Origin of the sequence: Xanthomonas sp. D-99 (assembly GCF_017746145.1) — a bacterium.
In the GTDB taxonomy this organism is placed as follows: Bacteria; Pseudomonadota; Gammaproteobacteria; order Xanthomonadales; family Xanthomonadaceae; genus Xanthomonas; species Xanthomonas cissicola.
This window is the reverse complement of the sequence record NZ_JAGHWU010000038.1, coordinates 1-47,696: the sequence shown is the minus strand read 5'-3', so window position 1 is coordinate 47,696 and position 47,696 is coordinate 1. Positions and strand designations below refer to the sequence as shown.

Genomic DNA, 47,696 nt, shown 5'->3' with positions numbered 1-47,696 from the left:
GCGGAAAGCGCCAGAAATGGCGAAATTCCGAAGTTCCAAAAGCCACTCTTCGGAACGACGCCACCTTCCGCCCTGTCAGGTCTCGTTGTTCAGACCTTCCTTAGAGCGTGTGTCAGGCCTAGCGTGCTCCGATGACTTCGTTATGCAGGCTGTAGGACAGCAGCACTGGTTCGCAGACGCGCATGTGCTGGTTGCCTTGGTGCCGCGCTTTGATCGAACCTTCTGGAAATACAGACAGCATGCCAAAGGGTATCGCGTGGTTGCGCTGGAAGCTGGGCACTTGTCGCAGACGCTGTATCTGGCGGCCACCGACCTCGGTTTGGGTGCGTTTATTACCGGTGCGGTGAACGAGAAACATCTTGAGCGCGCGCTTGGGTTGGACCCGACGTCGCAAGGCGTTCTCGCTGTATGCGGTTTTGGCTGGCGCGCTGCGACCATGGTGACAGCAGAGCTGGATCCTCTTGGTGCGATTTGGTCCGCAGCGACGTGAGCCGCGACGGACAATCGTGTGAGGTCAGTCTGCTTGCTTTCTCGCGATGTCGAAGCGTGTGCCGTCGACGAATTGGTCGCTGCCCGTGATACACCTGGTTTACCCTTCGATATCTGGCGCCGCTCGCTGACGATCCGAGCAGCGCTGCGGTGGTGCGTAGCGCCTGCGAAAGCCGACGGCGGAGTACCGTCGGTCTTCGTGTCCTGGCTAGAACAAGTCCGGCGTGGACTTACTTCCGAATCGCCTGCGTATGCGTCTTCAAGGCCTCGCCCAGGCCGTTGATCTTGTCGGCGCCTTCCGGGACGGTGATGCTGGAGCCTTCCAGATCCGCGCCGATCGGTTGCAAGCGGCCGCCCAGGCACTGGCTCAGGAAGCTTTCGGTCACTGCGTTGAAGGCCTTGCTGTTTTCCGGGCGGCGGAAGCCGTGGCCTTCGTCGGGGAACAACACGTAGGTGACCGGAATGTTCTTGGCCTTCATCGCGTTGACGATCTGGTCGCTTTCGGCCTGTTTGACGCGTGGGTCGTTGGCGCCCTGGCCGATCAACAGCGGCTTGCTGATCTTGTCGACATGGGTGAGCGGAGAGCGGTCGGTCAACCACTGCTTGCCGGCTTCGGTGGCGGGGTCGCCCATGCGCCGGGTCAGCTGCTTGTAGAAGCTGGCCCAGTACGGCGGCACGGTGCCGAGCAAGGTGTTGAGATTGGCCGGGCCCACGATATCCACGCCGCATTTGAAGGCGTCCGGGGTAAACGTCATGCCGACTAGCGTGGCATAGCCGCCGTAGCTGCCACCCATGATGGCGACCTCGTCCGGTTTGGTGACCCCTTGCTTGACCGCCCATTGCACCGCGTCGAGCAGGTCGTCGTGCATCTTGCCGGCCCACTCGCCGTTGCCGGCGTTGGTGAACGCCTTGCCGAAGCCGGTGGAGCCACGGAAATTCACCGCCAGCACCGCATAGCCGCGGTTGGCCAACCATTGCTCGTATGGCCCGTAGCCGTAGCTGTCGCGCGCCCATGGGCCGCCGTGCACGAACAGCACCAACGGCACCGGCCTGTCGGCCTTGCCGTCGTGGTTGGCATCGGCTTCGGCCGGCAGGGTGAGGTAGCTGATCAGCTTGAGGCCGTCGCGTGCGGTCAGCTCCTGTGGCCACATCGGCACCAGCGGCTTGCCCTCCAGTGCGGGCCGTGCGGAGAACAGCTTGGTCAGCTTGCCCCCATCGGCGCGATCGTAGCGGTAGTAGGTGAGCGGGGTCTCTGCCGCGGAATAGCCCACGATCCAGATGCGGTCGTCGAGCGTGCGCGCGGCCACGCTGGCATCGCCGCCGCCAAGGGATTTGAGTTTCTGCAGATCCGCGGCAATGCCGTTGTCCAGCGGCTTCCATTCTTCGCGCAGGTAGTCGGTGGACACCGCCTGCACCGCGCCGGTCTTGGGGTCGTTCAAGGTGGCGCCGACGTCGGCGCGCGGGTTTTCGAACAGCAGCGTGCGCGTGTTGCTGGCCGTGTCGATGGCATACAGCGCTGCGGTATCGCGGTTGCGCGAATCCTGCATGTACAGCGTCTTGCCATCCTCGGTCAGGCCCTCCGGTGCGGTGTTGGTGACATCCTCGAACGGAATGCGGTCCACGCTCTTCCAGCGGTTGCCATCGGGCACCAGCAACTCCCTGCCGGCATCGTCGGTGGCCCGCGTGGCGTAGCGCAGCTGGTAGTCGCCATCGAGCAGGTAGGCATCCAGGCTGTCGGTGTTCTTCTGCACCAGCGTGCGCTTGCCGGAGGCCAGGTCCACGCGATACAGGTCGTGCCAATTGGCATCGCGGTCGTTCATGCCGACCATGATCGATTCGGGATGCTGTGCGCTGACCCGATACACCTCGGCATTGGTCTTCTTGAACGGGGTGAGATCCTTGCTGCTGCCGTCGTTCAAATTGACTGAAAACAGGTGGAAATCTTCATCGCCACCGTTGTCGCGCAGATACAACAAGGTATTGGGTTGATAGGTCCAGAAGTAATTGCGAATGCCGCGTGCGGTGTCCTTGGTGATTGCGCGCGCCTGGTCGGGCGCATCCACCGGCGCAACCCAGACATTGAGCACGCCTTCCAGCGGCGCCACCCAGCTGAGGTACTTGCCGTCCGGACTGATGCTGACATTGGCCCGCTCGGGATTGCCGAACAGCGCATCGCGGGTGATCAGCGCGGGCGGCGCCGCGGGCGCCGTGGCAGCCGGTGCAGGTGCTGCCGCTTTCTCGGGAGCGGGTGCAGGTTTGTCGCTGCACGCAGACAGCGCGAGCAGCATGCTGGAAACAAGAAGCAGGCGATGCATGGGGACTCCGGTGGCAAGGCGGCCGAGCCGGCCGATTTGCCACGCTAGCGGCAGCGTGCGCGCAGGCGAACGTGCCGTTGGTCACCCTGCCATGCGCCGCTACGCAGACGCGGACACAAATTCCACCAGCGCCGCACCGTCGGCCACCAGATCGCCCTCGACCACCAGATATGCCTGGATCGTGCCATCGCTGGGCGCGTGCAGGGTGTGCTCCATCTTCATCGCTTCCAGCACCACCAATGCCTGCCCACGGGCGACCGGCTGGCCCACTGTTGCGGGCAGGGACACGATGCGTCCGGGCATCGGTGCGGTCAGTCCGCCGGCCTCCTGGGTGGGCTGGTCGGCTTCTGCCAGCGCATCGTGGTGACGGAAGACGGCCCGCTGCGTGGCCCCGATCAGGGTCAGCGTGGCGCCGTCGCGCAACACCTGTACACGCCATTGCCGGCCATCCATCTCCACGCGCAAGCCCGTCTCGTGCCGGTGGTAGCGCAAGGTATGGGTCTGGTCTGCGTTGGTGACTTGCCAGCCATCGGCATCCGGGCGCACAGCGAGTTGGCGGCGCTCGCCGTTCGCTTCCAGGATGATGCGCTGCGCTGCATGCGCACCGATGCGCCAACCGTCCGTGTGCTGCCACGGCGAATGCGGATCGGCCGGATCAACGGCCACTGCCGGCAATGTATCGGCAATCAACGCCGCTGCCAGGCACCACCAGGCGTTGTCGGGGCTGCGCGCCTCTGGAAACAGCACAGCGTGTTCGCGCTCGATCAAAGCGGTGTCCAGATTCGCCGACGCGAACGAGTCGGTCGCGATCAGGCGCGACAGAAATGCACTGTTGGTGGTGACACCTACCGCGTGGAATTGCGCCAACGCCGCGCGCATGCGTGCCAATGCGGCCGGGCGATCGGTATCCCAGACGATCAGCTTGGCGATCATCGGGTCGTAATAAGGGCTGATGGTGTCGCCTTGCTCTACGCCCGCATCGACGCGCACATGCGCGCTGGCAGCAGGCATCTGCAACTGACGCAGCGTGCCGGTGGAGGGTAGAAAGCCACGCTCGGCATCTTCGGCGTACAGGCGCGCTTCCAGCGCATGCCCGTGGATGCGCAGCTCGTGCTGCCTGCGCGGCAAGCGCGCGCCTGCGGCGACCCGCAATTGCCACTCGACCAGATCGGTGCCGGTGATCAATTCGGTCACCGGGTGCTCCACCTGCAGACGGGTGTTCATTTCCATGAAATAGAAATCGCCGTCCGGGCCGGCGATGAATTCCACGGTGCCGGCACCCACGTAGCCCACCGCCTGCGCCGCATCCACCGCCGCCTTGCCCATCGCGGCGCGCCTGGCCTCGCTCATGCCGGGCGCGGGCGCTTCTTCCAGCACCTTTTGGTGGCGGCGCTGCACCGAACAGTCGCGTTCGAACAGGTACACCACCTCGCCATGCGTATCGCCGAACACCTGGATTTCGATGTGCCGTGGCCGTTGGACATATTTTTCCACCAGCACGTGCGCATTGCCGAATGCCGATTGCGCTTCACGCTGGCAACTGGCCAACGCATCGTCGAACGCTGCGCTGGCATCCACACGGCGCATGCCCTTGCCGCCACCGCCAGCACTGGCCTTGATCAACACCGGATAGCCGATTGCATCGGCTTGCGCACGCAAGAATGCCGGCGCCTGCTCGTCACCGTGGTAACCCGGCGTCAGCGGCACGCCGGCCCGTTGCATCAATGCCTTGGCCGCACTCTTGTCGCCCATCGCGCGGATCGCCGCTGCCGGCGGACCGATGAAGACGATGCCAGCGTGCGCGCAGGCCTCGGCAAATGCCGCGTTTTCCGACAGGAAGCCATAACCGGGATGGATCGCCTGCGCACCGGTGGCGCGTGCCGCTTGCAGGATCGCTTCGCCACGCAGATAGCTCTGCTGCGCGGGGGCGGCGCCGATATGCACCGCCTCGTCCGCCATGCGCACATGCCGTGCACTGCGGTCTGCATCCGAGTACACCGCCACCGTCGCAATGCCCAGGGCGCGGCAGGTGGCGATGACCCGGCAGGCGATCTCGCCGCGATTGGCGATCAGGATCTTGTCGAAGGGCGCTTGCGTTGCTGCGGCGATAGGGTCGCGCTGGGTCATCGGATCAGTCTCTGCACGTCGCCGTAGCGGCGGGTCGTCTTACGAAGATAAACGGCTTGTCTGTTGCACACGGACATCGAGCGCAAGCAGGCTGGTTGTCACGCGGCGTTGTGTGGCTGCAAGCCACCTGCGCAAACGTCCGCGATTGCCGGCACGCATACGACAGAACCTCACTCCAGCCTGCGCACCAGCACGGGCAGCCCAGCACGCAGAACTGCGGCTGCAGTGCACCCCATGACCTCACATGCGAAACACACCAAAGCGCGTGGGTTCGATCGGCGCGTTCAGGGCCGCCGACAATCCCAGCCCCAGCACGCGGCGCGTATCGGCCGGGTCGATGATGCCATCGTCCCACAGCCGAGCACTGGCGTAATACGGATGGCCTTGCTGCTCGAACTGCGCGCGGATCGGCGCCTTGAACGCATCCTCGTCTTCGCCCGACCACGTACCGCCCTTGGCTTCGATACCATCGCGGCGCACGGTGGCCAACACGCTGGCCGCCTGTTCGCCGCCCATCACGCCGATGCGCGCGTTCGGCCACATCCACAAGAAGTTCGGCGAGTACGCGCGCCCGCACATGCCGTAGTTGCCCGCACCGAACGAGCCGCAGATCACCACGGTGAACTTGGGCACCTTGGCGCAGGCCACCGCCATCACCAGCTTGGCGCCGTCCTTGGCGATGCCGCCATGTTCGTATTTGCGCCCGACCATGAAGCCGGTGATGTTCTGCAGAAACACCAGCGGAATGCCGCGCTGCGTGCACAGCTCGATGAAGTGCGCACCCTTGAGCGCAGACTCGGAAAACAGGATGCCATTGTTGGCAATGATGCCGACCGGGTAGCCATGCAGGTGCGCAAACCCGGTGACCAGCGTGCTGCCATAGCGTGGCTTGAATTCGTCCAGGCGCGAATCGTCGACGATGCGCGCGATCACTTCGCGGACATCGAACGGCTTGCGCGTGTCGGCAGGAATCACGCCGTACAGTTCGTCCGCAGCATAGCGTGGCGGCAATGGTGCCTGCAGCGCCAACGACGCGGCAGGTTTGCGCCAGTTGAGCTGCGCGATGATGGCGCGCACGCGCGCCAGCGCCTGCAGATCGTTGTCGGCGAAGTGATCGGCCACACCTGAGATGCGCGTATGCACATCGGCGCCGCCCAGGTCTTCAGCACTGACCTCTTCGCCGGTGGCGGCCTTCACCAGCGGCGGGCCGCCCAGGAAGATGGTGCCTTGCTCGCGCACGATCACCGTCTCATCGCTCATTGCCGGCACATAGGCGCCGCCAGCGGTGCACGATCCCATCACGCATGCAATCTGCGGGATGCCTTGGGCGGATAGAGTGGCCTGGTTGTAGAAGATGCGCCCGAAGTGGTCGCGGTCCGGAAACACTTCGTCCTGCAACGGCAGGAATGCACCGCCGGAATCGACCAGATAGATGCACGGCAGCCGGTTTTGCTGCGCGATCTCCTGCGCACGCAAATGCTTCTTCACCGTCACGGGGTAATAGGTGCCGCCCTTGACGGTGGCGTCGTTGGCGACGATCACGCATTCCACGCCGGACACGCGGCCGATGCCGGCCACCACGCCCGCGCACGGGACCTGGTCGTCGTACATGCCATGGGCGGCCAATGGCGCGATTTCCAGCAAGGCGCTGCCTGGATCCAGCAAGGCATCGATGCGCTCGCGCGCCAGCAGCTTGCCGCGTGCCGTGTGCTTGGCGCGTGCGGCGTCGCTGCCGCCGCGGGCGGTCTGGGCGAGGGTGCGGCGCAGGTCGTCGATCACCGCGCGCATCGCGGCAGCGTTGTGTTGAAAAGTCTCGCCGCTGACCTGCAGCTGGCTATCGATCACGCTCATGGTGGCTCCGTCAGGCGGTGCGTTCGAACAACTCGCGGCCGATCAGCATGCGGCGGATCTCCGAAGTGCCCGCGCCAATTTCGTACAACTTGGCATCGCGCCACAGGCGTCCGGTGGGATAGTCGTTGATGTAGCCGTTGCCGCCCAGCACCTGGATGGCCTGGCCGGTCAGCCAGGTTGCCTTCTCGGCGGCGTAAAGAATGGCGCCGGCTGCGTCCTGGCGGGTGGTGCGCCCGGCATCGCAGGCGCGTGCCACCGCATACACATACGCGCGGCAGGCATTGAGCCCCACATACATGTCGGCCAGCTTGGCCTGCATCAACTGGAAGGTGCCGATCGGCTCGCCAAACTGCTTGCGCTCGTGCACATACGGCAGCACCACATCCATCGCTGCGGCCATCAGCCCGAGCGGGCCGCCAGCCAGCACCACGCGTTCGAAGTCCAGCCCGGACATCAATACGCGTACGCCGCCGTTGAGCGTGCCGAGCACGTTTTCCGCCGGTACTTCGCAATCGGTGAACACCAGCTCGCAGGTGTTGGAGCCGCGCATGCCCAGCTTGTCGAGCTTCTGCGCGGTGGAAAAGCCCGGCATGCCCTTTTCCACGATGAAGGCAGTGATGCCGCGCGCGCCGGCGTCCGGGTCGGTCTTGGCGTACACCACCAGCACGTCGGCATCCGGGCCGTTGGTGATCCACATCTTGCTGCCGTTGAGCACGTAGCGGTCGCCGCGCGCATCGGCGCGCAGCTTCATCGACACCACATCCGAGCCGGAACCGGCCTCGCTCATCGCCAGCGCGCCCACATGCTCGCCGCTGCACAGCTTGGGCAGGTAGCGTTGCTTCTGCTCGTGGCTGGCGTTCTTGCGCAGCTGGTTCAGGCAGAGATTGGAGTGCGCGCCATACGACAAGCCGATCGCACCGCCAGCACGCGAAATCTCTTCCATCGCCACCACATGCGCCAGATAGCCCATGCCGCTGCCGCCGTACGCGTCTTCTACGGTCAGGCCCAGCAGGCCTTGTTCGCCGAGCAGGCGCCATAGCTGGGCGGGGAACACGTTATCGTGGTCGGCTGCCGCGGCCAGCGGAGCGATATGGTGGCTGGCGAAGGCGGCCACGCTTTCGCGCAGCAGGTCGATCTCTTCGCCAAGCTCGAAGTTCAAGGACGGCACATGCATGCAACAACTCCACAGGGATCGGGATGTGCCGGGTGGGAGCGGGCGGACCGCGCGGCGAATGCGGCCAGACTAGCGGCCCACAACAAAAAAGTGAACTAAAATTCAACTATTGAACCAAGAATCACACCATGGCTTATCGACGCTCCGCCCTTATGGAAGAACGCCTGGCCGGCAATCGCGAACGGATCCTGCACGCGGCCCGCGTCCTGATCGCCGAAGGCGGCTACCGCAATGCACCGGTCACCGCGGTGGCCGCGGCTGCGGGCGTATCGACCGGGCAGATTTATCGACATTTCCCGTCAAAAGCCGAACTTTTCGTGGAAGTTCTAAACGAGGCGGTGCAGCGTGAAATGGCCATCCTGCGTGCCATCGCCGCCACCCAGGCCAGCGCGGCCGAGCGCCTGCGTAGCGCGATCGCCACCTTCGTACGGCGGGCGCTGGCCGGGCCGGCGCTGGCATACGCCTTCATCGCCGAGCCGGTGGAGAGCGAGGTCGACGCCGAGCGCATCCGCGGCCGCCGCCTCTTCGGTGAGGTGTTTCGCCAGCTGCTTGCCGAAGGCGTGGCGGCCGGGGAGTTTCCGCAGCAGTCGCTGGACGCCGCGGCTGCCTGCATCGTCGGCGCGTTTACCGAGGCCTTGGTGGGGCCGATCGCCCCCAGCCGTGGCGACCCGCAACAGGGCGAGCAACTGGTCGAAGCGATCTGCGGCTTCTGTCTGCGCGCGGTGGGGGCAGCGCAAGCGAGCGGCTGACAGTGCACTGACCGCACATACGGATGTGCCTTCCAGATGCAGCCGACTGTGCATATACTGTGCGCCTACGTTGCCGGAGCCGTGCGATGGTCGCCGTTCTCAATCCACTGGCCTTGACCGAACGTCTGCGGGTGCCGGACCGGACCATCCTGTCGCCCTCGGCCATGGCCAGTCTGCTGGATCTTTCGCAACAGGAACTCGCCGACCTGGCCGGCGTGCACCGCAACAGCCTGCGCGTGCACCCGGAAAGCCCGCGCGTCCAAGACTTGCTGCGTAACCTGTCGCGGCTGCTGGTGGCGATGGCGCAGGTGCAACCGGACGAGCGCCAGGTCGTGTTCCATCTCAAGAACACGCCGATCCCCGCGTTCGAGTTCGCCACCTTGCTGGAAGTGGTCAAGCAGGGGCGTACCGACGATGCGCTGACCTATCTGCGCACGGTCGCCGCAGGGTCCGCCGGTTGAAGCTGAGCGCCCCGGCGCACTGCACGCTCTATCGCGCCTTTACCCCGCGCTGGGCCGCCGAACCGCTGAGCGGTGCCGGTGCGGCGCGCTCGGGCGGGCGCTTCAATCGCTTCGGCCAGCCGGCGCTCTATCTGTCGCTGCAACTGGAAACCGCCGCGGCCGAATATGCCCAGGCCGCTCCGTTCCTGCCACCGTTGACACTGGTCAGTTACGCCGCCGATCTTCCGGCACTGGCCGATCTGCGTCTGCTCGATGCCAGCTGGGATGCGGTGTGGGCCGACTGGGCCGACGACTGGCGCAAGGCGCTGGTCAACAAGATCGAACCGGTGAGCTGGGTGCTCGGCGACCTGCTGCGCGAAGCGGAGATCCCCGGCGTGATCTTCCCCAGCATGGCGCGGCCCGAAGGCGTCAACGTGGTGCTGTTTCTGGACATGCTGCAGCCCGAGCGCGTCCTCCGCGTCCTCGACGATGGCCGCCTGCCGCGCGATGGCCGCAGTTGGGGCGATCCGCCGACGGTGGTGTGACTCGGCACGCGCTGATGTGCGCGCACCACGTGCAGCGCGTCATTCGACATCGGTATCGCGAACGTCACGGCACGTGCTTGTGGCGATAATCCAATGCGTAGCGAGGAGGGTCTCAACGCCTCGCGCTGCAGGAGACGCGGTCGCCCTCCAGAAACACGACTGACGGAACCAGCGCACGCGTAGATTGACGATCAAGTCCATCGCCTCTCGCGTTAGCTCGGCGAGCCCATCGGCCGGTCGCTCGTACTCTTTATGCTGATCGTTGACGCCGGTTAGGCATGCAAACGCACGCGGTAGACATCTGGTTAGCCGCGACCAACCTTCAACCAATCAGCACCTGCACCACGCCCGCCAGCACTGGCGCAGCCACCGCGGCCGGCACGATCGCGCTGCGCCGATACGGCAGCAGCCACAGCGACAGCAACGCCGCACTGGCGGTCAACGTGCCCAGCCACAGCACTGCGCCGATGCCCCAGCCCTGCGCATGCACCGCCAACGCGAAGGTGACACTCAGCAGCAACCAACCCAATACACGCAGTTGGCGCGATCGTGTAGTGCCCAGCAGGCGGCCGCGCAACTCTTGCTGATGCTTGTCCATCGCCAGGCACAGGGCAGCAAAGCCGGAAAAATTCAACGCCAGCAATAACAGCACGCTCATGCGCTTTCCTGGAGCGGCGCGGCTGGCGGTGCAGGTGTTGCGGCAGCAGCGCGCGCGCGTCGCGCCGAAGCCGGCTGCGGCGCTTTCCAACGCTGCAGGCGAACGCCGGCGATCCCCAGGCAGAGACCCAGGAACAGGCACACCAGATCCACACCGGCCAGTGTCCACTGCCCGGCCGGCAGCGTCACGCCCAGATGCACATCAGTGGTGATTGCGTTGAGCACCGGCACCAGCGCAAACAATCCCGCGCCCAGATATAGCTGCCAGCTCCACATCGCACGCCGCGGCCACACGAATGCAGCCAGCAACGCCGTGGCCCACGCAGCAAAAAACACATTGGCCTCCATCGCTGCGCGCGCATCCAGGCTCACCGGCAACACGCGGTTGGCCCAGAAGAAACTGGCAAAGGCGATCGGCAAACCGGCCACGGTGCCGATGTTGAGTGCGTCCACCAGGCGCAGGCCGAAGCCGATGCGCCCCGCCTTCAGATGTTTGGGGCGTTCTTTCACCGCCCACATCACCACGCCGCTGGCCACCATCAGGCAGCCCAGCAGGCCGGAGCCGAAGAACAGCGCACGCAGCCATGGCCCGGCGAAATGGGCCAGATGCAGACCCACCATCACCCCGCGCGTCTGGCTGGCACCGCCCGGTGGCCCGCTGCGTTGCAGGCGCTCGCCACTCACGGCATCGAACAGGATGGAAGGCACGTCGGTGGAGAGGTTGTCGGCCAATCGACTCACCCCGACGGCAGCATGCGCATCGTTGGGCAGTGACACCGCCACGCTGCCCACCTCGCCACCACGCCAATCGCTGCGCGCACGTGCCACGAACTGCTCCAGCGGCAGCATGTGTGCCGGTACACCCGCGGCCTTGCGCGTATCGGCCACCCGATTGGCCGCCTCGTCGTAGAAACGCATTTCATCGCCGGCATAGCGCGCCTTGATACCCCACGGCAGGTACATGAACATCAAGGTCACGATGCCGGTGTAGGTAATCATCGCGTGGTACGGCAACGCGGTCACCGCGCTGACGTTGTGGAAATCCAGCCATGACCGCAGCCCCTTGCCGGGGCGGAAGGTGAAGAAGTCCTTGAAGATTTTCTTGTGCGTGATCACCCCGCTGATGATCGCCACCAGCATGAACATCGCGCAGAACCCCACGATGTAGCGCGCCCACATCACCGGCACGTAATGCAGGTCGAAATGCAGCCGGTAAAAGAATTCGCCGCCCAGCGTGTCGCGTGCGGCGATGTCCTTGCCGGTAGCCGGGTCGATGATCGCCGTGCCGTACATCTGCCGGCGATCGACAGGTTTGCCGTCGGCGGGCGCGGGATTCTGCCAGTACATGCTCACCACCGGAGTGCGCGTATCCGGCAAGGTGATGTTCCAACTCACTGCATCGGCTGCGTGTGTCTGCAGATACTGCTCGGCACTGCGCAGCGCAGTGGCGGTGCTCACCGTGGTGGTGGGCAACTCCGGGCGCATCCAGCGGCTGATTTCGTCGCGGTAATAACTGGCCGTGCCGCCCATGAAGATCAGCAGCAAGACCCAGCCGACCAGCAGCCCGGTCCAGGTATGCAGCCACGCTATCGACTGGCGAAAGCCCTGCTTCATGTCGCGCTCCGTTGCAGCCACGCGGCCAGCGCAAACATCAGCGCCGCCGGCACTGCGATGCCGGCCCAGGCGCGCCACACGCTGGCGGTGGCGAAGGCCCATAACGGCGCACACGCGCACACCACGATCCCGATCAGCATGCTGCTCAATACCGCTTCACTGCGCGGCATCGGCAACACCAGCGCCAACAACAGATTGGTGGCGCTGGCCAGCGCGTAGCCGCCGAAGATGGCTGCCAGCGTGCGCGCAAGCACCCCCAGCCAGGGGCGCCTGAACCAGGCAAGCGGCAAGGGCGATGCGCTGGACATCACGCCACCGTGCGCGATGGACGTGGAGCAACCGCCACACCGCAGCGCAACGTTGCCGAGCCGGGTGGGCCGGCAAACGCAAGTGGCCACCGCGTGGGGCGTGGAACGGGCAAGCCAGGCGTCGCCGCGACGCAGCGACGGCGCCTGTTCCATGCGTGCGCGGGAGGCGTGCCGACCATGCTTACTCGGCCAGCAACGTCAGCGTGCTGATGTGATGCACCATCGACACCTGCTTGCCGGCGATCTCGCGCTGCACCGGTTCCTTGTTGGTGGCTACCAGGATGTGGCGGCCAGCGCGCAACTTGGGCAGCGTCACCTGGCCCTTGGCATCGGAGGTCAGCGTCTTCTGCCACTTCTGCGGGTCGATCACCGTCACTTCCAGCTTGGGCAGTGGCTTGTTGCGATAAAGCACGGTCAGCGTATTGCTATTGGCAGCGGTGGGGACCAGTTCGAAATCGAGCTTTGCAGCCGGTGTGGTACGGCCGGCGCGTGCGTAATAGCTCACTGTCTCGAAGCCGCCGGCTTCCCCCTTCCATGGCTCGAACACGCTGTCGTCGCTCAACCACGCATCGCCGCTGCCGGCCAGCGGCGCGGTCAGGAACTCGGCACCGCGCTGCAGCGGGCCGGCCTTGCCGGCAGTGCCGAATACGTTCGGCTTGACCACGCGCTTGATCTCGTCTTGGCCGTGGTCCAGCGCTTCCTGCGCCGGCTCGCCGAAGAAGATGCGCACCGGGCCGCTGCCGTCGCGCTCGATCCAGATTTCGTGGGCCTGGGCAGACAGGCTGATGCTGGCCAAGGCCAGGCAGGACAGCAGGAAGGATTTCATCGCGGCGACTCCTCAGGGACGGGACCGGCGAGGCGAGAACCGCGCCACCGTAGTTGTTGGGAATGATACGCAATTCCCACAACGGAGACCAATGCGCGGCATGCGGCGCTGCGGCAATTGACCAGACGAGGCGAGCGTGCCCGTGGACAGGAGCGTCCGCCCGCCGGGCGTGCAGCTCCCACCTCTGCGAAAACTGTCATGCAGGCTGGTCAGACTGGCGCAAAGTGTGCTCTATACTCCGGCGCTAGCAGAGGTCTTCGACCAACAGCCAGGGGTGAGCGCGTGCGGAATTACGACCTCGAGTTCCTGAAAAAATTCTCGATGGTGATCGGTTTACTCGTGGTGATCACCCTGGGCCTGATCGCCCTGGCAGCGTATTTGCAACGCGCCATCCCCGACGAAGTCTCGCCGACTGCCGCCAAACGCGTGCTGCAACGCATTGCGCCTGTCGGCGCGGTCTATGCCGGTGCGACTGGCGCGTCCGCACAGGCCGCAGCCCAGGCCGCAGCGCTGGCCAAGGCCGCCTCGCAGTCTGCTTACGGCGGTACGACCGACGGCAAGACCATCTTCAACAATCTGTGCACCGCCTGCCACACCACCGGTGTCGGCAAGGCGCCCACGTTGGACCATTCGCATTGGGATGCACGCATCGCCCAGGGCAAGGACACCTTGTACAAACACGCGATCGAGGGCTACACCGGTCCGGATGGCGGCATCATGCCTCCCAAGGGTGGCAACCCGGCACTGACCGAAGAGCAGGTGCGCGCCACCGTCGATTGGATGCTGGGCAACCTCAAGTAAGGGCTTGGCAAGCTGCCGGGGAAGATGGGTCTGCGATTCGCGCCTGATACAGCTTATCGCCCGCGTTGCGTTGCCATGGAGCGCGTCGCGTGCAGATCGTGCGTAGGCGCTGCAGCACTGCATTGGGGCACGCAATAGCCGCATCACGGTTGCCCAGCGCACGTGCCTGGCGGTCATTCCCCCTGGTTTGCTAGCCTGTTTCTGCGCTTTCGTTATCACGCGCCGCCTTCCGGGCGGCGTTTGCGTTTGGATTCACTTACTGGAGTCGTTCGATGTCGCCTCGCCCGCTGGTTGTGCTCGGTTTGGTTGGTCTGTTGGCTCCGTTGCTGTGCAGCGCTGCCGATGGTGCCGCGCAGCGGCTCTCGATTGCCGACGTGCAGGGCGAAGACAGCCGCAGCCCGTACGATGGCCGGGTGGTGGAGGTGGAAGGAATCGTCACCGCCGATACGCGCGTGGGGCTGGCCGGCCTGTTCGTGCAGCAGCCCGGCTTCGAGCCGCGGCGCTCGCATGGCCTGTTCGTCACCGGGGCCGGCAATGCCGAACTGGCGGTGGGCGACCGCGTGCGCATCGTCGGCACCGTGCGCGAGGTCTCGGCAGGTGGCGAGGCGAGCCTGACCAGCGTGGACGCCAGCAGCATCGAGCGGCTTGCCAGTGGCCAGCCGGTGCCGGTACGCATGCTCAGCGGGCCGCCGGCCAACTGGGAAGCGCTGGAAGGCGAGCACGTGCGCATCGCCTCGCTCACGCTCAATGGCAGCGACCGCCTGGACACGGACGGCGAGCTGGTCGCCGCGTTCGGCGGACGCCTGTGGCAGCCGAGCGAGGTCGCCGCTGCCGGCACGCCGGCGTTCGTGCAGGCGCAGGCCGATAACGCACGCCGTCGCGTGTTGCTGGACGATGCGCGCAACGGCCGCAGCCCCAGGACGGTGTCGTATCTGCCGGCCGATCCGGTGTTGCGCAGCGGCAGCCTGCTCAAATCGGTCGATGGCATCGTCGACCAACGCTACGACGGCAACTACCGCATCCAGGTGCTGGGTCCACTGACCTTGCCGGCGATGCCCACAGCCGTTGCGCCGCAGGTGGGCGGCGATCTGCGTATCGCCTCGTTCAACCTGGAGAATTTCTTCAACGGCAATGGCCGTGGCGGTGGCTTCCCGACCAAGCGTGGCGCACGCACGCACGAACAATTCCAGGCGCAGCTGGCCAAGTTGGTCGCCACCATCGTGCCATTGGGTGCCGACGTGGCTGCGTTGATGGAAGTGGAAAACGACGGCAACGGCGCCGATGCGGCGGTATCGCAACTCGTGGCCGCGCTCAACGCTGCCGGCAAGGACAAGGATTGGCAGTTCGTCGATACCGGCAGCGGCCCGGGCGACGATGCGATCCGGGTCGGCATCCTCTATCGCAGCTCGCAGGTCACCCCGGTCGGCAAGCCGGCCACGCTGACCGGCGGGCCGTTCGAGAACCACAGTCGCGTGCCGCTGGCGCAGGCGTTCCGCAGTGCGCGCGGAGCCACCTTCGTGGTGGTCGCCAATCACTTCAAGTCCAAGGGCTGCGGCAACGCCATCGGGGCCGACGCCGATCAGCAGGACGGCCAGGCCTGCTGGAATGCCACCCGGACCGAATCGGCCAAGCGGTTGCACCAGTGGCTGCAGACCGACCCCACTGGTGCGCAGACCAAGCTCGCCGTGCTGCTGGGCGACTTCAATGCCTATGCGATGGAAATGCCGATGCGCAGCCTGCGCGCCAGCGGCTGGCAGGACGCGTTTGCAGTGGCCGGTGTGAAGCAGCCCTACAGCTACGTTTACGACGGCCTGAGCGGGCGGCTGGACCATGCGCTGCTCAGCCCGGCGATGGCCAAGCAACTGCGGGGCGCGGCCGAATGGCATATCAATGCCGATGTCATGGACGCCGCCGGCTACGCCAAGCGCAACCTGCCCGGGCCGTGGCGCAGTTCCGATCACGACCCGGTGTTGCTGGGTTTTTCGCTGTAGCGCTGCCGATCGTGGCTGTGCACGCTGCACGCTGTGCGCGTGCCTGGGCGAATTGGGTACGAGCGTGCTGCTGCAAACCGGGAGGTCATCGAGGATTGCGTAGGCCGTCGTCAAGCCAAGCGGACGCGACGGACGATGACGCGAAGGTGATCACGGCGGCAGCACTGACACTGACGCGCGGCATGCGTTGAGGTGCTCGAGCCCAGCAAGGCGCGCATCGATCGGCGATGCGTGCGCCACCTCACTTCCCGCTTGGCGCCGCTCCGGCAATGGCGCCGTACGCCGACCGGTCGCTAGTTCGCGCATGCCCCATGTCGGCGACGCAGCCGCAGATTGAGCAGATGCGTGCTGGCCAGCAGCAGGCTGCCGGCGACCGTGACCGGTGTCTCCAGCGCATCGCCGGCCAGACCGCTCGCTCCAAAAACCAGACCGGCCAGCCCGCACAGCGCCAGCACCCAGACCGGCGCCGGCAGCGCGTGCCGGCGATGCGTGCTCCACAGCGCGTAGCCGCTCAGCGGCACCGCCGCCGTGGCGAACACCACATGTACCCACTCGGCCCGGCTCCAGACACCCAGCAGCGGCAGCGTGGCCGCCAGCAGCGGCAGGGCGAGGCAATGCAATAGGCACAGCCCGGACAAGGCGATGGCCGAGCTGTCCAGCAGGGAGGCGGTGGCGCGCATCGGAAGCATCCGGTCGGATTGATGTTATATAGTAACACTTCTCTTCTGCCAGGCTCTCAGGATGTCTCTGTCCCCCAAGCGCGATGCGCGCCTTCCCGTCACCGTGTTGTCCGGCTTTCTGGGTGCGGGCAAGACCACCTTGCTCAATCGCATCCTGCACAACCGCGACGGCTTGCGGGTGGCGGTCATCGTCAACGACATGAGCGAGGTCAACATCGACGCGCAGCTGGTGCGCGAGGGCGGCGCGGCATTGCGGCGTACCGAAGAGACCCTGGTGGAATTCAGTAACGGCTGCATCTGCTGCACGCTGCGCGACGATTTGCTGCAGGAAGTGCGGCGTCTGGCCGAGCAGGGCCGCTACGACTATCTGCTGATCGAATCGACCGGTATTGCCGAGCCGATGCCGGTGGCAGCCACCTTCGCGGTGCGCGATGCCGATGGTTTCAGCTTGTCGGACATCGCCCGGCTCGACACCATGGTGACGGTGGTGGACGGTAGCCGTTTCCTTGAGGACTTCGGCTCGGCTGCCACGTTGGCCGAACTGGGCCAACAAGCCGGCCCGGACGATACGCGCGGGCTGGTGCAGTTGCTGGGCGAACAGGTGGAGTTCGCCGATGTGCTGGTGATCAGCAAGCGCGACCGCATCGACGCCCCGCAGCTGCAACGTCTTCGCGCCGTGCTGCGTGCGCTCAACCGCGATGCGGCGATTGTGGATGCCGCGCACGGGGAAGTGCCGCTGCAGCAGCTGCTGGACACCGGGCGTTTCGATTTCACCCGTGCGCAGCTGGCGCCGGGCTGGATGCAGGAACTGCGCGGCCAGCACACGCCCGAGACCGAGGAATACGGCATCAGCAGCTTCGTGTATCGCGCGCGCCGGCCATTCCATCCACAGCGCTTCGCGCGCATGGTGCACAGCGGTTTGCCGCAGGTGATCCGCAGCAAGGGCTTCTTCTGGCTGGCCAGCCGCATGGATTGGGTGGGCGAACTGTCCAGCGTGGGCGGCGCCACCCAGACCAGCGCGGCCGGGTTCTGGTTCGCTGCGCGCCACCGTGTCGATGCGCAGGCAGTCGGCCAGCCGCTGCAGACCAGCATCACGCCGCTGCCCTACACCGATATCGGCTGGCAGCGGCAACAGACGCAGTGCTGGACCGCGCCGCTGCCGCAACCCCACGAGGTAGGCGATGCCAGCGAATACGCCGCGATGCAGCGGCTGTGGCATCCGCTCTGGGGCGATCGCCGCCAGGAGCTGGCGGTGATCGGCGTGGACATGGATGCACCGCGCACACGCGCCGCGCTGGACGCCTGCCTGCTCAGCGACCAGGAACTACGGCAAGGGCCGGCGCAATGGCAACTGCTGGAAGACCCCTTCCCGCACTGGGCAAGGTGACGGCGCACTGCCGCTGCTTGCCAAGTCGACGCCATCGCCAGCCTCGCCGAGCGGGCGACACCGCAGTTTGAGGTCAGTGGCACACCGCGTCGTGGCTGACCGCCGAGGCCTGCGCGGGCGCTGGCGGTCCGCGTATGCTGTGCGCGCAACGACGAAGCGCTCAATCCTCAGTAATAGCCGTTGTCGATCGCCTCCTGATGGGCGTCGCGCTCGTTCTGCTCGGCCAGCGCACGCTCTTGCGCCGTCGTGGGGATGCTGTCCATCAAGCGTGGCGCATCCATCCGATGCAACTGGTCGTCGGTGCGCTTGACCATGTCTTGCAGCGCCAGCACGTTGGCGTAGCCCTGCATCATGCGTTCCAGGCGTTGGATCTTGTCGGGCGGGGCATCGCTCTCCTTCAAAGATTCCAGGCGCCGTTGTGCGCGTGTGTAATACCTCGCCATCTTGGTCATGTCGAGCTTCTTGCGGCGTACCTCAAGCAGCGCGTGTCGGTTGGACTGCATCACATTCCGTTGGACCATGGCTAGCGGGCTGCTGGTGGTGTTCGGCGCAGCGATCGTCTCCAATGGCGACAGTACCTCCAACATCCCATCGAGCTGCCGATCGCGCACGGCGTCGCGCTCGGCGATCAGGGCCGCACGCATCTCGAACACCGACCTTTCCTCCGGGCTAGGCGCCCGACGCTCTTTGTAGAGGCGCCGGCTGATGTGATGGCACTGCTCGTTGAGCGCGGCCAATTCCAGATTCATGTTGCGCACCGGGCGTAGCGGCCTGGACGGCGAGGGCGGAGCCGGTGTCGCCGCTTTCGGGGACGCAGCCGGTGCCGGCCGCGAGGGGCGCGTTGGCTGCTGCGGCTGCCACACCTGATCGCGCCTGGCTGAGCTTGGAAAGCGCTGTTGCCGCAGTTCCTCGGGGCCGCCCTGACGTTGCTGAAAGCGTTCTGCCGCGCGTGGTGCGGACGGCGGTTGCTGCGGTGGCGCTGCTGTGCGCGTCGGCACACGACTGGGCGGCGGAGGCATCGCATCGGGCGCCTGCCATCGCGCATCGACGCCAGCCTGCGGTACCGGTGGGCGCTGGTTCTCGCCTCGCCTGGCAGCATTCGGTGCGGGTGCGGCCAGCGCAGGCTGGCTCTGCGCTATTTTCGTGGCTGGCGCTCCCATGCACATCGACGGCAGCTGTTTGCGTAGCGTCGCCAGCGACTTGCGCGCCGATGCCAGCATGCCTTGCCGCGATTTGGCCGCACCCTGCGCGGTGCTGGCCTTGGGCGCGTGAGACAGTGAGTGCAGCGACGGCGTCGCCGCGGTCATTGTCGTGTCGGTGGTTGCCGGATTGAGCGGCTCCGGAGCAACCGGATGAGTGCTGCGAAAGAACGAAGTCAGGCGCATCACAAACTCCCGCAGGAATGCACGCTCATGCTAGCGACCGCCAACCGGCGCGGAAGGCCGGTGGCGAACCGGCGTCGCGTAGGCCGAACGCGAGCGTCAACCCAGGCGGATTCCCCAGGCGATCGCCGCGATGGCCGGTGCCGCCACTGCCAGCCCCAACCAGCCGCGCAGGCCAAGGCGTTCGGCAAATCCCAATTTGCCGACCAGTGCCCCCAACACGACAACGCCCAGATTCATGCTGGCAAAGACGGTCGCCGGGCTGTGAGGCAGCACCTGGTGGGCACGTACGTAACAGAGGATGTTGCCGAAATTGAGCGCACCCAACAGCACGCCGGCAAGCATGCTGCGGGCGCTCGGGCGTGCGCCACGTGCCCAACGCACGCTCTGCACGCCAAGCATCAGCAGGAAGGCCAGCGCAAAACACAACGTCAACGAGGTCAGCGATGGTGTCCCGGCCTGCGCAATGTGCTTAAGCAGCAGGTCGATGAGCGCAAAGCCCATCCACACACTCATCAGCCAGGGCAGGCCGGTTGTGCTCGGCAGCGGATCGGCCGCGACGTGGTGACGGGGGCGTCGCACGATGCACACGATGGCCACCATGCCCAGCGCCAGCCCTGCCAGTTTCCAGCCATTGACCGGTTCGCCGAAAACGGTGAAGGCAGCGGCCAACGAAAGCACCAACGACAAGCGTTGCGCAACATCGGTACGTACGATGCCGGCCACCGCGACCGACCGCGCCAGCACCAGGAAAATGGAGGGCAGCGCCACGGCCAGCAGCAGCAACGCCAACCAGGGAGCGGTCGTGGAGCGCAGTGTGTCCAGCGCAGGATGCAGGATCAGCCAGGCCAGGAGTGCGGCGGTGGCGTAGTTCCAGGTAATGGCCTGAAACACGTCGATCCGGTGGCGTGGCGCAAGCTTCAACAGCACCGACACCAGGACACTGCAGACAACGGCAAACAGCAGAAAATGCATGGGCAACGCAACGAAGTGTGCAGGCAGGGCGATGAACGCGGCCGGCGGGGCGGCTATTATGCAGGCATGTCCAATCCCTCATTCCCTACCGAATCGGCTGCGTTGACCTTGGAAGGGCCGGTGGGCCCGCTGGATGTCGCGGTCGATCTGCCCGAGCCGGATGTTGTCGCGCACGCGGTCACCGCCATCTTCTGCCATCCGCTCTCCACCGAGGGCGGCAGCATGCACAACAAGGTCGTCACCATGGCCACGCGCGCGCTGCGCGAGCTGGGCATCACCGTGGTGCGCTTCAATTTCCGCAGCGTCGGCAATTCGGCCGGCGCATTCGACCATGGGGGTGGCGAGCAGGACGATCTGCGTGCGGTTGCCGAGTGGGTGCGTGCGCAGCAGCCAGGCCACACGTTGTGGTTGGGCGGTTTCAGCTTCGGCGCGTATGTGTCGCTGCGTGCTGCCGAAGCGCTCGCACCGCAGGTGCTGATCTCGATCGCGCCGCCGGCCGGGCGCTGGGACTTCAGCGATATCCAGCCGCCTGCGCAGTGGTTGGTGATCCAGGGCGATGCCGACGAGATCGTCGACCCGCAAGCGGTCTACGACTGGCTGGAAACCCTGGAGCAGCAACCCGAGCTGGTGCGCATGCCCGATACCAGCCATTTCTTCCACCGCAAATTGATCGACCTGCGCGGTGCGATCCAGCATGGTGTCCGGCGCTGGTTGCCGGCCGCAGTCTGACCGCGGCATGGCCCATGCGTATCGCCAGGCGATGCGCTGTTGAGCGGTCCGGGCCACAGCCGGCCCGCGGAGAATGCAATGAGTGAGATGACCCCGTCGCAGCGCTACGCCGCCGGCGTACAACGCGGCGACTGGCGCGCCGACCCTGCGCAGCAGGCGGCCCTGGCGGAGCTGGATCGCATCCACGAGGCGCTGGTGGACAGCGCGCAGGATGGTTGGCTGGACCGGCTGTCGGCATTCTGGAAGAAACCCGAGCCGGTACGCGGCTTGTACTTCTGGGGCGGTGTCGGGCGCGGCAAGACCTTTCTGGTCGATCTGTTCTACGACGGCCTGCCGATCGAGCAGAAATACCGCACCCACTTCCACCGTTTCATGCGCGGCGTGCACGAGCAGTTGCGCGAGCACGCCGGTCAAAGCGATCCGCTGGCCCGGATCGCCCAACAGTGGCGTGAGAACCTGCGCGTGCTGGTGCTGGACGAGTTCTTCGTTACCGATATCGGCGATGCGATGCTGCTGGCACGCTTGCTCGAACGCCTGTTCGCCGAAGGTGTGACGCTGGTGACCACGTCCAACACCGCGCCGGAAAATCTCTATGCCAACGGGTTGCAACGCGACAGTTTCATGCCGGCGATCGGGTTGCTGCAGAAGTTCTGCGTGGAGCTTTACGCGGAAGGCACCGAGGATTACCGCATGCGCGCGCTGACGCGCTCGCCGGTGTATCGCGCGCCGTTGGATGCGCAGGCCGACGATTGGCTTGCGCAGCGTTGGGCCGAGTTGAGCGGCAACGCCGAAGCGCGCGCCGGCAATATCGAAATCGAGGCGCGCAAGATTCCGGTGCGCGCACGCGGCAAGAGCATCGCCTGGTTCGATTTTGCTGCGCTCTGCGAAGGCCCGCGCGGTCCCAGCGACTACATCGAGATTGCGCGCGAGTTCACCACTGTGTTGCTGGGTGGCATCCCGCACTTCGACCGCATGAACGAAGACGCCGCGCGCCGCTTCGTCAACCTGATCGACGAGCTATACGACCGCCACGTCAATCTGGTCTGCACCGCGCAGGACGCACCGCCGGCCTTGTACAGCGGCCAGCGCCTGGCCGGTGCGTTCGAGCGCACCGCTTCGCGCCTGATCGAAATGCAGAGCGCGGATTACCTGGCAACGGCGCATCGCGCGTGAGCGGATGATCGGGTAGGCGAGGACCTATGCGATTGCCACTGCCGTGCAGGTGCGGTGCTGGTACCGCACTGCCGGCAAAGTGATCGCTCAACATCGGCTGACGACGATAGTCGGCGTTGTTGCTGGTGCGTCTTTCAATTGCTTGGTGGATCCAATGAGGCGCCGCGGGCGCTGCCATGCGTATCCGACGATCGCGATGCGTGCCGCCGCCATGTCCCAAGCAGCTATGGCATCTCTCCCACAGCGCTGCTCCTGCAGCGCCACTACGAAGTCGCAGCGCCACTCCAAGTCGGAAGTCTTGAGGGCAATGGTCGACTGTTCTGGCGGGACAACGCCTAGGACGTAAATAAATCGCTTGCAATTAGATTGCGCGCTATGTAAATTGCATCCATGGATACCGGCACAGCCACCGACGCCCGCACCGACGCATTGCTGCAGCTCGACAACCAGCTGTGCTTTGCGCTGTATTCGGCCAACCTGGCGATGCACAAGCTCTACCGCGGGTTGTTGAAGGCGCTGGATCTGACCTATCCGCAGTACCTGGTCATGTTGGTGCTATGGGAGACCGACGAACGCAGCGTGTCGGAGATCGGCGAGCGCCTGTATCTGGATTCGGCCACGCTGACGCCGTTGCTCAAGCGCCTGCAGGCGGCCGGCTTGGTGACCCGCACGCGTGCGGCCAACGATGAGCGCCAGGTCATCATCGCGCTGACCGAGACCGGCCGTGCGTTGCGCGGCAAGGCTGGCGCGGTACCGGAACAGGTGTTCTGTGCGTCGGCCTGTTCGTTGGACGAACTGCGTCAACTCAAGCAGGAACTGGAGAAGCTACGCTCCAGTCTGGGCGCCGGGTGAGCTCCCGGTAGATCACCGGTTTGCAACACGTCGTACACGATTCAATCGTCAACTATTGAACCCCTCATGCGCCCCTAGCGCTCACCCTGGAGAAGCACCATGGCCTCACCTGAAAAAGTCCTCTACACCGCCCATGCCACTGCCACCGGCGGCCGCGAAGGCCGTGCCGTGTCCTCGGACAAGGCGCTGGACGCCAAGCTGTCCACCCCGCGCGAGCTCGGCGGCGCCGGCGGCGACGGCACCAACCCTGAGCAGCTGTTCGCAGCCGGCTATGCTGCCTGCTTCATCGGTGCGATGAAGGCCGTGGCTGCCCAGGACAAGCTCAAGCTGCCGGGCGAAGTGAGCATCGACAGCAGCGTCGGCATCGGCCAGATCCCGGGCGGCTTCGGCATCGTGGTGGAACTGCGTATCGCCGTGCCGGGCATGGACAAGGCCGAACTGCAGACGCTGGTCGACAAGGCCCATCAGGTCTGCCCGTACTCCAATGCGACTCGCGGCAATATCGACGTCACCCTGACCCTGGCCTGATCCACGCCAGCATCGCCACGCGCAACACGTGGTGGAGTCAGCAACGGCCCGGCGCATGCGCCGGGCCGTTGTGTTGCGGCAGGCGGCGCTGCCCTGAACAGCGCAGGCGATCGGCACCGCGGTGCCAGCGCTGACTGGCATGCGCATCGACCTTGGCATACCGGCCGATGCGGCCCACGTCAGGGTGCGCCCGCCCGGGCTGGCGATGGGCGTCGCTGCCCGGCACACTGCTGCGATGACGGTACCTGCTTCTGCGACCCCGGTCGGACCTTCCTGCGCATGAGCGCACCGCGTCCCACCTTGTTGCTGCTCCCCGGCCTGCTCAACGATGCGCAGTTGTGGCAGGCGCAGCGCGTGGCGTTGGCCGACGTCGCCTATTGCGTGGCCGGCGACATTACCCAGGGCGACAGCATGCGTGCGCTGGCAATGCAGCTGCTGGCGCAGATGCCGCTGCGTTTTGCACTGGCCGGATTTTCGTTGGGCGGCTACGTCGCGCAGGAGATCCTGCGCATCGCGCCGGAGCGTGTGGAGCGGCTGGCCTTGCTGGACACTTCCGCACGTGCCGATTCGCCCGAGCGTGCGGCGCAGCGGCGCGCGCAGGAAGCGAGCGTGCGTGGCGCCAATGCCTTCCACGGGTTCGGCGAGCGGCTGCTGCGCCACTACGTGCATCCCTCGCGCTGGCAGGACGAGGCCTTGCTGGAGCGGGTGCGTGACATGACCCAGCGCCTGGGCGTGGAGGTGTTCCTGCGGCAGAACCGGCTGCAGCGGGAAGACGGCCGCGCGCTGCTGCGCGCCTATGCCGGTCCGTTGCTGGTGCTATGCGGCCAGGACGATGCGATCACTCCGCCTGCATTGCATGAGGAAATGGCCGCACTAGCTGCACGCGCGCGTCTGGTGCAGGTGCCTGCGTGTGGCCATCTGTCGCCGCTGGAGCAGCCGCAGGCGGTGTCGGACGCACTGCGGGAATGGCTGCTCGCCTGACGCTGTAACCACCGAGCTGAGGCAGCCATACCTTGGCCATGCGGCGGGATGGCGTCGGCCAGTACGCGAGGGCTCTGAACCGGCGGTTGGAGGCGGTGATCGGCGCGCCATCGGCCGATGCAATGCATGCCTTGATGCAGGCAAGGTGTCGTGCCCAGTCACGGTGGCCATCCTGCCGCAGCGAGCCGTTGTGATGCGAGCCGTTATGAAGCCAGCGTTGTGCTGCCATCAGGCTTGCAAGGCCGCTTGCGCTGCAGCGCAAGGTCAATGCGCAGCTGTCGCCACAGCGCTGGACACCGCTGCATCGGCATCGTGTTTCTGCTGATGCGTGTTGAGTTCCAGCATCTGCAGCCGCTCGCCCTGGAAGCGATAGTCCAGCGCCTGCTGTACCCCGTACAGCGCCTGCGCCTGCGTGCACAGCGTCTGTGCCTGTGCTTCCAGCGCATCGCTGCGCGCCTGCATCCGCTGTTCCATCTGCGCGTCCAGTTCCGCGCCGCGGCGCTCCAGCTGTGCAGTACGCCCGGTCATGACCGTCCACAGCACGTTGCGGGTCAGGCTACCGGCCAGTTCTTCGGCGGCTTGTTCGACGTGGGCTTCGAAGCGCTCGTCGAACAACGCTTGCTCCCATCGCCCACGCCCGAGGCTGCCATCGACCTGCGCACGTGCGGCTGTGCGTAGCTGCTCCACCTTGCGCTGCTGGCGCGCGCTGCCGGACAGCACGTGCACCACGCCGTTCAGCGCATCGAAGGTGATGTCGACCACCGACTGGGCGATCGACGCCACTGCCGGCATCAGCGCGCGCGTGCCTTGCTCCAGTTCGCGCAGGCGTTGCGCGTCGGCGGCGCTGACCGGCTGCGGCTGGCGGTCCACGTTGAGCTCGCCACCGTGGAAAAAGATCTCGCGCGGCAGGCCCTGTTTGCGGCGCAGCCAGATGCCGCCGGTGTCCGCCAGTACGTCGTAGGAGGTGCTGACATCGCATTGCTGCGAGGACAGCCGCGGGGCCGTGGTCTGGGCCTGCGCGGCGCAGGCCACCAGCAGCCACAACGGTGCGAGAAACACGGGACTGCGCATGGGGCTGGCCCTGGAATCGGGGCCAGCAGCATTGCGCACGGCGCAGGACGCCGCCATGGGCAGGAAGTCAGGGTGCCGATGGTGCACGCGATGACAGACGGCAGCGAAGCGTGAACCCGGTCGAGCATCGGCGCACTGACAGCATTCAAACGACTAGCTCACTTGATTCTCACGGCCGATGGTGTGAATTATGTTGCACAGCAGCATCGGAGCCGCACAATGCTCGACCCACGCATCGAAAAGGTAGACCTGGCGCTTACCGAGATTGCGCAGGACCCATCGGAAAAGGTGGCGTTGTGGCAATGGGCATGCCGCGAGATGCTGCACGAGACGCTGATCGGCATGCACCAGCTTTCGCACCTGGCCGGCATCGCACGGCAGGTGGCCAACGACTGGCGCGAGCCGGTGGATGTCATCGCTCCTGCAAAGCCCTACCTGGCCGCATCTGCGCTTGCCGATCGCCGTCTGCCGCAGGTGCTCGACGGCCTGGGCAGCACGCACGACGACAACGACCGCGCCACCTTATGGCGGCTGCGTTACGCGAGCCTGATTGCTTCGACCTTGCAAGGCATGCAGGCGCTTGCGGAAAAGCACCGCATCGACCGCCAGGCGATGGCGATCGGGCCGGTTAACTAGTGGCAATCGATCCGCACCCTCGCGGTCATGTGTCCTGCACGTGGGTCACAGCTGACGCTTGCGCGTTCGCTCAAAGGTGCATCTTGCCTGGCAGCATCACCTGAGCATCTTCAACCCTGGGTTTCTGCACGGATCGTGCATTACGGCACGGTCTTGCGCACAGGTTGCCGGTGCCGCGCAGCCGAATTCCGCCGTCCCCCAACGACGTATTGCGCAGCACATGCGTTCGGCATGCCGCCGCCAGCCCATCAGGCCGACGACGGTATATCGCTGAATGCAGCTGTTCGCCCGATTGAAAGGGGCGTTCTCATATCGTCCCCCTGACAGGCGGGCGCCACCCGCGCCCATACCAGAAAGCCTGCCTTGCATTGGTCCGGGCACTGGTGACAAAACGCTTCAGCCGTGTGTGAGAAGTTGGTGCCCAACTCAAAGGCGGGCGACCCAAGGCATCCAGGCGCGCGGCATCTTTCAGGATCGCTGCAGTCGTGCGCGGCGAGATGGGCTGTGCGTCATCCAGGCCATAGGCTTGCCGCGCAGCATCGGCGGCCAGCGCCTTACGCGTCCGCGGCGCGAGCTCCTGCAGCCGCTGACGCGTGCGTTCGGCCAGATCGGGGTCGATGACCGTAGTCGAGGCATAAATCTTGCGAGGTACGGGCGGGGTGCGAACGACGCTCTCCACGCCGCGCAGATGTGCATGGAACTCGGTTTGCGGATCCTCGATTTCGGCTTGCAATGCGCGGGTCCTGGCCAGCGCATCGATTGCACCGGGCTTGTCGAAGCGCTCAATCACATAGGTGGATGTGCCGTATGTTCCGGCCCAGCCCGAATCCCTGAGCAGAACCGCCGGACCATCGGACCATGAGTCGAGAACGACAGCCGAGTCTTCCGCCTCCGCCGAGCCTGGGGGCTGGTACAGCGCGTACATGTGGGCGCACGCTTCGTCACAGACGTTCATGATCTGCCCGCCACCCTCCATGCGGACCGCATGACGGCGTGTGTTGATCGCTGCGTTTTGGTCACAATTGCCTGCGCCGACAGCCAGCGCGCAACCTGCCATCAAATTGATGTCATGTTTACCGGGCCAGTAAGACAGGAAACTGTAAGACAGGTAACTACAAGTGGAGCTGCGCCCATTGCTGAGCCGCAAATCGCCCTCGATATTACCTCGTCCATGGTGCAAGGCCAGCCGTGTCTCGTGCACCGTCGCCGTGGCGTCGGCCAGGCGTTGACGGTCGCGAACGTCTTCGATGGGCCTGCCGCTGAGGCGCATTCCGAGTTGATAGGCGGTCTGCTGAACTTCGTGCGGCTGCAGGGTCGGTTTTCCAGAACGCCCCCGCCTCGCACGGGGAGCGCCGCGTGTCACCAAGCCCTGCAGGCTAGGTGAAACCGACGTCTCGGGAACGGAAGGCGGGTGGGGGTTAAGCTGCTCTGAGGCAGGGTTTGGGTGGCGTTCGGGTGACGCTGCCACGCTCGACCCTGACGTCGCCGGCTTTGAAATGCATAGTCCCATGTCGCGCTCCGATCATGACCCTGGCATCAAGTTTGGCAAGGGTCTCTGCGCGCGTTGTCAGTTCGCCGAAGTCGTGTGTGGGATCACGAGTGACTGGCGCTGGCGCCCCGCTCATCGCATTGCCTTGGAATGGAGATCGCAAAAGCGAGCGGGTGGTAAAGAGCGCGGTGACTATCGCTAGGCAAGCGCGACGACGGCCTTGCCGAAGTTCTTGCCGCGCAATACGTCGATCAGGCCCTGCGGGGCGCTGTCCAGGCCGTGCAGCACGTGCTCGCGGTACTGAATTTTGTCTTCGCGAAGCCACTGGCCCATTTCGCGCAGGAAGGCAGGCATCAGGCGGATGAAATCGTGCTGGATGAAGCCGCGCACCGTCAGGCGTTTACGCAGCACCTGGCCCATGAAGTCGGGCAGGCGATCCGGGCCGGGGTGGGCTTGCCCGCGGCTGTTGTAGGTCGCGATCACGCCGCAGACCGGGATGCGTGCGAAGTCGTTGAGCCGCGGCAGCACCGCATCGAACACCTTGCCACCAACATTTTCGAAATAGATGTCGATGCCGTTCGGTGTTGCGGCACGCAATTGCTCTGCAAAGTCGTCGGCGCGGTGGTCCAGCGCCACATCCACATGCAGCATGTCACGCAGGTAACGTACTTTCTCTTCGCCGCCGGCAATGGCGACCACGCGCAGGCCCTGCAGGCGTGCCAGCTGCGCCACCGTGGCGCCGACCGGGCCGCTGGCGGCAGCGACCACCAGCGTTTCGCCGGGCTGTGGCTTGCCGATTTCATGCAGGCCCGCATACGCGGTAAAGCCAGGCATGCCATACACGCCAAGCGCGGTGCTCGGTGGCAGGCTGTCGTCCTTGGGCAGCTTGCGCAAGGGCGTTGTCGGGGTCAGCAGGCTATGCGTCTGCCAGCCGCCGGGCAGCACCAGCAGATCGCCAGCATGATAGTCGGCGTGATTGGACGTGATGACTTCGCCGACGGTGCCGCCTTCCATCACGGCATCGATGGCCACCGGCGCGGCGTAGGAGGGGCCTTCGTCCATGCGGCCACGCATATACGGGTCCAGCGACAGGAAGTGATTGCGGACCAGAATCTGATCGTGGCCAGTCGGTGCGACGGCGACCTCTTCGATGCGGAAGTTGTCTGCGCTGGGTTCTCCGTGCGGGCGCGATGCCAGCACGATGCGGCGGTTGATGATGGACGTCATGGGGGATGGCTCGCAAACAGTCCGCGCATGCGCGGTCGGGTGGGCACAGCCGCTGATGCGGCTGCGCGAGGGAGTGCTGTCACAGGTACAGGGTGCATGTTCGGCAACGACGCGACATGCCCACTGATGTACTAGCGGGAGTCCGATGACTCCGGCGCGCTGGCGCTGTCGAGTTGCGCAATCTGATCGGCACTGAGTGCCACGCGTGCGGCTGCCAGCACATCATGCAACTGGGTCACGCTGGTGGCGCTGACGATCGGCGCGGTCAGGCCGGGGCGCGCGATCAGCCAGGCCAGCGCAATCTGTGCAGGCGTGGCGTTGTGCGTCACGGCCAGATCGTCCAGCGCCTGCAGGATGCGCAGGCCACGCGGGTTGACGTATTGCTTGACCACCGATGCACCGCGTGCGCTGCTCTTGCCGGCATCGTCTGCGCTGCGATATTTGCCGGTGAGAAAGCCGCTTGCCAGCGAGTAGTAGCTGATCACGCCCAGCTCGCGCTCGCGCACGAGGGGCTCCAGTTCGGCTTCGTAACTGGCGCGATCGTACAGGTTGTATTCCGGCTGCAGGCTTTCGTAGCGCGGCAGTCTGTACTGCTCGGAAATATCCAACGCATCGCGCAGGCGCGCGGCGCTGTAGTTGGACGCGCCGATCGCACGCACCTTGCCCTGTTCGATCAATCGGCCGAACGCGGCCAGCGTGGCTTCCAGCGGAATCGATTCGTCGTCTTCGTGCGCCTGGTACAGATCGATCACATCGGTCTGCAGACGCGTCAGCGAATCTTCCACTGCCGCTGCGATGTTGTCCGGCGACAGACCGGGATGCTCGCTCCATTTGGCCACCTTGGTGGCGATCAGCACCTTGTCGCGCTTCCCGCTGCGCGCAAGCCAACGCCCGATGATGGTTTCCGATTCGCCGCCGCGATTGCCGGGCACCCAGCCGGAGTAAGCATCGGCCGTATCGATAAGATTGAAGCCGGCATCCACGAATGCATCGAGCAAGGCGAACGAGGTCGCCTCATCGGCGCTCCAGCCGAACACATTGCCGCCGAAGACGATCGGTTGAAGCTGCAGGCCGGAGCGGCCGAGTGCGCGGGGTTGGGTCATCGTGGATGCTCCTGATTCGAACTGGCAACAGGATAGTCACGCACACCGATGTTGCGTGTGACATCTGCGTGGATTCAGCGTTCCGCAGATCGTCCTCGGCAGCTCACAGGATCTGAACATATGGGCAACGGGAGGCCGCAACAGGCCTTGCGCGAATGCACGACGGGCAGATGGCAGGCAGGCCCTGGAGCGCATGCTAGGCTCGCGCTACTTTTCCCGGATGAGGGTGCTGCGATGATCCGCAACAAGCTGGCCTGTGCATGTGTGATGGGTGTGGTGGTGGCGATGAGCGCGCCGCTGGCGATGGCGGTAAAGCCAGCCGATAGCGCGACCTTGCCGGCGCCCGACGCCGCATTGCAGGCGGCCATCGATGGCAACTGGCGCGACCGCGCGTACGTGCAGCGCGACCAATATCGCCACCCTGGCCAGACGCTGGCGTTCTTTGGCATCAAGCCGACCCAGACCGTCATCGAAATTACGCCGGGCGGCGGCTGGTATTCGGAAATCCTGGCGCCGTACCTGCGCGAAAAGGGCAAGTACGTGGCCGCCGTGGTCGACCCGGCGTCGGCACCGGAAGGCCGCAGCCGCGAGTACGCGCAGCGTGCACGCGACGAGCTGGAAAAGAAGTTCCATGCCAAGCCGGAAGTGTATGGCAAGCCCTCGCTCGTGTCGTATGTTCCCAAGTCGCCGTCCTTCGGCGTGGACAACTCCGCCGACCTGGTGCTGACCTTCCGCAACGTGCACAACTGGCGCATGGCCGGCACTGCCGAGGCGATGTTCGCCGGCTTCTACAAGGTGCTCAAGCCCGGTGGCGTGCTCGGCGTGGTCGAACATCGCGCCAAGGCCGATGTGCCGGCCGACGACAAGAGTGGCTACGTTGGCCAGACGCAGCTGATTGCAATGGCCGAAGCCGCCGGTTTCACCCTGGTTGGCAAGAGCGAGGTCAACGCCAACCCGCGCGACACCAAGGATTACCCAGGCGGTGTGTGGACGCTGCCGCCCAGCAACAGCCATGACAAGGCCGACGACGCCAAGTACCAGGCCATCGGCGAGAGCGACCGCATGACCTTGAAGTTCGTCAAGCGCTGACGCAGACCTGCATGCCGGCACGTTGCGCGTGTCGGCATGCAGATATTTGACGGCATCGGGTTCGTGCGGCGCGTCGCGCAACAGGATTGGCAATGTTGGTGTTGTTGAACAAACCTTACGGTGTGCTCTCGCAATCCAGCGACCGCTCGCAGCCGCCCAAACGCACGCTGGCCGAATTCGGCTTGCCGCCCGATGTATATGCCGCAGGCCGCCTGGACCACGACAGCGAAGGCTTGCTGTTGCTGACCGACGACGGTGCATTGGCGCATCGGCTGACCGACCCGCGCCATAAACAGCCCAAGACGTACTGGGTACAAGTGGAAGGCGCGCCACAAGCCGAACAACTGCAGGCATTGCGCGACGGGGTGGTGCTCAACGATGGCCCCACCCGGCCGGCACAGGTGCGCATGCTCGACCCGGCACCGCAGCTGTGGCCGCGCGATCCACCGGTGCGCGTGCGCAAGACCGTGCCCGATGCCTGGCTGGAGCTGCAGATCACCGAAGGCCGCAACCGGCAGGTGCGGCGCATGACCGCAGCGGTGGGCTTGCCGACCTTGCGCCTGGTGCGCGTGGCCATCGGCGATTGGCGGCTGGAGACGTTGGCGCCCGGGCAGTGGCGCGTTGAAGCGACAACCAACGCACGGCCGAGCCGGAGCCGGCGCTGAACCGACGCGCACGCGGTGTGCGAACCGACGGCATCAGCACCGGCCGCGCGTGCCTGGCGGCTGCATCGTCCTGCTGTGAGCTGACCTCAAGCGCAGGGCGGCGAAACGTCCCCTGCACCCACACTCAATAATCGAAGCTCACGCTGACCCGCAGCGAGCGCGGCGCCTGTCGCACGTTTGCCGCGCCATACAGCGGATCCGGCTGCCCTGGATCAAGCTCCGAATAGGGATAGCGCCACAACGCAGTTTGCGTATTGAACACGTTGAATACATCCAGATTGAACCCGAGTTTGCCATCGGCAAAGTCGGGACGGTAGGCAAGGCCCAGATCCAGTTGCGTCATCGTCGGCAGGCGACCCTGGCTGCCAGGAGGTGCGGGTTGGCCCTGGTAGTAGTGATAGGCGATGCCGTAACCAGCCGGATCTTCAAAATTGGGGCCGTACGAGCCGAGCGGGCTGAACGGCGCGCCGGTGACCACGGCCAGGTTCGCCGACACCAGCCACTGCGGCGAGAGCTGGTAATAGCCGTACACCTTGAGCTGATGGGTGTGGTCGTTGCTCTGCGGGCCGTTGGTATGCTCCATCAGCTGCGCGTAATCCCAGGCCTGAGATGTCGCCACCGCAGTCTGCCCGATGTTGGAGAGCAGCTGACCTTCGGTGGTGCCATAGCTGCGTGAGAAGGTGTAATCGACCTTTGCGTACCAGCGGCTGTCGAAGGGATGCTCCAGCGACAGATTGAGCGCGTAGTAGTTGCGCTTGAAGGCGGGCATGCCAAGCTCGGCGTTGTTCAGCGGCACGCTGACGTAGTTGCCGCCGGTGTCGACCAGGGTGAAGGTGTTGGCCTTGCCGGGATTGATCAACCAGCAGCTGACCGGATTGCTCTGCTTGGTGACGTTGTAGCCCAGCGCATCGGACTTGGCCAGGACCGCATCGATGTCGCAGTAGTCGTCCACGCCGCTGCGCAATAGACGGTAGGTGGCTTTGGCGCCGTACACCCAGCTCTCGCCCAGCGTTTTGGAAAAGCCCAGGATGAATTCGTCCTGGAACGAGGGCTTGATGCCGGAGGTAGCGACGGTCTTCGGGTCGGGCAGCACGCCGTAATTGTTGTTGGACGACACCGCTTGCGTGAACTGGGTCAGATCGGTGGGGTAACCGTTGGCATCGATGCCGCCGTAGGTGTAGTACGTGGATGTTGCCAAGGTGGCGCCGGCCGCGTTGAAGGCCGGATTCAGCGGCAGCGCCAGGTAGTAGCGCCCGGCATTGCCGAACACCTTGAAACGCCCATCGCCCTCGACGTCCCAGCTGAAGCCAAGGCGCGGTGCCCACTGCCCGCTGGATTGCTTGATGTAGGCATCGCCATCGCGGTTGTAGTTGGTGAATTGGTCCAGTCGCAGCCCCAGATTGAGCAACAGCCTGTCGCTGACCTGCCAGTTGTCTTCGATGTATTGCGCGCGTTGCGCCGAGCGTACCGAGGCCAACGCGCTGGAGATGTATCGGCGCACGTAATAGCCGTCTTCGCCATTGATGATGCCGCCGGTGGCCGGCACACCCAGGCCGGTATTGATCGGCACATTGGGGTTGGATTGCCCATAGATCCAGTAATAGCCGTCGCCGGAGGTCACCGAGCCGCGATTGAGCGCGCGCGCGTTCTGGTTGTCGATTCCGGCAGTGATCGAGTGCTGGCCGATGACGTAATTCAGATCCAATCGCAGGTTGTCGGTACGGTTGCCGCGATCCGGGTCGACCAGCAGCGAGGTCGTCTGCGCGTTGGTGATCGGGTTGCCGCCGTTGAGTGCGGGATTCTGCAGCGAGGTGTTGGACAGATAGGTCAGCGAGCCGTCGTAAGCGGGGTTGCCGACGTAGTCATCGGTTTTCATCTTGCCGTACAGCGCGCTCACGGTGAGGCGGTCGGTGAGATAACCGGTGTATTTGGCGCTCCACAGATTGCCGCCGGTCTTGGTGGTGTCGTCCTGGCCGCGCAGGCTGCCGCGGGTCAGCGCCGCGTAATCGTAGTTGTAGATGCTGCCGCGATACACATTGCGGCTGGATGCGCCGGTGAGTTCCAGCAAGTGATTGTCGGTGATGTTCCAGTCCAGCTTGCCGTACCAGCGCGGGCGGTCGTATTGATAGCTGGTGTCGGCATTGGTGTCTTCCACGCTGTCCAGTTCGCGACCCTGGCGACGTTCCAGTTCATAGGAGCCGAACACGAACAGCTTGTCCTGGATCAACGGGCCGCCGGCATACACGCTTTGGGTGGACACCCATTGCCGGTCCTGGCTGTCGGGGCGGTACAACGCGCCGTTGGCCGGGTAGCGCACGTCGTCCTTGTCGGCGCGCGTGGATGCCGGCTCCCAGAGCGCCTGACCACCGAAATGCCATTCGTTGGTGCCGCGTTTGCCCACGGCATTGATCACGCCGCCATCGGAGCGGCCGTACTTTGCGCTGTAGCCGCCGGTGTAGATTTCCTGCTGATCGATACTGCCGTAAGGCAAGGTCAGGCCACCCAGGCCGCGGAGTGGGTCGGTGGTGTTGAAGCCATTGATGTAATACGCGTTCTCCGCAGCAGAAGAGCCGCCGAAGCTCACCAATTGCTCGCCACTCGGGCCGCTGTAGGTCCCGCTGCCGCTATTGCCGACCACACCTGGTGCCAGCTGCGCAATCGCTTCGGCCGAACGGCCCAACGGCAACCGCCGCAGTTGTTCGGCCGTGATGACGGTGCGCGAATCCACGGTGGTGACGTCGATCGCCGCTGCTGCGCGATCTGCGGTGACGCTGACGCCATCCAGTTGGGTCACCGCGCCAAACGACACGTCGGTCGTGGTGCCTACCGTCAGCGTCACCGCCTGGCGCGAGGTCAGCACATTGCCGGCGGCATCTTTGGCCACGACCGAATAGGTGCCCAACGGCAATTGGCCCAACGCGTAACGGCCGCGTGCGTCCACCTCGACCTCGCGGGTCAGCCCGGTATCGCTGCGTACCGCAATGCGTGTGGCCGATGTCGGCGCCTGGCCGGCAATGCTGCCGGTGGTGGATTGTGCATGGGCCAGCGGCGATGCGCTGGCAAACAACAACGCCAGCGCGAGCGCGCTAGGCCGTAACGTGGGGGAGAGAGCCGTCATGAACCATCACTTCTGGAGATCGGGAAGTGGGAGCACATCGGCCACAGACACACTGTGCTGTTCACACTGTGATGTATGGCACTGATTGCGATGTGAGACCCCGCGGCTATTAATTACCGCGCAACCCGCTATTCAGAAATGGAATGTTGTCATGTCGCTAGATCTAATCGCTATGGCAGTTCCGGTGGTTTGTCAGACGCTGACATCAATGCACTGGATTGCATGCCACAAACGATAACGCCACAGCGCGAGGCCGTGGCGTTGAGGGTTCGCTTCGAATGTCGCCTTATTCGATGCCGTCGCTCGGGGTCACTGCACTGCGGCGCTGATAGGCCGCGCGCCGTGCGTTGGCATTGTTGGCATGTTCGCGGTCCAGACGATGCACGTTACCGCCGAGCACCTGCTGGTCACGCTGCCGCTTGCGATACACCGCGTAGCCGATCAGACCCAGGCCTGCGACCGCGGCAGCAACCGTGACGGCCGGGTTGCGCTTGACCAGTTTGCTGGCAGCCTTGCCACCGGTGCGCACGGCACCGAGCGCGGCGCCGGTCTTGAGCCATTCGCTTGCGCTCGGTCCGAAATGACGCAGGCTGCTGCCGGCGTTGCGGGCCTGATCGCCCGCGTTGGACGCGGCGTGACGCAACTGGTCGCCTGCAGTGCCGGCCAGTTCCAGGGCACGCTCCAGGGCGCGTTCGGTGATCACAGTCAGCTTGCTCATCGGAGGCGTTTCCTTTCTGAGTACGTGATCTGCAGTCTGTGCGCTGATGCGTATAGGCGGCGTCAGCGGAGCTGGGTGCCGTTTGGCTTACGGTTAGGTAGCGCGCCGCGGGTCGGTGCCTCTCAGGTGCCGCGTGGTTTTGCTCGGTGGGTTGCTGAAGCCGTCCAAGGGTCATCTGGCCACGGATGCCTCGGATACCGCCCCTTCATCTCTTTTTTTACGTCCGGATACGTATTCGCCCAGAAACTCTTCAAGTCCTGGGTCACCTGCAGCGGCCGCCCGCCGGGGGACAGCAGGTGCAAGGTCAACGGGATACGGCCGTCGGCGATGCGTGGGGTTTCGGCCAGGCCGAACAGTTCCTGCAGCTTGACCGCCAGCACCGGCGGTAGCGGTTGGCTGGCGTGGTCGAGGGCGTAGCTGATTGGTCGCTCCATGCCGGAGGGCACGCTGATGCGTGTGGGCGCATGGCGGTCGATCGACTGGCGGCCCTCCCAGGGCAGCGCGCCCTTCAGCGCTTCGCCCAGGCTGGCTTCATCCAGCGCGTCCAGGCGGGTCTTGCCGGCGAAGGCCGGGCGTAGCCAGGTGTCCAGCGTCTCCAGCAGCGCTGCATCGGAGAGATCGGGCAGCGCCAGCTCGGGCATCCATCTCCGCAGCGACTGCACGCGTGCGCGCCATTGCTGCAGGTTCTCCGTCCACGGCAGGGCGTCCAGGCCGAGTTGACGCACTGCGTCGGTGAGCGCGCCTGCGGCATGCGCCGGATCGACGCGGCCGGCCGGGCGGCTGTCGAGCACGATACGGTCGAAGCTGGATTGGCGGCGGGCGACCAGCGCGCGCCTGTCCGCGTCCCACTGCACCACGTCCTGCTGCACGAAGCGCTCGGCCAGGCTGCGACGCAGGTAGGCTTCGTCCACCGGCGCGGCACGCAGCAACAGCGCATCCTTAGCTTCGTAGCGCAGCTCGCTGGCCACCAGCCACGGTTCGCCGCGCAGATCGCTATGGTCGAACAGGCGCGCGCTGCGGCCGTTGGCGAGCAGGTAGCGCAGCGGGTCGGCGGGGTGGCGTGCGGCGATGCGATCGGGGAACGCATGCGATAGCAGGTCGCCGAGTGCGTGCGCTTCGACGCTGGATGGCGGGACGCTGTCGCAGCGCAGCCGGCGGCGCCATTGTTTGGCGGCGCTGTCGATGGCAGCCAGGCCACCGCGATTGGCGTCGGCCGCGCTGCGGCCCTGACGAAATGCCGCCAGCGCCCGCCAACGCGCAGCCAGCCCATCGCCACCCTGGCGCAGCGGATCGCGTGCTTCCAGCAGCGCGGCCAGATCGCAGGCCAGCGCGACACGCGTCGCCTCGCCGGCCTGCGCCAGCATCGCTGCCAGGCGTGGGTGCGTGCCCAGCGCGAGCATGCGCCGGCCGAGTGCGGTGACGCCGCCGCTTGCGGTGAGCGCGCCCAGCCGCTGCAGCAGCTCGTGCGCGGCGGCCAGCGCGCCACTGGGTGGCGCATCCACAAAGCGCAGCGCGCTGCTGCCCCAGGCGGCCAGTTCCAGTGCCAGGCCGGCCAGTTCCACTTGCGTGATTTCGGCGCGGCGCTGCGGCTCCAGCCGTTGCGATTGCGGCCACAGCCGGTACGCCCAGCCGCTGGCGACGCGCCCGGCGCGGCCGGCGCGCTGGTCGGCCGAGGCCTGCGCAATGGCCGCTACGTCCAGCCGCGAAAATCCGCTGTTGGGGTCGTAATGCGGCTCGCGCGCCAGCCCGCTGTCGATCACCACGCGTACGCCAGGCAATGTGACCGACGACTCGGCCACGTTGGTGGCCAACACCACGCGGCGGCGGCCTTGCGGGTCGGGCTGCAGCACCTGGCTTTGCGCCTCCACCGACAGCTCGCCATGCAGCGGCAGCACTTGCACCGCCGAATCCAGCACATCTTGCAGTGCGCCGTGCACCCGCGCGATCTCGCGTTGGCCGGGCAAAAACACCAGCACATCGCCGGGATGTGTGGACAACGCGTGCTCCACCGCGCGGCGCGTCTGCGGCTCCAGCGCTTCGTCGCGGCGCGCCGGAAAGTGCGCGATTTCCACCGGGAAACTGCGCCCGGCGCTGCTCAGCCGCGGCGCTTCCAGGAAGCCGGCCAGGCGTTCGCCATCCAACGTGGCCGACATCGCCACGATGCGCAGGTCATCGCGCACTTGCGCCTGCACATCCAGCGCCAGCGCCAGACCCAGGTCGCCGGCCAGATGACGTTCGTGGAATTCGTCGAACAGCAGCACGCCGACGCTTTCCAGCATCGGGTCGTCCTGGATCAGCCGGGTCAGGATGCCTTCGGTGACGACTTCGATGCGGGTGCGCGCGGAGGTCCTGTTCTCGAAGCGGATGCGATATCCCACCGTCTCGCCGACCGGCTCGCCAAGCTGGCGCGCCATGAACTGCGCCGCGCTGCGGGCCGCCACGCGGCGCGGCTCCAGCATCACGATCTTGCGGCCGGCCAGCCACGGTGCGTCCAGCAGCGCCAACGGCACCTGGGTGGTCTTGCCGGCGCCGGGCGGCGCTTCCAGCACCAGCCGCGGATGCGCGGCGAGACTGTCGCGAATCTGCGGCAATAACGGGGAGATCGGAAAAGCGGGGTCGGTCATGCGCGGGAAGGATACGTTTCTGCTGCATAGAGTGCGACAGAGACCTGTGCGCCACTGCCGGCAGCCCGCTGCGTTCTGGCTCACCCTCATACAGCGCACGAAACGCTCCACGCTGCAGCGAAACATCGGGTGCGAGATACGTAATCGCAGCGCTAAATCGGAAATCCCCGTATCCACTTCGGTCAAGGTCTTTCCACAATCAGCAGGCCACTCCGCCAATCCAGAGACGCTATGAACGACTACGGTTCTTATCGCTACCTGCCTGCCGATGGTTGGTACGCTACCTATCCCCAAGCGACCGATACCGACCAAGTGCGCGTCTTCCAACGTGTGGCGCTATGGCGGGTTGCCCCGCACGGTACCATCGTGGGTCTGATCTCCTCGCCCGACGGCGACCAGGAGGACATCGAGTCGCAGCTTCTCAGTGCCCCGCGCGGACAAGGCGTCCACTACATCCACATGGATGATATGACCGAACAAGAACGCGAGCAGATCCGCAACAGACGTTTCAGCTGATCGCACCTGCTGCGTTTTGGGCGCCGTCACGCGTAATCTGACGCCTACGGTACGGATGGCGCACGGTCATTCGTACCGTGGTGGTGATTTAGGTCGTGCGTGCGGTTCTCAACAATGCTCTTGCGCCGGACAAAGGCCATCCGCTGGACAATCGCCAGCGGCCAAGCGCGTGCGCTGAAGATCATCCCGCTTCGCGCATCCGGGCGGTCAGGCCCTTGAGGAAGGCGCGCAGCAACTGGTCGCCGCAGGGCCGGAAATTCTTGTGGCCGGGTTGGCGAAACAGTGCGGAAAGTTCCGGCTTGGACAGCGGGAAACCGGCGCTGGCGAAGATGGCGTGCATGTCGACCTCCTTCAGTTCGAAGGCCACGCGCAGCTTCTTCAACACCAGGTTGTTGCCGACGCGGGTTTCCAGCGGGCGTGGCGGCTGGCTCTCGTCGCGGCCGCGGAAGCGCAGCACCAGGCCATCCAGAAAACGCGCCAGCATCGCATCGGTGCAGGGCTCAAAGCCCGGCTCGTCTTCCTTCTTCAGCCAGGCCTGTACCTGCGGCTTGTCGAGCGCGAACTCGGGGTCGGCCAGGTGGGTGATGTCCACCACCTTGTCGTCGCTGAGGTCGAGCATATAGCGGATGCTGCGCAGTACATCGTTGTGGATCATGACCGTTCCGGTGCCCCGGCCTGTCGCCGGAAAGCGGCCATTCTACGGGGCTTGAGTGAAACCGGTCTGACACGGTGCGCAGCGGGTCACCCGCGCTGGCAGTGCGATGGAAGCGCAGACCATCGTGCAGAAGGGTCCAAACGGCCTGCATTGCGGCACGACGCAGCGCTCAGCTGCCGCGGTAGGTGGAGTACCCGTACGGGGAGAGCAACAGCGGCACATGGTAGTGGCCGTCGTCGGCGATGCCGAAGGCAATCGGGATGCGGTCCAGGAACGGCGGGTCGGCCAGCGCCATGCCGGTGGCCTGCCAGTAGCGTGCCAGGTCGAATTCCAGCCGGTAGCGGCCGGGCTGCAGCGCGAGCGCGGCCAGGTCCGGGCAGCGGCCGTCGAGATTGGTGACGCCCTCGAAGCGCAGCGTATCGCCAGCGAACAGCCGCAGCGGCACGCCGGCGGCGGGGCGGCCGCTGGCGGTGTCCAGCACGTGCGTGGACAGCGTGCTCATGCCACCGCCTGGGTGCGCTGCGGCCATTGGCCAATGAATTCGGGTTGGTCGTAGGCCAAATACTGGTCGACGATGGCCTGGCGGTCGTCCAGGAACAACTGGTCGGCCACTGCGCGGGCCAGCCGCGGCAGTGCCACCTTCAGTCCGGACAGTGCCGCGGCCGACGGGCCGTGATTGATCAGCGCCGAATAGTTGAAGGCGAACAGCCCATGCAGCAGCGCGGCATCGTCGGGCGTGCGTGGCAGCAGTTCGAACCCGGGTCCCAGATAGGGATGTGCGTCCAGCACCGGATTGGCCTGGCCAGGCGGTGGCCGATAGCGGTCGCCCCAGCAGGCGATGCGCCCGGACAGCGCGGCCAGTTCCGGACGTAGCCGCGGATCGGTGACCAGGCCGGTGGCGATGGCAAGGAAATCGAAGCGGTGTTCGCGCTGCGGCGTGCGCACGACGATCTCGCCGTCGCGCTCGGCCACGTCCAGCCACGGCGCGCCAAGGTGCAGCGCGAAGCCGGCATGCGCACAGGCGCGCTGGAAGGTGTCGTTGGTGGGTGGTTGGTTGTGCGCGAAGAAGCTGGCCATCATCCGATACTTGTCTGCATCCGGCAGTGCCAGAAAACGCGGAATGATGCCGGCCTGTTCCATGTGCCGGAACGGATTGATGCGCGGCAATTCGCTGCGGCGCACGAACACCTCGGCACTGGCGACGCCTTGTTCGAGCGCAAAGCAGGCATTGTCGAAAGCCGAGGCGCCGCCGCCCAGAATGCCCACACGCTTGCCGGCCAGTGCGGCGAAATCGATGTGGCCGGACGTATGCGCGTAGCGATGCGCGGGCAGGGCGCGGCTGATCCACTCGGGCACCACCCACTGGCCGCCGCCCTGGATACCGGTGGCCAGGATCAGCTTGCGTGTGAGCAGGGGCGCGCCCATCGCCAGATGCAGGCGATGGATGCCCGGTGCCAGGTCCGGTTCCACCCGGACCAGGCGGGTGGCGTTGCGCACCGGCAAGCGCAGCGTTGTGCGATACCAGCGCAGATAATCCATCCAAAGCGCGCGCGGGATCTTGTCCAGCGCGTCCCATGCGGCGCTGCCGTATTGCGCTTCCCACCACGCGCGGAAGGTGAGCGATGGCACGCCCAGATCGATCGAGGTGATGTGCTTGGGCGTGCGCAAGGTCTGCATGCGTGCGTAGGTCACCCACGGGCCTTCCTGGCCGGCCGGGTTTTCGTCGATCACCAGCACGTTGTGCACACGCTCGCGTTGCAGCGCGAACGCCGCTCCCAGGCCGCTCTGCCCGGCGCCGACGATGATCACGTCGTAGACGTGCCCGCCCGGATGCACACGCGGTTGCACCCAGGCATCACCGCCGTGGGCCAGGCATTGCAGGTCGTGGGCGAGGGTACGTTCGAGGTGGGCCAGGCTCATGGCAGTGCCTCCAGGCGCAGGTGAACGATCTTGCCGATTTCGGCAATGGCGGTGGCGATCTCTGCGTTGCGCGATGCGTCCAGGCGCTGCTCCAGCGCGGCCAGGATGCCGGCCTTGTCGTGCAGTCGCACACAGATCACGAACGGGAATCCGAAACGGTGGCGATAGGCCTGATTGAGCGCGTGGAAGCGCTTGAACTGGTCTTCGTCGAGCCGGTCCAGCCCGGCCGAAGCCTGCTCTGCGGCCGATGCGGCAGTGAGCGTGCGCTCGAGCGCGGCCTTGCCGGCCAGCTCGGGGTGGGCGCGGATCAGTGCGACCTGATCTTGCGGCGATGCGTCGTAAACAACCTGCATCAGGCCGCTGTGCACATCGGCGAACGGCCGTCGCCGCAGCGCACGTTCGATCACCCACGGCGAGTGTTCGAACAGGTCGCGATAGCGCGCCATGAAGGCGGCATCGTCCAGCCCGGGGTCGTCGACCACGCTCATGCGTGCGTGCCTTGCAGCGAGACATGCGCGGCCACCACTTTCCAGCCGTCGGCAAAGCGCACCCAGCTCTGGCTCTGCCGCCCGCGTGCAGTACTGCCGTCTCGAATGAATTCGGCGTGGGTGGTGGCGAAATCGTGGCCGAAACCATGCACCTGCACATGCGTCAGCCGGCGCTGCGGCGAGCCACCGCGGCCGCTGCGAAATGCGCGGATCGCATCGATGCCGTACAACACTTCGCCCACGCCATAACGCACGGTGCTGGGCGCTGCATGGAACAGCGCATCCATCGCAGCGATGTCGTCGCCCATCAGCGCCGTTTCATAGGCATGGAAGGCGGCCGTCACTTGCGCGATCACCTCGGGCAGATCGATGTCGGCGCTTGCGATGCTCATGCCGGATGCACCTGCAGCCAATGGCGCGCGATATCGATGCGGCGCGCAATCCAGGCATCGCCGCTGGCCAGCACGTGGTCCACAAAGCGCGCCAGCGCTGCCGCACGCGCCGGCTTGCCGACGATGCGCCCGTGCAGGCCGATCGAGAGCATGCGCCCGCCTTCGCTGCGCAACTGCTCGAAGCTGTCGCGCAGATAGCGGAAGAACGGCTCGCCATCGGCAAAACCGTTATAGGCGACGAATTTCATGTCATTGGCATCCAGCGTGTACGGCACGATCAACTGCGCGCGGCCGTGGCGGCTGTCGTAGTACGGCACGTCGTCGGCGTAGCTGTCGGCGTCGTAGACAAAACCGCCTTCTTCGGCGATCAGGCGGGCGGTGTTGGGGCTGGTGCGCCCCTGATACCAACCCAGCGGGCGGCTGCCGGTGACGCGCGTATGCACGGCGATGGCCTGCGCGATATGCGCGCGCTCGGTGGCCTCGTCCACGTGTTGATAATCGATCCAGCGCAGACCGTGGCTGGCGATTTCCCATTCGGCTGCCTGCATCGCGGCCACCGCGTCCGGATTGGATGCCAATGCCTGCGCCACACCGAACACGGTCACCGGCACGTTGCGTGCGGTGAACAGCCGATGCAGCCGCCAGAAGCCGGCACGGCTGCCGTATTCGTACAGGCTTTCCATCGCCATGGCGCGGGCGCCGGGCTGCGCTTGCGCGCCGACCATGTCCGACAGAAACGCCTCAGAGCCCGCATCTCCGTTGAGCACGCAGTTCTCCGCGCCCTCTTCGTAGTTGATCACGAACTGCACGGCGATGCGCGCGCCGCCGGGCCAGTGCGCCGCAGGCGGGCTGGCCCCATAGCCGAGCAGGTCGCGCGCGGCGTTCATGCCTGCGCTTCCGCATGCCAGGCGGCCAGTGCCGCTTCCACCGCCAGGCCGTGCGTGCAGGCATAGCCTTCGGCGCGCAGTACCGCTTCCAGTGCGGCCAGGGTGATCAGCACCTTGTGCTTCATCGCGTTGTAGCCCATCGCGCCGATGCGCCAGATCTTGCCTTGCAGCGGGCCGAACGCGGTGCCGATCTCGATCTCGAAATCCTCGCGCATGCGCCGGCGTACCGCCTCGCCGTCGATGCCGGGCGGAATCACCACGCCGGTGACATTGGTCATGCGATGCGCATCGTCGCCAAAGACCTCCAGCCCCAACGCGCGGATGCCGGCGCTGACCGCGCGCCCGGCCGCCGCATGGCGCGCGAAGCGCGCATCCAGGCCTTCCTGCAAGGCCACGCGTGCGCATTCGCGGGCGCCGTACAGCATGGTGGTGGCTTCGGTGTGGTGGTTGAGGCGCTTGTCCGACCAGTAATCCATGATCATCGCCAGGTCGAAATAATTCGAGGCGATGCGCGGGCCGCTGCCGTTGGCGATGTCGTCGCGCACGATGCCGCGTTCAACATGGCGACGCGCGAAGATGGCCGCGGCCGCGCGCTCGGACACGGTGATGGGTGCCGAGCCGGATGGCCCACCCAGGCATTTCTGCAAACCGCCGGTGACCACATCCACGTCCCAGCGATCGCTGGCGATGGGCATGCCGCCGATGGTGGCGGTGGCGTCCACATAACTCAGCGCGCCGGCTGCGCGGCATAGTGCGCCGACGCCATCGAGCGGCTGCGCCATGGTGGTGGAGGTATCGCCGTGTACGGTGGCCACCAGCTTGGGTGCCACGCGCTCGATGGCCTCGGCAATCGCGCCCAGCGGCAGCACCTGGCCCCACGGCGCATCCACGCTGTGCACCTCGGCGCCGAGGCGGCCCAGGATTTCGGTGAGCAACAAGCCGAAGCGGCCGAAGTTGAGCACCAGCACGCGCTCGCCCGGGCTGACCAACGAGACCAGCGCCGCTTCGATACCGGCGCGCGCGGTGCCATCGACCAGGAACGTCCAGCGATTCTCGGTGCCGAACAACGGCCGATAGAGCGCCATCACCTCGTTCATGTAGGTGGTCATTTCCGGATCGAACTGCCCCAGCAGATCGGCCGCCATCGCACGCAGCACGCGCGGATGCGCATTGACCGGGCCCGGGCCCATCAACAGGCGCTGCGGAGGATCGAGTTCGCCGAAGGTGTGCAGCTGACGCAGATCAGGTGACAAGGGGATCTCCCAGGTGGTCGATAAAGTGGCGCATGACCGCCAAAGCGATCTCGGCATCGGCCGGATCGACATGTTCGTCCGGATGATGGCTGATCCCGCCGGCGCAGCGCACGAACAGCATCGCCGTGGGACACAGCGCTGCCATCACCATGGCATCGTGGCCCGCACCGGAGACCAGGTGGCGCGGTGCGATGCCTTGCGCGGCAACCGCGTGTTCCAGGCGCGTGATCAGTGCCGGGGCGCAGGGGCTGGCGGCCAGCGTCTGCAGTGGCTCGATGGCGATGGCGACGCCGCGGTGGATGGCGATCTGCGCCAGTGCCTGTTGGATCTGCTGCACGGCGGCGTCGCGGCTTGCATCGCTGCCCGCACGTACGTCCATCGAGCAGTCCACACGCCCCGGCACCACGTTGGCGGCGCCGGGCGCCACCTGCAGCTTGCCGACGGTGGCGACCAGGTCGCTGCTGCCAGCGCGGGCGATCCGTTCGATGGCCAGCAGCGCTTCGGCCGCGGCGCTCAAGGCGTCGCGGCGCAGCGCCATGCTGGTGGTGCCGGCATGTCCGGCGCGACCTTCGAAGCGCAGGGCGAAGCGTCGTTGCGCGGCGATGGCGCTGACGATGCCCAGCGGCACTCCTTCCGCTTCCAAGACCGGGCCTTGTTCGATATGCGTTTCCAGATACGCCAGCACGCTGCCCGGGGCGCGGGCGGCGTGGTGCACGTGGGCGATGTCCAGGTTCCACGCGGCCAGCGCGCTGGCCACCGTGATGCCGGCGGCATCGGTGACCGCCAGCGCGGTGGGGTCGAGCGTGCCGGCCACCGCGCGGCTGCAGAACATGGACGCGGGAAAGCGCGAGCCTTCTTCGTCGCCGAAGGCGATGACCTCGATGGCAAACGGCAGCCGGCGTCCCTGCGCATGCAGCGCGGCGACGCATTCGATGCCGAGCAGGATGCCGAGCGGGCCGTCGTAGCGCCCGGCATCGCGCACGCTGTCCAGGTGGCTGCCGATCAGCAGCGCCGGTGCGTCTGGCTGCGTGCCGGCGTATCGGCCCACCAATGTGCCCAGGGGATCGATGCGCACCTGCATGCCGGCCGCCTGCATCCAGGTGCCTACCTGTTCCACCGCGGCACGGTGGGCAGGACCAAGCCAGCCGCGGAATAGCCCGGTATCGCTGTCGCTGTAGGGCCCAACGCCCAGCGCGTCGCAGCGTGCCACCGCACGCGCACCGCCAGGAGCAGCGAGGTCGGGAGCGACTTGGCGGGACGGCAGGGCAGCGGGCATCGACGGACCAACGGGGGCTCGCGGAGGGCGCAAGTGCAGTCCGGGAGCAGGTGGGAGAGGTGGCGCCTCGACTATAGGGAGGCAGTCCTGTCGCCATCAAAGAGTTTTTTCGCGGGCTTGGGCTGCAAAAAATGCAACGCGGGCTTGGCCCGCTGGCATGGGGCTGCCGGCGCAGGCATGCCCCTGCGAGGACTGCATCCTGCGAACGCGTGCGCGTGCCAGCGGCCCGTAGGTCACGTCTTGCCCGCACCCGTCGTCAGCAACGCAGCGGACGCACCGCACCGCCGCGGGTGCCTGCATCACGCGCAGGCCATGCGAACACCCCGTGCGAAGGAAAACGTCGGGAAAAAGCGCGCACGTGGGCGGAGACGGCTGGTCGTAGAGTTCGGGAGGATCGCACTGCAACTGCATCTGCTGATCGACTGCATGGCGCTGCTGCGGTCAGGCGCGCGTTCGCGCGCGTGCGGCAGCCAACGGCATGACCGGGCTGCCTGGCGCCGCTCAACCGCCGTCCGCACATCCAAGGTCGTGCCGTAATGCAGCCACGCACTCGTCCACGAACGTGCGCACCTTCGACGAGCCGCGGCGGCCTTCGACATAGACCACGTGCACCGGTTCGGGCGCGATCTCGAAGGCATCCAGCACGCTGACCAGCGTTCCGTCCTGCAGGTGTTGGCGAACCTGGTAGGACGGCACTTGTGTGAGGCCCCACCCATCCACCGCGGCAACGATGGCGGCGTTGAATGCGCTGACGCTCAGGCGCGAGGCAACCTCCACCTCATGCGCACGTCCATCCAGACGGAACGCCCACCTGGGCGTGCGTTCTGCCGCAGCGGTGGAAATCGTTGCGTGCTGCGGCAGCATGTCCGGGTGCTGCGGTATGCCGTGTTCTGCAAGATAGCCGGGCGAGGCACACACCATGCGACGGACGCTGCCGACCAGGATGGCAGTCAGCGACGAATCGGGCAACGTGCCGATCCGGATCGCCACATCGATGCCTTCTTCCAGCAGCGGCACGACACGGTCCACCAGCAGGGCACGGGCGCGCATGGCCGGATAGCGGCCGAGGAAGTGCGCCACGACAGGTGTCACATGCAGAGCGCCGAACATCTGCGGCGCAGTCACGGTGAGCAAGCCGCTGGGAAGCGCATGCAGGCCGGCGGCGCGGCTTTCGACATCCTCCAGCTCGGCCAACAGGCGCCGGCAGTCGCTTGCATACTGCTGCCCTGCCGCGGTGAACCGCATGGTGCGTGTGCTGCGCACCACCAGCAGCACGCCCAGCCGCGATTCCAGCTGAGCGATGGTGCGCGTGACCGTGGCGGTGGAAATGCCCAGATGGCGCGCCACACCCGCAAAGCTGGTGTGCTCGGCCAGCGCGGCAAACAGCGTCATTTCCTGGATGCGGTCCACCTGCGCCTCGTCTTCGACAATCACCTTCGACCGGGCACGCAGCCTAGCAGCCCGATGTGATCAACCCCTGGATGCCATATGCGCCATGCAGCGCATGCGAACGCAACAGTGGTTGCGGCATTGCGCGCGATGCAATGCTACATTGAACGCCAGGGTGGTTCTCGTGCCAGGCCGGCGCACCTAGCATGGCCGACATTGCACACGCGTTGCCGCACCCGCATCTGCGCCGCCCCATCCATCAACACCCGCCGGCAACATGCGCCGTCGGTGGACGCGCGTCGCTCCATCCTGCGCCTGTGCTGGGTTGGCACCGCACTGTTGCTGGGGGCCGGCAGATTGCGTGCAGCCGACAGGTGCGGCGCCCACACCCCATTACTGACGGAGGCAGCATGTCCCACGACGCCACCCAGCGCATCAGCTATCGCACCGAGCAGGTTGGCGATGTCGAGGTGTTCTATCGCGAAGCAGGGCGCAAGGACGCGCCGGTCCTGTTGCTGTTGCACGGGTTTCCCAGTGCCAGCCACATGTTCCGCGACCTGATGCCGTTGCTGGCAAGCCAATACCGTTGTCAACAACAACTTCAAA

Annotated in this window: 43 protein-coding genes and 1 pseudogene; 17 read left to right on the top strand and 27 right to left on the bottom strand. The window is 65.8% G+C overall.

Features of this window, described 5'->3' with window-relative positions; all coding sequences use genetic code 11:
- Positions 1-490: nitroreductase family protein (locus J7360_RS14145; protein WP_242450501.1), on the top strand; the 490-nt coding region annotated here is incomplete at its 5' end.
- A 229-nt stretch (positions 491-719) separates the two neighbouring features.
- Here the strand turns inward: J7360_RS14145 and J7360_RS14140 are convergent.
- The 4 genes from J7360_RS14140 to J7360_RS14125 all read right to left on the bottom strand — a co-directional run bounded on the left by J7360_RS14140 (position 720) and on the right by J7360_RS14125 (position 7,956).
- Positions 720-2,804: a S9 family peptidase gene (locus J7360_RS14140; RefSeq protein WP_057658489.1), complete on the bottom strand. Its 2,085-nt coding sequence runs from the start codon at positions 2,802-2,804 to the stop codon at positions 720-722.
- Positions 2,805-2,903: 99 nt separating this feature from the next.
- Positions 2,904-4,931 carry an acetyl/propionyl/methylcrotonyl-CoA carboxylase subunit alpha gene (locus J7360_RS14135; protein ID WP_209034103.1) on the bottom strand — a complete coding sequence of 676 codons (2,028 nt, stop codon included), beginning with the start codon at positions 4,929-4,931 and terminating at the stop codon, positions 2,904-2,906.
- 240 nt (positions 4,932-5,171) lie between these two features.
- Positions 5,172-6,782 carry a carboxyl transferase domain-containing protein gene (locus tag J7360_RS14130; RefSeq protein ID WP_057658493.1) on the bottom strand — a complete coding sequence of 537 codons (1,611 nt, stop codon included), beginning with the start codon at positions 6,780-6,782 and terminating at the stop codon, positions 5,172-5,174.
- Positions 6,783-6,792: 10 nt separating this feature from the next.
- Complete coding sequence (locus J7360_RS14125; protein WP_007974979.1) at positions 6,793-7,956, bottom strand: isovaleryl-CoA dehydrogenase; 1,164 nt, start codon at positions 7,954-7,956, stop codon at positions 6,793-6,795.
- 128 nt (positions 7,957-8,084) lie between these two features.
- On the opposite strand from J7360_RS14125, the gene J7360_RS14120 reads away from it, so the two are divergent.
- From J7360_RS14120 to J7360_RS14110, 3 genes are all read left to right on the top strand, one after another.
- Positions 8,085-8,705, top strand: coding sequence for a TetR/AcrR family transcriptional regulator (locus J7360_RS14120; protein WP_007968293.1), 621 nt, complete (start codon positions 8,085-8,087; stop codon positions 8,703-8,705).
- Positions 8,706-8,791: 86 nt separating this feature from the next.
- Positions 8,792-9,166, top strand: coding sequence for a hypothetical protein (locus J7360_RS14115; protein ID WP_005912295.1), 375 nt, complete (start codon positions 8,792-8,794; stop codon positions 9,164-9,166).
- The gene (locus tag J7360_RS14110; RefSeq protein ID WP_007974984.1) at positions 9,163-9,690 is read left to right on the top strand and encodes an RES family NAD+ phosphorylase; all 528 of its coding nucleotides are present in this window, start codon (positions 9,163-9,165) and stop codon (positions 9,688-9,690) included. The genes J7360_RS14115 and J7360_RS14110 overlap by 4 nt, the downstream gene beginning before the upstream one ends.
- Before the next feature lie 322 nt (positions 9,691-10,012).
- On the opposite strand, the gene J7360_RS14105 is transcribed toward J7360_RS14110, so the two are convergent.
- From J7360_RS14105 to J7360_RS14090, 4 genes are all read right to left on the bottom strand, one after another.
- Positions 10,013-10,348 carry a DUF3325 domain-containing protein gene (locus J7360_RS14105; RefSeq protein WP_209034101.1) on the bottom strand — a complete coding sequence of 112 codons (336 nt, stop codon included), beginning with the start codon at positions 10,346-10,348 and terminating at the stop codon, positions 10,013-10,015.
- Positions 10,345-11,961, bottom strand: a complete 1,617-nt coding sequence (locus J7360_RS14100; RefSeq protein ID WP_057658496.1) for a PepSY-associated TM helix domain-containing protein — start codon at positions 11,959-11,961, stop codon at positions 10,345-10,347. The genes J7360_RS14105 and J7360_RS14100 overlap by 4 nt, the downstream gene beginning before the upstream one ends.
- Entirely contained in the window at positions 11,958-12,269 is a 312-nt protein-coding gene (locus J7360_RS14095; RefSeq protein ID WP_042676199.1) for a DUF3649 domain-containing protein, read from the bottom strand. Before J7360_RS14095 ends, J7360_RS14100 begins: the two co-directional genes overlap by 4 nt.
- Before the next feature lie 181 nt (positions 12,270-12,450).
- On the bottom strand, positions 12,451-13,095 hold the full coding sequence (locus J7360_RS14090; RefSeq protein ID WP_209034100.1) for a DUF4198 domain-containing protein: 645 nt from the start codon (positions 13,093-13,095) through the stop codon (positions 12,451-12,453).
- 282 nt (positions 13,096-13,377) lie between these two features.
- Between J7360_RS14090 and J7360_RS14085 the strand changes: the two genes are divergently transcribed.
- Together J7360_RS14085 and J7360_RS14080 are read left to right on the top strand one after the other, a co-directional pair.
- Positions 13,378-13,896, top strand: coding sequence for a c-type cytochrome (locus tag J7360_RS14085; RefSeq protein ID WP_022557941.1), 519 nt, complete (start codon positions 13,378-13,380; stop codon positions 13,894-13,896).
- Positions 13,897-14,168: 272 nt separating this feature from the next.
- Entirely contained in the window at positions 14,169-15,887 is a 1,719-nt protein-coding gene (locus J7360_RS14080) for an ExeM/NucH family extracellular endonuclease (RefSeq protein WP_209034099.1), read from the top strand.
- Between the two features lie 293 nt (positions 15,888-16,180).
- Here J7360_RS14080 and J7360_RS14075 read toward each other — a convergent pair whose 3' ends face one another.
- The gene (locus J7360_RS14075) at positions 16,181-16,576 is read right to left on the bottom strand and encodes a MerC domain-containing protein (RefSeq protein ID WP_176214988.1); all 396 of its coding nucleotides are present in this window, start codon (positions 16,574-16,576) and stop codon (positions 16,181-16,183) included.
- Positions 16,577-16,628: 52 nt separating this feature from the next.
- Here J7360_RS14075 and J7360_RS14070 point away from each other — a divergent pair, with 52 nt between their 5' ends.
- Positions 16,629-17,954 (top strand): GTP-binding protein, encoded by a 1,326-nt coding sequence (locus J7360_RS14070; RefSeq protein WP_007974991.1) that lies wholly within the window; start codon positions 16,629-16,631, stop codon positions 17,952-17,954.
- A gap of 167 nt (positions 17,955-18,121) precedes the next feature.
- Here the strand turns inward: J7360_RS14070 and xopR are convergent, their stop codons facing one another.
- Positions 18,122-19,339, bottom strand: a complete 1,218-nt coding sequence (xopR, locus tag J7360_RS21600) for a type III secretion system effector protein XopR (protein WP_280515201.1) — start codon at positions 19,337-19,339, stop codon at positions 18,122-18,124.
- A gap of 96 nt (positions 19,340-19,435) precedes the next feature.
- Entirely contained in the window at positions 19,436-20,311 is an 876-nt protein-coding gene (locus J7360_RS14060) for a membrane protein (protein WP_007974993.1), read from the bottom strand.
- Between the two features lie 66 nt (positions 20,312-20,377).
- Between J7360_RS14060 and J7360_RS14055 the strand changes: the two genes are divergently transcribed.
- From J7360_RS14055 to J7360_RS14035, 5 genes are all read left to right on the top strand, one after another.
- Complete coding sequence (locus J7360_RS14055) at positions 20,378-21,040, top strand: alpha/beta fold hydrolase (protein ID WP_057658554.1); 663 nt, start codon at positions 20,378-20,380, stop codon at positions 21,038-21,040.
- A gap of 78 nt (positions 21,041-21,118) precedes the next feature.
- Positions 21,119-22,213, top strand: coding sequence for a cell division protein ZapE (zapE, locus tag J7360_RS14050; protein ID WP_022557948.1), 1,095 nt, complete (start codon positions 21,119-21,121; stop codon positions 22,211-22,213).
- A 390-nt stretch (positions 22,214-22,603) separates the two neighbouring features.
- A complete protein-coding gene (locus tag J7360_RS14045; RefSeq protein WP_022557949.1) occupies positions 22,604-23,065 on the top strand; it encodes a MarR family transcriptional regulator in 462 nt (153 codons plus the stop codon).
- A gap of 99 nt (positions 23,066-23,164) precedes the next feature.
- On the top strand, positions 23,165-23,593 hold the full coding sequence (locus J7360_RS14040) for an organic hydroperoxide resistance protein (protein ID WP_003488682.1): 429 nt from the start codon (positions 23,165-23,167) through the stop codon (positions 23,591-23,593).
- Between the two features lie 279 nt (positions 23,594-23,872).
- Positions 23,873-24,574, top strand: coding sequence for an alpha/beta fold hydrolase (locus J7360_RS14035; protein WP_057658508.1), 702 nt, complete (start codon positions 23,873-23,875; stop codon positions 24,572-24,574).
- Between the two features lie 264 nt (positions 24,575-24,838).
- Here J7360_RS14035 and J7360_RS14030 read toward each other — a convergent pair whose 3' ends face one another.
- Entirely contained in the window at positions 24,839-25,702 is an 864-nt protein-coding gene (locus J7360_RS14030) for a DUF2884 family protein (RefSeq protein ID WP_042806243.1), read from the bottom strand.
- Positions 25,703-25,864: 162 nt separating this feature from the next.
- Between J7360_RS14030 and J7360_RS14025 the strand changes: the two genes are divergently transcribed.
- Entirely contained in the window at positions 25,865-26,281 is a 417-nt protein-coding gene (locus J7360_RS14025) for a hypothetical protein (RefSeq protein WP_057658510.1), read from the top strand.
- A gap of 307 nt (positions 26,282-26,588) precedes the next feature.
- On the opposite strand, the gene xopE is transcribed toward J7360_RS14025, so the two are convergent.
- From xopE to J7360_RS14010, 3 genes are all read right to left on the bottom strand, one after another.
- Positions 26,589-27,791 (bottom strand): XopE/AvrPphe family type III secretion system effector, encoded by a 1,203-nt coding sequence (gene xopE, locus J7360_RS14020; protein WP_057658511.1) that lies wholly within the window; start codon positions 27,789-27,791, stop codon positions 26,589-26,591.
- 177 nt (positions 27,792-27,968) lie between these two features.
- Positions 27,969-28,997 (bottom strand): NADP-dependent oxidoreductase, encoded by a 1,029-nt coding sequence (locus J7360_RS14015; RefSeq protein WP_022557954.1) that lies wholly within the window; start codon positions 28,995-28,997, stop codon positions 27,969-27,971.
- Positions 28,998-29,128: 131 nt separating this feature from the next.
- Positions 29,129-30,100 carry an aldo/keto reductase gene (locus J7360_RS14010; RefSeq protein ID WP_209034098.1) on the bottom strand — a complete coding sequence of 324 codons (972 nt, stop codon included), beginning with the start codon at positions 30,098-30,100 and terminating at the stop codon, positions 29,129-29,131.
- 234 nt (positions 30,101-30,334) lie between these two features.
- On the opposite strand from J7360_RS14010, the gene J7360_RS14005 reads away from it, so the two are divergent.
- Both J7360_RS14005 and J7360_RS14000 read left to right on the top strand, forming a co-directional pair.
- Complete coding sequence (locus J7360_RS14005; RefSeq protein WP_057658515.1) at positions 30,335-31,189, top strand: class I SAM-dependent methyltransferase; 855 nt, start codon at positions 30,335-30,337, stop codon at positions 31,187-31,189.
- Between the two features lie 92 nt (positions 31,190-31,281).
- A complete protein-coding gene (locus J7360_RS14000; protein WP_209034097.1) occupies positions 31,282-31,854 on the top strand; it encodes a pseudouridine synthase in 573 nt (190 codons plus the stop codon).
- Between the two features lie 124 nt (positions 31,855-31,978).
- Here J7360_RS14000 and J7360_RS13995 read toward each other — a convergent pair whose 3' ends face one another.
- The 3 genes from J7360_RS13995 to hrpB form a co-directional block, all read right to left on the bottom strand.
- Positions 31,979-34,972, bottom strand: a complete 2,994-nt coding sequence (locus tag J7360_RS13995) for a TonB-dependent receptor (protein ID WP_209034096.1) — start codon at positions 34,970-34,972, stop codon at positions 31,979-31,981.
- A 286-nt stretch (positions 34,973-35,258) separates the two neighbouring features.
- Entirely contained in the window at positions 35,259-35,690 is a 432-nt protein-coding gene (locus J7360_RS13990; protein WP_209034095.1) for a hypothetical protein, read from the bottom strand.
- Positions 35,691-35,812: 122 nt separating this feature from the next.
- On the bottom strand, positions 35,813-38,314 hold the full coding sequence (gene hrpB / locus J7360_RS13985) for an ATP-dependent helicase HrpB (protein WP_057658522.1): 2,502 nt from the start codon (positions 38,312-38,314) through the stop codon (positions 35,813-35,815).
- Between the two features lie 231 nt (positions 38,315-38,545).
- On the opposite strand from hrpB, the gene J7360_RS13980 reads away from it, so the two are divergent.
- Complete coding sequence (locus tag J7360_RS13980; protein ID WP_057658525.1) at positions 38,546-38,830, top strand: hypothetical protein; 285 nt, start codon at positions 38,546-38,548, stop codon at positions 38,828-38,830.
- Between the two features lie 181 nt (positions 38,831-39,011).
- Here the strand turns inward: J7360_RS13980 and J7360_RS13975 are convergent, their stop codons facing one another.
- From J7360_RS13975 to J7360_RS13935, 9 genes are all read right to left on the bottom strand, one after another.
- Entirely contained in the window at positions 39,012-39,485 is a 474-nt protein-coding gene (locus J7360_RS13975; protein WP_057658527.1) for a DUF1456 family protein, read from the bottom strand.
- Positions 39,486-39,654: 169 nt separating this feature from the next.
- Positions 39,655-40,014: a hydroxyisourate hydrolase gene (uraH, locus tag J7360_RS13970; protein WP_081022932.1), complete on the bottom strand. Its 360-nt coding sequence runs from the start codon at positions 40,012-40,014 to the stop codon at positions 39,655-39,657.
- Positions 39,984-41,405 (bottom strand): FAD-dependent urate hydroxylase HpyO, encoded by a 1,422-nt coding sequence (gene hpyO / locus J7360_RS13965; protein ID WP_057658529.1) that lies wholly within the window; start codon positions 41,403-41,405, stop codon positions 39,984-39,986. The genes uraH and hpyO overlap by 31 nt, the downstream gene beginning before the upstream one ends.
- Complete coding sequence (gene uraD, locus J7360_RS13960) at positions 41,402-41,893, bottom strand: 2-oxo-4-hydroxy-4-carboxy-5-ureidoimidazoline decarboxylase (RefSeq protein WP_057658531.1); 492 nt, start codon at positions 41,891-41,893, stop codon at positions 41,402-41,404. Before uraD ends, hpyO begins: the two co-directional genes overlap by 4 nt.
- The gene (hpxZ, locus tag J7360_RS13955) at positions 41,890-42,285 is read right to left on the bottom strand and encodes an oxalurate catabolism protein HpxZ (RefSeq protein WP_057658533.1); all 396 of its coding nucleotides are present in this window, start codon (positions 42,283-42,285) and stop codon (positions 41,890-41,892) included. Before hpxZ ends, uraD begins: the two co-directional genes overlap by 4 nt.
- Positions 42,282-43,172: an allantoinase PuuE gene (gene puuE / locus J7360_RS13950; RefSeq protein ID WP_057658534.1), complete on the bottom strand. Its 891-nt coding sequence runs from the start codon at positions 43,170-43,172 to the stop codon at positions 42,282-42,284. Before puuE ends, hpxZ begins: the two co-directional genes overlap by 4 nt.
- Entirely contained in the window at positions 43,169-44,425 is a 1,257-nt protein-coding gene (locus J7360_RS13945; RefSeq protein ID WP_057658537.1) for an alanine--glyoxylate aminotransferase family protein, read from the bottom strand. Before J7360_RS13945 ends, puuE begins: the two co-directional genes overlap by 4 nt.
- A complete protein-coding gene (locus tag J7360_RS13940) occupies positions 44,415-45,635 on the bottom strand; it encodes an allantoate amidohydrolase (RefSeq protein ID WP_254894390.1) in 1,221 nt (406 codons plus the stop codon). The genes J7360_RS13945 and J7360_RS13940 overlap by 11 nt, the downstream gene beginning before the upstream one ends.
- Before the next feature lie 567 nt (positions 45,636-46,202).
- On the bottom strand, positions 46,203-47,135 hold the full coding sequence (locus J7360_RS13935) for a LysR substrate-binding domain-containing protein (protein WP_209034094.1): 933 nt from the start codon (positions 47,133-47,135) through the stop codon (positions 46,203-46,205).
- Between the two features lie 365 nt (positions 47,136-47,500).
- Here J7360_RS13935 and J7360_RS13930 point away from each other — a divergent pair.
- A pseudogene (locus tag J7360_RS13930) lies at positions 47,501-47,696 on the top strand (alpha/beta hydrolase); the annotation flags it as partial.

What these genes read in the sequence shown, in the direction of transcription:
- J7360_RS14140 (WP_057658489.1), bottom strand. Translation starts at nt 2,804, where the DNA reads ATGCATCGCCTGCTTCTTGTTTCCAGCATGCTGCTCGCGCTGTCTGCG.
- J7360_RS14135 (WP_209034103.1), bottom strand. Translation starts at nt 4,931, where the DNA reads ATGACCCAGCGCGACCCTATCGCCGCAGCAACGCAAGCGCCCTTCGAC.
- J7360_RS14130 (WP_057658493.1), bottom strand. Translation starts at nt 6,782, where the DNA reads ATGAGCGTGATCGATAGCCAGCTGCAGGTCAGCGGCGAGACTTTTCAA.
- J7360_RS14125 (WP_007974979.1), bottom strand. Translation starts at nt 7,956, where the DNA reads ATGCATGTGCCGTCCTTGAACTTCGAGCTTGGCGAAGAGATCGACCTG.
- J7360_RS14120 (WP_007968293.1), top strand. Translation starts at nt 8,085, where the DNA reads ATGGCTTATCGACGCTCCGCCCTTATGGAAGAACGCCTGGCCGGCAAT.
- J7360_RS14115 (WP_005912295.1), top strand. Translation starts at nt 8,792, where the DNA reads ATGGTCGCCGTTCTCAATCCACTGGCCTTGACCGAACGTCTGCGGGTG.
- J7360_RS14105 (WP_209034101.1), bottom strand. Translation starts at nt 10,348, where the DNA reads ATGAGCGTGCTGTTATTGCTGGCGTTGAATTTTTCCGGCTTTGCTGCC.
- J7360_RS14100 (WP_057658496.1), bottom strand. Translation starts at nt 11,961, where the DNA reads ATGAAGCAGGGCTTTCGCCAGTCGATAGCGTGGCTGCATACCTGGACC.
- J7360_RS14095 (WP_042676199.1), bottom strand. Translation starts at nt 12,269, where the DNA reads ATGTCCAGCGCATCGCCCTTGCCGCTTGCCTGGTTCAGGCGCCCCTGG.
- J7360_RS14090 (WP_209034100.1), bottom strand. Translation starts at nt 13,095, where the DNA reads ATGAAATCCTTCCTGCTGTCCTGCCTGGCCTTGGCCAGCATCAGCCTG.
- J7360_RS14080 (WP_209034099.1), top strand. Translation starts at nt 14,169, where the DNA reads ATGTCGCCTCGCCCGCTGGTTGTGCTCGGTTTGGTTGGTCTGTTGGCT.
- J7360_RS14075 (WP_176214988.1), bottom strand. Translation starts at nt 16,576, where the DNA reads ATGCTTCCGATGCGCGCCACCGCCTCCCTGCTGGACAGCTCGGCCATC.
- J7360_RS14070 (WP_007974991.1), top strand. Translation starts at nt 16,629, where the DNA reads ATGTCTCTGTCCCCCAAGCGCGATGCGCGCCTTCCCGTCACCGTGTTG.
- xopR (WP_280515201.1), bottom strand. Translation starts at nt 19,339, where the DNA reads ATGCGCCTGACTTCGTTCTTTCGCAGCACTCATCCGGTTGCTCCGGAG.
- J7360_RS14060 (WP_007974993.1), bottom strand. Translation starts at nt 20,311, where the DNA reads ATGCATTTTCTGCTGTTTGCCGTTGTCTGCAGTGTCCTGGTGTCGGTG.
- J7360_RS14055 (WP_057658554.1), top strand. Translation starts at nt 20,378, where the DNA reads ATGTCCAATCCCTCATTCCCTACCGAATCGGCTGCGTTGACCTTGGAA.
- zapE (WP_022557948.1), top strand. Translation starts at nt 21,119, where the DNA reads ATGAGTGAGATGACCCCGTCGCAGCGCTACGCCGCCGGCGTACAACGC.
- J7360_RS14045 (WP_022557949.1), top strand. Translation starts at nt 22,604, where the DNA reads ATGGATACCGGCACAGCCACCGACGCCCGCACCGACGCATTGCTGCAG.
- J7360_RS14040 (WP_003488682.1), top strand. Translation starts at nt 23,165, where the DNA reads ATGGCCTCACCTGAAAAAGTCCTCTACACCGCCCATGCCACTGCCACC.
- J7360_RS14035 (WP_057658508.1), top strand. Translation starts at nt 23,873, where the DNA reads ATGAGCGCACCGCGTCCCACCTTGTTGCTGCTCCCCGGCCTGCTCAAC.
- J7360_RS14030 (WP_042806243.1), bottom strand. Translation starts at nt 25,702, where the DNA reads ATGGCGGCGTCCTGCGCCGTGCGCAATGCTGCTGGCCCCGATTCCAGG.
- J7360_RS14025 (WP_057658510.1), top strand. Translation starts at nt 25,865, where the DNA reads ATGCTCGACCCACGCATCGAAAAGGTAGACCTGGCGCTTACCGAGATT.
- xopE (WP_057658511.1), bottom strand. Translation starts at nt 27,791, where the DNA reads ATGGGACTATGCATTTCAAAGCCGGCGACGTCAGGGTCGAGCGTGGCA.
- J7360_RS14015 (WP_022557954.1), bottom strand. Translation starts at nt 28,997, where the DNA reads ATGACGTCCATCATCAACCGCCGCATCGTGCTGGCATCGCGCCCGCAC.
- J7360_RS14010 (WP_209034098.1), bottom strand. Translation starts at nt 30,100, where the DNA reads ATGACCCAACCCCGCGCACTCGGCCGCTCCGGCCTGCAGCTTCAACCG.
- J7360_RS14005 (WP_057658515.1), top strand. Translation starts at nt 30,335, where the DNA reads ATGATCCGCAACAAGCTGGCCTGTGCATGTGTGATGGGTGTGGTGGTG.
- J7360_RS14000 (WP_209034097.1), top strand. Translation starts at nt 31,282, where the DNA reads ATGTTGGTGTTGTTGAACAAACCTTACGGTGTGCTCTCGCAATCCAGC.
- J7360_RS13995 (WP_209034096.1), bottom strand. Translation starts at nt 34,972, where the DNA reads ATGACGGCTCTCTCCCCCACGTTACGGCCTAGCGCGCTCGCGCTGGCG.
- J7360_RS13990 (WP_209034095.1), bottom strand. Translation starts at nt 35,690, where the DNA reads ATGAGCAAGCTGACTGTGATCACCGAACGCGCCCTGGAGCGTGCCCTG.
- hrpB (WP_057658522.1), bottom strand. Translation starts at nt 38,314, where the DNA reads ATGACCGACCCCGCTTTTCCGATCTCCCCGTTATTGCCGCAGATTCGC.
- J7360_RS13980 (WP_057658525.1), top strand. Translation starts at nt 38,546, where the DNA reads ATGAACGACTACGGTTCTTATCGCTACCTGCCTGCCGATGGTTGGTAC.
- J7360_RS13975 (WP_057658527.1), bottom strand. Translation starts at nt 39,485, where the DNA reads ATGATCCACAACGATGTACTGCGCAGCATCCGCTATATGCTCGACCTC.
- uraH (WP_081022932.1), bottom strand. Translation starts at nt 40,014, where the DNA reads ATGGCCGCAGCGCACCCAGGCGGTGGCATGAGCACGCTGTCCACGCAC.
- hpyO (WP_057658529.1), bottom strand. Translation starts at nt 41,405, where the DNA reads ATGAGCCTGGCCCACCTCGAACGTACCCTCGCCCACGACCTGCAATGC.
- uraD (WP_057658531.1), bottom strand. Translation starts at nt 41,893, where the DNA reads ATGAGCGTGGTCGACGACCCCGGGCTGGACGATGCCGCCTTCATGGCG.
- hpxZ (WP_057658533.1), bottom strand. Translation starts at nt 42,285, where the DNA reads ATGAGCATCGCAAGCGCCGACATCGATCTGCCCGAGGTGATCGCGCAA.
- puuE (WP_057658534.1), bottom strand. Translation starts at nt 43,172, where the DNA reads ATGAACGCCGCGCGCGACCTGCTCGGCTATGGGGCCAGCCCGCCTGCG.